Consider the following 56,913-nt stretch of genomic DNA (forward strand, 5'->3'; position numbering starts at 1 on the left):
CAGTCCGGGACGGAACGCGGTCGCCTTGTCGTGCTCAGGGACGTGACCGGGCAGCAACGCCGGCAGGACCGACTCGAAGCGCTACAGGCCGCGACCCAGCAGTTTATCGAGGCAGAGACCGCCGAGGAAGTCTCGGAGATGGCCGTCGAGTTCGCGACGGCCGTTCTCGATCGGAATGCGGCGGGCGTGTTCCTTGAAGCCGATACCGTTCTTGAGCCGACCGTCATCAGCGAGTCGCTCGAACAGAATGTCGACGAAGAGTTGCTGTACGGCTCGCCGACGGACGAGCCCGAAAGCAAACTCTGGAAGACGTACGAAACCGGTGAGATACAGGCTGTCTCGCTCGACCAAGACGGACTCGACCCGCTGGACAACGCGCTGATGCTGCCGCTTGGCTCCCACGGCGTGATGGCGATTACGTCACACGATAGCACTCTCGCCACGGAGGACAGGCGGTACGCCGCGATTCTCGCACAGACGACGCAAGTAGCACTCGACCAGGTCGAGCGCGAGCGGGAACTCCGCCAGAGCCGCAGTTCTGTCCAGCGACGCCGCGAGCAGATCGAGTTCTTCAACGGCGTCCTCAGACACTCGCTGCACAACGCGATGGTCGTCATCCGTGGCCGCGCGGAACACATCAGAGACAGCGTGCCGCGGTCGAAACAGCGGCATCTCGACAGCATCAGCGACTGGTGCGGGAAGCTCACGGACATGAGCGAGACGATACGCGACATCAACAACACGGTGACGGCGAGCGAAGCCGAGCGGCTAGACACCGTCGACCTCAACGCGACGCTCCGTCGCTCTATTGAGTCCCTCCGTGTCGAGTACGATTCGGTATCGGTCTCTTGTGAACTAAATGGCGACCACCGCGTGCAGGCGAACGAACTGCTCGAAGAAGTCCTCTTGAGCATCTTCCGGAACGCGGTCGACCACAACGACGCCGACACCCCGCGAGTGATTGTAACGGTCCAGCAGGCCAGCGACTGGCTGCAGGTCCGTATCGCCGACAACGGCCCCGGAATGAGCGACGAACTGAAGACGACGGTGTTCGAACGCGGGCTCTCGCCCGACCAGACCGCCGGCGGCTTCGGGCTCTACTTCGTCTCGGTCATGATGGATCTGTACGGCGGAACGCTCTGGTTCGAAGACAATCACCCGACGGGGACCGTCGCCATCCTCGAATTCCAGCAGGCGGTGACGGGCGACGAGGCGGAAGACGACCCCGGGCCCGACGACACCGAGACGGCGGCGACCGAAGCGCAAACTAAATCCCACAACCGCTGATAGGTCGGGGTATGATTGGCGTCGTCGGTGGCGGTATCGCCGGCCTCTCGGCAGCGTACCGGCTCCAGCAACGTGGTCACGAGGTACGTGTCTTCGAGGCGAGCGAGGACTTGGGCGGTCTGGCAGCGACCTACGAGACGGCCGGGGACCCCATCGAAAAGTTCTATCACCACCTCTCGAAATCCGAGGAGACAATCGTGGAACTCGCCGAGGAACTGGGCCTCGGTGACGCGGTCGAGTGGCACATCGGGGAGAACGCCTACTACGTCGACGGCGTCGTCCACCCCATGGACAAGCCCTGGGAAATCCTCTCGTATCCGCACCTCTCGCTGTACGACACGTTCCGGCTGGGTATGCTCGTCCTCGATATCGACGTTCGCGGCGGCATCCCTTCCTTCGACACCTACGAGCGACTTGAGGACTTCGAGGACGTGCCCATCGAGGAGTTCGTCGTCGAGCACACCACCCGGGGCGTCTACGAGAACTTCTTCGAGCCGCTGCTCGACGCGAAGTTCGGCGACCGGAAAGACGACGTGAGCGCGGCGTGGCTGCTCGGCCGTGTCAAGTTCCGCGGCGAGCGGGACATCCTGAACGGCGAGATTCTGGGCTACTTCGACGGCGGATTCGGCCGGTTACTCGACGCGCTGGTCGACGCCGTCGGCCGCGACAACATCGCCACTGGCACGCGCGTGTCTGAGATCGATACGAGCGGCGGGACCGTCTCGTCGCTGACGGCCACCGACGGAACTGAGACGACGGTTCACGAGGTCGACAGCGTCGTCGTCGCGACGATGCCGAACGTGCTGGAAGCCCTGACCGGCTACACCTGCGACATAGACTTCCAGGGGACGGTGTGTTCGGTCATTAGCATGGACGAACCCCTGCTTGATACGTACTGGCTGAACATCGCCGACGACGCCCCCTTCGGCGCGCTCATCGAACACACGAACTTCGTCTCCCCGGAGCGGTACGGCGGCGAGCATCTCCTGTACGTCGCCCGTTACATTCAGGACGAATCCGAGGCCATCTGGCAACAGACCGACGACGAGGTCGCCGAGACTTGGTTGGATGGCATCGAATCCCTCTTTCCCGAATTCGACCGTGACGCCGTCAACTGGATTCGGACGGGGCGCAATCCACGGACTGCCCCAGTCTACGAACGCGGGTATCTGGACATGGTCATCCCGTACGACCTGGGTGACGATGTCGCGGACGGCCTCTACTACGCCGGGATGGCTTCGCGCGCCCAGTACCCGGAGCGCTCGCTCAACGGCGGTATCGTCGCAGGCTTCGAGTGCGCCGATCGGATCGCACGCGATCCGTCAGCGGCGACGAAAACCGACGATTCGCCGCTTTCGGAAGCCCAACGCTGAGCGCTTTTCTGCCCTCAAACCCGTTTTCTCTCGGAAAGTCCAATTCGGTGTGTACCGCGCGAGTCAGTCGCCGGCCGCGCTTTCCACGTCGTCCTCGTCGACGACCGGCGCGTCAGTCGGGCTCACGTCGTCCGGTTCCTCGCGGCCGCCGCCGACGATCATCTCGCCGTCCTCGGTTTCGACGTAGACGTCGTCGGCGAAGCCACCGACGGCGTGAGGGTGTTCTGGCTCGTCCAGCCGCTCCGGCGTTGACGGCGCGTCGGCAATGCCGCCGGCCGAGCGGAACGTCCCGAGCGGGTCGTCGATGGTGATGTCGTACGCGTCGAAGAAATCCGCGTACCGCTCGTAGTGGGATTCGAGTTCGTCGGCCGGGAACTCCATCATCTCCGTCCAGCCGTGGTTGTAGAAGTCGAAGTTTGCCTGAATATGGGTGATCTCCCGTGCCTCGGCCTCCGAGTAGTCTGCCTGAAGCGCGGCCACGTAGGTGTCCATCGTGGCGTCGAAGAAATCATCGAGATGGTCGCGCCGTTCCTCCCGGTGAGCCTCGTCAGCCTTCCCGAGGAAGATCTTGGTGTGGAGTTTCACCAGCCCGTAGTTGGCCACCGACCGGATTCCGGGTGTGGTCAGCGCCTTCTTGCTCGCCCAGTGGCGCGGGTTCTGGTAGATTTTCATTCTACTCCCGGATATGGGCCCCAGCGCCTTCAAATCCCCGACTATCGGTGTCCTCAGCTGTGTTCACCTCGCTATCGGAAACGATACGCAGATAGCAATCCACATTAAGCCCGATTTCGTATCGGCCGTACATGAGCACGTCGCACGTAATCATCGGTGACGGCATCGCGGGTGCGTCCGCAGCCGAGACAATCCGGGAAGCGGATCCGGACGCGTCGGTCACAGTCCTGACCGACGAGGGGGAGGCACTGTACAACCGGATCCTCATCAAGGAGTTCGCCAAGGGGAAGCTGCCGGAAGCGCCGATCTCGATCCACGAGCCGGAGTGGTACGACGAGCGCGACATTGACCTCCAGCTGAACACCCACGTGACGGACATCGACCCCGACGCTCACGAGATCCAGACCCACGAGGGGGACACCTACGAGTACGACAAGCTGCTGGTGGCCACGGGTGGGACCCCGGCACAGCTCCCGGTCGAGAACAGCGACGCCGACGGCGTCCACCACTTCTGGACGTTCCAGGACGCGCGTGGCATCCGCGAGCACGCCGACGAAGCCGATCAGGGCATCATCGTCGGGGCGGGACTGCTCGGCATCGACCTCGCGGCAGTCTGTGCCGCACAGGAAATCGACGCGAAGTACCTGATGCGTGGCAACCGCTGGTGGCGCTACGCGCTCTCGGAGGATGGTGCGGAGATCATCCACGAGGCCCTCGAAGAGAACGGCGTCGAACCCGTCTTCGAGTCCGGCGTCGACCACTTCGAGGTCGACGACGACGGCAAAGTCACCGGTGCAGTCGACCCCGACGGCAACCACTACGACGGCGAGTGGGCGGGTGTCGCCATCGGCCTTGATTTCAACACGGAGTTCCTCAACGGGACCGGACTCGAACTCGACGACGGCGTCGTCGTCGACGAGTACATGCAGACCAACGTCGAGGACATCTACGCAGCGGGCGACCTCACCCAGTTCTACGACACTATCCTCGACTCCCAGGCACAGAACGGCGCATGGGGCTCGGCCAAGGAGCAGGGCTCGGTCGCCGGGGCGAATATGGTCGCGGACGCCGAGGAAAAGGAGTTCCGCTGGGTCTCCTCGTACTCCATCACGCACTTCGACTTCCCGTTCCTCTCCTTCGGTCACCCGACCCGTGGCGACGACGAGGCCGAACGGAAGTACTCCGACAGCGAGTGGCGGCGGCTCGCCTTCGAGGACGGACAGCTCATCGGCGGCGTGCTGATCGGCGACCTCTCACAGCAGTCGACGTTCAAGAAGCTCATCCGCCAAGAGCGCCAGGTCGCAGACAAGAAGGAACTGCTACTGGAGAAGGAAGTGGACCTCGAAGAAGTGAAGGCGCAGACGCCCGCACCGGCCGAATAAGGCCAGCCGACACCGATATTTTACGCGCTGCGGACGCAGCGACGCGTATGCGTGACGCCCTTTCTTGCGTTCTTGCCCGATTCTCCCGTCATAGTGGCCAGTCGGGTGAGAGTGAGGCAGACGAAACAGGCGATGACGGTGGCGGCTTCGCCGGCTCGCCGAGCAAGACCAGTATCGCCCGCGGTGACTGTCAGCGGGAGAACGACGCCCTTTTTTCGCCCTAAAGCGGAGAGGCGCGTATGGATGGCGGCAGCGGCGATATGACACTCGCGTTCGACCTCGACGCCCTCAAGCAACTGGCCTACCCGGACAGCGTGTTCAACGACGCGCGCCAGTGGTCCGAATACGTCGGCGTCATCTCCGAACAGCCCACCTACGTCGTGACCAACTTCACCCGGAAACACCGGATCAGACAGGACTTCTTCTCTGGGCCGCGCGGCCGCGAGGAGAGCCTCGAAAACGTCAAAGAGCAGTTCGACACTGACCGGCACGTCTTCGTCGGCGCTGACGACGAGGACGCCGATCTGGCCGAGACGGCGGGCTGGGAGTACCTCCCCGTCACGCAGGCTTCGGAGGCGGCCGACTGGGACCTCGGTGAACCGGAGACACCGGACGCGACAACCGACGAGGACGAGCAGCGCGACGACTGGCCCTAGGCGACGCAACTCCGTTGTCGGCGGGGGGAATCTACGCTTCGACTAGTTTTATATTTCCCCAGTTAGGGGTGTCGTGTATGGCCCTCCAAATCGGCCGTGCCTTCCAAGACGGTATCGACGAGTTTCTCAGTGAACGCGGTGCAGTGTTTGCTTGCGCATTCATTGTACTCGGATTGGCCAACGGTGTCATCTGGGCATCGCTGTCCCAGGGTCTGCTTGACCTGTTTCTGGAAACGCTGCCACCCAGTGCACAGGCCAATCAGGCGGCGATGAGCAGTAATACGGCGTTAGCCCTCGATGTACCGGTTGCTGTGGCCGCCGTCAGTGCGCTCGCGCTGTTTATCGCCAGCGAGGCGCTGAACATCGTCACGATTCGTGCCTTTGCCAGTGATGCCAACGACCCGATTCCCGACAATGTCGGTCGACGGCTGGGCAAGACCGTTGCGATCGGGATCGCCGCTGGTATTCTCACTGGCATCGCAGTAGTCGTTGGACTCGTTTTCATCATCATTCCTGGACTGGTCCTGGCGCTTCTGTTCTTCTTCGTCCGGCAGGAGATCGCACTGAACGACAGCGGGGTTATCGAGTCCATCAGCAACAGCATCAGTCTCGTCACCGACAACCTCCTCGCCACGTTTGTTATCGCTGTCGTGCTCGCGGTGCTTGGACTCGTTCTCGGAGGTGCCTTCGGCTTTCTCCCGATCTCGTTGCCGCCAATGGTTTTGACGACGGTTTCGACGATCCTCTCTGGCGTCGTCGGCGTGTTCTCGATTGCTGTGACGACTGTCGCATACCTCCAGGCGACTGAGTCTGACCACGAGACGGAGTCCATCGGCGGGCTCTAAACCGCTGTAGTTCGTATCGCGGCCTTTAACCACGCGAGCGACCAATCACGGGTAATGGCTGAACCGCGCGTGCCCGGCGGGCGCGAGTCCGAACTCGAACTGGCCTGTGGCGAACTCGTCGACACGCATGATCTCCATCTGGGTATGCGGGAGTTCGCGTGTGATTGTGGCAACACGCACGCCGTCGTGCTCGATCCGCACCCGCTGGCACGGTTCGTGCCGGAGTTTCTCACTGAGGTACTCCACGCGACTATCGAGACCAACGACGACTACGACGAATTCACGACTGTCCACCTGATGGGCGTCGTGATGGAGGAGTTCCCCGAAAAGGTCGTCGCCGCCGACACCAGCGAGGACGGCTCAGTCGGCTTCTCGCTTGCGTGGGTGAGCGACTTCGACTCCCGCCGCCTTCACGAAGTTGTCGTCGAACTGCTCGTGGAACTGATGGAACACGCTATCAGCCACGCCGAGGACGACGACGTGATGGCGGAGTTCGAGGAGCAGATGCTTCAGTTCGACGTCGACGCGTTCGTTGAGCAGTACCGCGACGAGCGGGACTTCGACGGCAGATCTGACACCGCGATCTGAGGCCCGCTGCGTCCTGAGTACTTAGTGGCGCGGGCTCGCATACTCCCGCATGGCGGGTCGCGTCGCGGTCCTGCTTGCGCTCTTACTTTTTGCGGGCTGTGGAGCCTTCGGTGGAGCGGAGCGACAGGCGGTGACGCCAGTTCCGGTCCCCGAACAGCCACAGGACGGCCGGGCCGCCCCCGCTGTGACTGGGGACACTGTCGATGCTAGGCGACTCGCAGCGGCCCACCGGCGTGCGACGCGGAACCGCTCGTACGTGCTGGGTATGCGGCTGTCGCTGGAGTGGGGAACGCAGGTCGTCTCGCTCGTCGTCGAAGACAGATATCACTACCAGTTTCGGACCGAAATTGTCGACCAGAACTACACCAAACGGGTGTATACCAACGGGAACCGACGCTATGTCTACGACGAGCGAACTGAGGGGGCCTGGACCGCAACGAGGCGGCCAACCCCGGTCAGCGGGGTACTCGATCCTGACCCCGCCCGACTCATCGAAGCCTACTTCGCGACGAACGTCAGCGTTGAGCACCCGAGGGACGACTGTGACGCCTGTCGCGTGACGCTCACGGCGACGGAGCCGCCGTCGGCGTTCAAACCGGCCAACAATTACAGCGTGCAGGCGACTGTCCGACCGGACGGCCTCGTCCAGTCGCTCACCGTCTCGTACTGGGACCGCTCCAGAAAAGCTCCGGTCAGCTACGAAATACGGTACTCCGCAATCGGTGACACAACCGTTTCCCGACCGGCGTGGGTCCAACAGCGCTGGGGGAACGCGACAGACAGCGACCCCGAACTGTCCGACAGCCAGCGACACGCCGCCGTCGGCTGATTCCCCGAAATATGCCGTCTGACTGTTGTCTGACGGTGTTATATGATGGTAGCGGTGTTGTAACTGTGTATGGCTATGCGTGAGGGAGAGTTCGAGCGCATCCTGACAGTGCTCGAAGAAGCCGACGCCGACGGCACACTGACGGCCCGCGAGATCTGTGACCTGCTCGAAGAACACGACGAGGCGTTCGGGAGCGCCCACCGTGTTGCGACAGTCCTCGGTCGTCGTGCCCAGTCCGGCGAGGTCGAAGTCATTCAGGGTCAGCCCTACCGCTACCGCGTTCCCGATAGCGACAACTGACCGCTCTCAGCACCGCTGCCGCCGGAATTCTTCCTTACGCCACCTCTATGAGATAGCCAACCGTGTGACACTCAGCCGTTACGATATTCGAAATTAGACTTCGAGCTTCGCATTGTTTCGCCGGGCTTATTACGATGTGTAGACTCCGCTCGTACAATGACAGCGGACGAGGACCGTACAATCCTGCTCATCGGCAGTGGCCCGATCAAAATCGGACAGGCGGCCGAGTTCGATTACTCCGGCGCACAGGCGTGTCGTGCCCTTCAGGAAGAGGGTGCCCGCGTCGTGCTCGTGAACTCGAACCCGGCGACGATTATGACTGACCCGGAGATGGCGGACAAAGTGTATCTCGAACCCATCAACACCGAAGCCATCTCTGAGATCATCCGGAAGGAAAACCCCGACGGCGTCATCGCCGGCCTGGGCGGCCAGACCGGACTGAACGTCACGGCCGAACTCGCCGAGGAGGGCGTCCTCGACGAGTACGACGTGGATGTGATGGGGACGCCACTGGACACCATCTACGCGACGGAGGACCGCGACCTGTTCAAACAGCGGATGGAAGACATCGGCGAACCGGTGCCGCGCTCGACGACCATCACGCTCGACGAGGGCGAGTCGGTCACCGACTTAGACGAGGACTCGCTTATCGACCGCGTCGAAGCGGCCGTCGACGAGGTCGGCGGGCTCCCCGTCATCGCACGCACGACGTACACGCTGGGTGGCTCCGGTTCCGGCGTCGTCGACGAGATGGACGAACTCATCGAACGCGTCCGCAAGGGCCTGCGCCTCTCGCGCAACAACGAGGTCCTCATCACCGAGTCCATCTCCGGCTGGGTCGAACTCGAATACGAGGTGATGCGCGACGCCGACGACTCCTGTATCATCATCTGCAACATGGAGAATATCGACCCGATGGGTATCCACACCGGGGAGTCGACTGTCGTCACCCCTTCGCAAGTCATCCCCGACGAGGGCCATCAGGAGATGCGCGACTCCGCGCTGAAGGTCATCCGTAATCTCGGTATTCAGGGCGGCTGTAACATCCAGTTCGCCTGGCACGACGACGGCACGCCCGGCGGCGAGTACCGCGTCGTCGAGGTGAACCCGCGTGTCTCCCGCTCCTCGGCGCTGGCCTCGAAGGCGACCGGCTACCCGATTGCTCGGGTCACCGCGAAGGTCGCGCTCGGCAAGCGCCTCCACGAAATCGACAACGAAATCACCGGCGAGACGACTGCTGCCTTCGAGCCGGCCATAGACTACGTCGTGACGAAAGTGCCGCGCTGGCCCATCGACAAATTCCGCGACACGGAATTCGAGCTCTCGACCGCGATGAAATCCACCGGCGAGGCGATGTCTATCGGCCGGACCTTCCCCGAGAGCCTGCTGAAGGCACTTCGCTCCTCGGAGTACAACCCGGCCGCTGACTTCAACGAGATCGACGACGCGGAACTCGAAACGGAGTACCTCGAAAAGCCGACGCCCGACCGCCCGTACGCGATGTTCGAGGCGTTCTGCCGCGGCTACACCGTCGAGGAAGTCGTCGAGATAACCGACATTAAGGAGTGGTACGTCGAGCGGTTCAAAGAGGTCGCTGACGCCGCCGACGCCGCCCGCGAGGGCGACTACGAGACTGCCGCACAGGCCGGCTTCACCGATCAGGAGATCACGGCGCTGGCCGGCGGCGAGTTCAACGACACGCACGTCTCCTGGCTCCCGGCTGACCTCGACGAAAACGGCGGCGACGAGCCGGAAGTCGAGGCGGCAACCGACGGTAGCGGTGTGCAGATCGAGAACGTCGAGACCGACACGACCGACCGCGACTTCAAGCTCGTCGACACCTGTGCCGGCGAGTTCGAGGCGACGACGCCGTACTACTACTCGACGCGGGACCCGCTGTCGGGTATCGACCGCGACGAGCTCCAGATCGACCCGGACCTCGAAAGCGTCGTCGTCGTCGGCGGCGGCCCCATCCGTATCGGGCAGGGCGTGGAGTTCGATTACTGTTCGGTCCACGCCGTCCGCGCGCTGGAGGAACTGGGTATCGACGCCCACGTCGTCAACAACAACCCCGAGACGGTGTCGACTGACTACGACACGTCCGACGGGCTGTTCTTCGAACCGGTCACCGCCGAGGAAGTCGCCGACGTGATCGAAGCAACCGACGCCGACGGTGTGATGGTCCAGTTCGGCGGCCAGACCTCCGTCGACATCGGCCACCCGCTCGAACAGGAACTCGAACGCCGCGACCTCGACTGTGAGATCATGGGGACCTCCGTCGACGCGATGGACCTCGCCGAGGACCGCGACCGGTTCAACAAGCTGATGGACGAACTCGGCATCTCACAGGCCGAAGGCGGCTCAGCGACTTCCAAGGAGGAGGCCCTCGATCTGGCCCACGACATCGGCTACCCCGTCCTCGTACGCCCGAGCTACGTACTCGGCGGCCGCGCGATGGACGTGGTGTACAACGACGAAGACCTCGAAACGTACATCGAGGAAGCCGTCCGCGTCAGCCCGGACAAGCCGATTCTGGTCGACGAGTTCCTCGCCGACGCCGTCGAACTGGACGTCGACGCTGTGGCAGACGAGGACGACGTCCTCATCGGCGGCGTGATGGAACACGTCGAGACGGCGGGCATCCACTCGGGCGACTCCGCCTGTATGATTCCGCCGCGCTCTCAGGAGATCAAGGACGTGATGCCACGTATCCGCGAGGTCGTCGAGGATATCGCCGACGCGCTTGACACCGTCGGCCTGCTGAACGTCCAGCTCGCTGTTCGTGACGGCGAGGTGTTCGTCCTCGAAGCGAACCCGCGCTCGTCCCGTACCGTCCCGTTCATTTCAAAGACGGCCGGCGTCCCGATAGCGAAGATCGCCGCCAAGGTGATGTCCGGCACGACGCTCTCGGAACTCGACGTGCAGGAGCAGATTCCCGAGCAGGTCTCTGTCAAAGAGGTCGTCCTGCCGTTCGACCGCCTGCCTGGTTCGGACCCGCGTCTCGGCCCCGAGATGAAATCCACCGGCGAGGTCATGGGGACCGCCGGCTCCTTCGGCAAGGCCTACCAGAAGGCCCAGATGGCCGTCGGCAAGGCAATCCCGCTTGAGGGGACGGCCATCGTCGACCTGCCGATCCTCGGCTTCGAGGAGCACTTCGACGTACAGGACTTCGATGACTACGACGACACCGACGCCATCATCGACGCTATCCAGAGCGGCGAGGTCGACCTCGTCCTCTCCCGCGACCGCGACGTGCTGGAGGCCTGCGTCGAGGAGACCGTGACGTACTTCTCGACCCACGAGAGCGCCGAGGCGGCGCTGGAAGCGATCAACTCCGCCGACCAGCCACTCGCCGTCCAGGCCATCGACGAACGGCCAAAGACCCAGCGCGAGTGGGGCGCTGAGTAACGCGATCGGTCGGTCTCGGGATTCGGTCAGGCACCGCGGCGGCACTGATTCCTGTCACTCGAACAGATAGGCACAAATACTTATTCGTTGGACACGTTCACATACACTTCATGGCCGATGTCGTGCGTGTCCTACACGTCGAGGACGACCCCGAGTTTGCGTCGATGACGGCAGCGTTTCTCAGTCGTACTGACGACCGGTTCGACGTGGTCTCGGCAACGTCGGCGGACGAGGGACTGACTCGGCTCAGTGAGGAACCGATCGACTGTGTCGTCTCCGATTTCGATATGCCCGAGCAAGACGGCATCGAGTTTCTGGAGTCCGTCCGGGCTGTCGATGAAGACCTCCCGTTCATTCTCTTTACTGGGAAAGGCTCTGAGGAAGTGGCCAGTGAGGCGATTTCGGCTGGTGTGACGGACTACCTCCAGAAGCAGCAAGGTACTGACCAGTACACGATTCTGGCCAACCGCATCGCCAACGCGGTCGAGCAGTACCGGTCACAGCGGGCACTGGATGCGAGCCGGAAGCGGCTCTCGCTGTTTATCGATAAGTCACCGCTCGGCGTCATCGAATGGGACGAGAGCTTCGAGGTGGTTCAGGTCAACGAGAAAGGCGAGGAGATTCTGCGGCGCGGGGACGCGGACCTCGTCGGCGAGGAGTTCGAGACGCTCGTCCCGGACTCGGCGCTGGATGCGGTCGAAGAGACGATCACGGCCCTGAAGGAAGGCAGTGGGGGCTACTACACAGTACTCGACATCGAAACCGGCGATGGCGAGCAGATCGTCTGTGAGTGGCACAACCGCATCATCCGAGAGGACGGGGAGACCGTCGCGATCTTCTCGCAGTTTCAGGAGATAACGGAGCGCCGGCAGCGACAGCAGCGTATCGAGGCGCTACACGACACGACCCGGAAGTTGATGCACGCTGAGTCACGCGAGGCTGTCGCCGAACTGGTCGTCGAAACCGCACGCGACCTGCTCGGATTGCCGCTCAGCGCTGTCTTTCTCGCCGACGAGTCGGCCGACGCTCTCAGACCGACTGCAGTGACCGATCAGGCACGGGCGATCATCGACGACCACCCCACGTTTAGCGAGGGCGACAGCCTCGTCTGGGAGGTGTTCGACTCCGGCGAACAGCGCGTCTTCGACGATGTTTCCACGAATTCTGGCCGCTACAACCCCGATACCGACATCAGCAGCGAGATTCTGATCCCACTGGGCGATCACGGCGTGCTAATCGCCGCGTCGACCGATGCCGATGCGTTCGAGGACGCATCGATCTCACTGATGCGGACCCTCGCTGCCAACACTGAGGAGGCGCTTTCCAGACTTGATCGACAGCAAGAGCTCAGAACGCTCACGGAACGCCACGAACTCGCGCTCGAGGGTGCCGAACTCGGCGTCTGGGACTGGAACGTCAAGACGGACGAAGTCACCTTCGACGAGCGCTGGGCCGATATGCTCGGCTACTCGCTCGACGAACTCGACCCGTCGGTCGACACCTGGGACGAGCTGATCCACCCCGAAGACCGCGATCGGACCTACGAAGCACTGGACGCCCACCTCGATGGTGAGACGGAAATATACGAATGTGACCACCGGCTCAAGACGGCCGCCGGCGACTACCGCTGGATCCGCGACATCGGCAAGGTGTTCGAACGCGACGGGCACGGCGACCCGGTCCGTGCGGTGGGGATCCATCAGGACGTGACCGACCACAAAGAACGGAAACAGGCCCTCGAAGACACGAGCCGCAAACTGCAGGTCATTCTCGATACAGCGCCGACGTACATCCTGATGAAAGATACTGACAGCCGCTTTCTCTTCATCAACAGCGCGGCCCGTGACCTCTACGGGATCGACGCTGACGAGTCCGTCGTCGGGACGAGTGATTACGATATTCTCCCGGACCACATCGCGGAGCAGACCCACGCCGACGATCAGCGAGCCCTCGAACAGAAAGAGACCGTCGAAGTCGAGACGGTGATTCCCGTCGATGGGACGGAGCGGACACATCTGACGCGGAAGACGCCGATACTCGACGAGGATGGCGAGCCGTATGCCCTCTGTGTCGTTGCGACCGACATCACCGAACAGAAACGGCGCGAGCGGGAGTTGGCCCGCCTCACCGACGAGTACGAGGCGGTGTTCGAGAACACGAACGACGCCATCGCGCTCGTCGACATCGAGGAGTCGGCAGACGATCCGACGTTCCGCTACGTCCGGACGAACGAGGCATACGAACGACAGAGCGGGTTCGACACCGAGTCACTGACCGGTCAGACCCCAGTCGAAGCTGCTGGCCCGGACAGCGGTCGTCGAATCGCCGACCACTACGACCGGTGTGTCTCGGCCGGTGAAACCATCACGTTCGAGGAGCGGGACCTCCACCCGACTGGTGTCTGGGAGACGCAGGTGACACCGATCTTCGCTGACGGAGAGATCGATAGACTCGTTGCTATCTCTCGGGATATCTCCGACCGCATCGAGTACCGAGAAGAACTGGAGCGGCAGAACGACCGGCTCGAAGAGTTCGCGAGCATCGTTAGCCACGACCTCCGGAACCCGCTTAGCGTCCTCGAAGGCTCACTCGCCCTCGCCAGAGACACCGGAAATGACGAGCAGTTCGACCGTTGTTACCGTGCAATCGACCGCATGAAGGAACTCATCGAGGATCTGCTGACGCTCGCACGTGAGGGGGACACGGTATCCGAAACGGAACCGCTCGACCTCGAATCGACTGTGCAGTCCTGCTGGCACGCCGTCGAGACGTCTGATGCCACCCTCGAAGTCACTGCCGAGAGCACGATCTACGCCGACGAGAGCCGCGTTCGCCAACTCCTCGAGAATCTCATCAACAACGCTGTGACACACGGCGGCCCGGCTGTCACTGTCGAGATCGGCAATATCAACGATTCGGGCTTTTATGTCGCCGATGATGGCGGCGGCATCCCGGCTGAACAACACAAAACCGTATTTGAGAGCGGCTACACCACTACCGATGGTGGCACCGGCTTTGGTCTCGCTATCGTCAAGGAGATAGCGGCGGCACATGACTGGTCGGTGTCCGTGACTGAGAGCGACGACGGCGGCGCACGATTCGAGTTCAGGGGCGTCAGACAGGAATTATAGAGCGTCTGTGCCGTAACGGCTGTTCTCCATGCACCAGTCCATCAAGTATTACATATCTGAACTGCTGAGCAGATATGGTGGCCATAGGTAGTACCTGCTCAGCTATTGGTAACCATCTGTCCTATCCTGGGACAATAATGGCACGTTCGTAACACTCATTTCTGGGGCTGTGACACTAGCTGTATGGATCGCGTTGCAATCGCTGTCGCCGCTCCGGGAAGCCGATGATAGAGGACGTCACCAAGCGGGCGGAGACAGTTGCGGAGATGGCGCCCGGTGATTCGGTAACGGTAGGTGTCCTCGCTGGATACAAGAGCCGCTTCTCCGAGTCACCACCGCTGAACAACCCACCGCTGACGTACCTCGACGGCGCGGAAGCCCCGGCGTATCTTCTGACCAACGGGAAGCGCGGCATCGGGCGCGGGACGAAACGCAAGACCGACTCACCGGTCGGGGACCGACGGACGGTCATTCTGGTCACCGGCCGCCGGACGCTCTGCCTCATCGGGAAAGACGAGGACGACGAGGTCATCGAAATCCCACACGAGGCAGTTGCCGACGTTACCACCAAGTCCGGGTTCCGTGCGCACCGCCTCGCGCTCCGCACCCCGCGGAAAATGTACCACTGCTGGGTGCATCGCAAGACCGACAAGACAACCCTCAACGAGGCCGCAGAGTTCATCGAAAACCATCAGCAGGACAGTCCGGACGCGATCGACGGCGACGACACCGCCAACCGGGTGATGTATCGCGGCCGCCCCGTCGCACCGCAGAACAACACGAACGAAACCGGAGACAGCGACCAGACCACATACTACCGCGGGCAGCCAATCGACGACGACAGCGACTGACAGACGTGGTTCATGCGTGTGCAAACCGCATTATTGCTCGCGGGTCACTTCGTTCCCGCTCCGCTCGCAATTCGAGGGCCACTCCCCGTAAGCGCGCCCCTCGCTCTCCTCACGGTTCGTTACCACTCACCGTTCGGATATCCGGAGACCCCTCGCTACGCTCGGGCTCTCCCTGCTCACGGCTTCGCCGTTCACCTTTCACAGTTCTCACCCGCTTCGCTCGCTTCGAACCGCGCCAGTACTCGCGGGTCACGTTGTTCCCCGTCGTCGGGCGGTATCGCCGCCCGACGGCCTGCGGGACCGAAGGTCCCGCTCCGCTCGCAATTCCGAGGGCCGCGCTTCGCGCGCCCCTCGCTACTCCCCTGCCATCCCTAGCACATCATCAAAGAAGCCGAGCGAATCGTGCGGACCGGGGTTGGCCTCGGGGTGGTACTGGCGCGTGATGATGTTCAGGTCGTCGTTTTCCAGCCCTTCCGGCGTGTCATCGTTGACGTTGACCTGGGTCACGTCGAGCTTGTCGCCGGGGTCGGCGACGGTGTAGCCGTGGTTCTGTGTCGTCATCACGACTTGATTGGAGCGCAGGTCACGGACCGGCTGGTTCACGCCACGGTGGCCGAACTCCATCTTCTCAGTTTCGCCGCCGAGCGCGTTGGCGACGACCTGCTGGCCGAGACAGATGCCTGCGAGCGGCACGTCGCCGACGTAGGTTTCGACGAGTTCGCCGGCCTGTTCGAAGTTCTCTGGGTCGCCGGGACCGTTCGAGATGAACAGCAGATCCGGGTCGACCGCGGCCACGTCGTCCTCGCTGGCGTCGTAGGGGAACACATGGACCTCGGCGTCGCGTTCGACGAGCGACTCGGTGATGGAGCCCTTCGCACCGCAGTCGACCAGCGCGACCGTCGCACCGTCGCCGCCTTCGTTGTGGACCTCCACGTCGTCGACGGAGACCTGCGCGCCGATGTCGGTGTGGTCGGACATGTGCTTACACTCGTGGAGTTCGTCGAGCGCGTCCTGCTCGGTCACGTCCGGCCCGGCGGCGATCCCGCATTTCATCGCGCCCTCGTCGCGGATCTCGGTGACGATGTCGCGCGTATCGAGGTGGTCGACGGCCGGGATACCCTCTGATTCGAGCCACTCGGCCACGTCGTCGGTCATCTCGCGAGCCACTGCCGCACGCGGGTGGATGCGGTCCGACTCGAAGCGCTCCTCTCGGACGCCGTAGTTCCCGATGAGCGGATAGGAGAACGTCAGGACCTGTTCCTCGTAGGATGGGTCAGTGAGACTCTCCTCGTACCCGGTGTACGCCGTTGTAAAGACCAGTTCGCCGCGGGCCGTCCCCGGAGCACGAGCGCGCGCCTCGATGACGCGGTCGCCTTCGATTGCCACGTATGCGTCAGCCATTACGAGATGCGTATACTATAGTGGGGCATAAGGGTTGCTTTCGAAGACGAGTTTCGAATTTCGTAATCCTCAAGTTACGACCGGTGATACTGTCACATCTCGATGGACGACCTCGACAGAGAGATACTCTCGATACTCCGCCGGGACGCTCGGACCCCGTACACGGAAATCGCAGACCGAGTCGGAACGTCGGAAGGGACCGTGCGAAACCGCGTCGAACGACTGGTCGAGGACGGCGTTATCGAACGCTTCACTGTCGCGACGCGGACTGGCAACGTGAAAGCGATGATCGAGGTCAGCGTCGATGTCAACGTCGATACGGCCGAGGTTTCGGACCGTATCGCCGATTGGCAGGAGGTCGATTTCGTGTGGCAAGTCTCCGGCGAGGAGGATATCGTCGTCGTCGTCGACGCCGCCGACACCGACGCGGTCAACGGACTCATCACGCAGGCGCGTGAGTTGGAGGAGGTCGTGGGGACGAAGACGAGGCTCATTCTGAACGAACGAGTTGGGTGACGCGCGGCACTGCCGCGCGAGCCAACTCGGTGAATTGGAATTCGCCGAGTGGGGGTGATTGTAAATGAGCGCGTCGGGTGATGGGTATGGCGGAGCTGTGGTCGCTACCAGCTCGGATATGACACCTTGATTTCATACCTATTGGGCTACGAGAGACGATATGCAGTTCCCGGCGGGTCTGGATATCGATATCGTCTCGACGTACGGACAACTTGCGAGCGACGGGGCGCAGTTCCTCGCCGCTGCGGCGCTCCTCTACGCTATCGGCCGGCTCATCGTCGTGCCAGCGACTCGGTGGGCCCTGTCACGGACGGCGACGAATAAGACGGTCGCCAGCGCTCTCACCAGTGCCGTCCACCTGCTGTCGGTGGTCTTTGCGGTGGTCATCGGGGCTAGCGTTGCGGGCTTCCGGGGCGCGCTCGCCGGGTCGACACTGCTGGCGGCTGGCATCACGCTGGCGGTGGGGCTGGCGGCACAGGACGTACTCGGGAACTTCGTCGCCGGCGCGTTCATCGTGACGGATCCGGACCTGAACGTCGGTGATGTCATCGCCTGGAACGGGATGCAGGGCACAGTCGTCGACATCGACCTGCGCGTGACTCGGATTCGGACGCCGGATAACGAGCGCATCGTCGTCCCGAACACGGCGCTGGCGACGAGCGCGGTGACGAACCAGACCTCGACCGGGCCTATCGGGATCTCCTACCAGTTCGGCGTCAGCTACGAGGACGACATCGAAACGGTCCAGGCCATCATCGAGAACGCAGCCCGCGATCTCGACCACGTCTCGGAGAAGCCAGCGCCGACAGCCAGAGTCTCCGATCTCGCGTCGACGGCAGTCATCCTGACGGGCCGGATCTGGATCCCCAACGAACGGCGGAACCGACTCGCGTCGGTCAGGGCCGCGTTCATCCAGCAGGTGAAGGAGGACTGCCACGCGGAGGGCATCGACCTCAGCGACACGAGCCAGCACGAACTCTCCGGCGACATCGGGATTCACGACAGCGTCGGGCCGACACACGAGCGAACCGAGTAACCGCCGGCCGACACAGGTTCAAAGCCCGTGCTGTCTGCGAGATTCGTAGCGTCCGTACGTTTATACTTGTTCATAAGGTGGTATGTATATGGACGAGAAGCGCTTCGTCGTCGCCCTCTTCGGTCTCGCTGTCGCGGTGGTGGTCGGCGTACTCGCATATCAGTTTATCGCGGCGTTGACTGTCTCCGTGTTCCTTTATTATTCGACGCGGCGGTACTACAACTCCCTTCGCAGGCTCCGTCTTCCAGCGCGAGTGCGTGCGGTCGTCGTCATGGCGTCGCTGGCGATTCCTCTCCTGTTGCTTGTCAGCTATGCCGCCGTCCTCCTCATCGTCGAAGCCCGACAGTTCGTCACCCAGTACGCGCTCGTGGACGTGGCCGCAGCACACGTCAGCTGGCTGGACGGCGCGGACTCCGTGCCAGACCTCACCGTCGAAGGGCTGTACAGCGCCTATCAGTCGGGACAGCTCTCGCCGTTCGTCGACTTCCTCAGCGAGAACGCGATGGTGCTCACGTCGGTCGCCTCCCAGTTCTTCCTCAATCTGTTCATCACAACTATCGTCACGTACTATCTCCTCGTGGACGGGCGGCGCATCCGCGAGTGGCTGCTCCGATTCGATGACGAGGCCATCATCCGCGAGTACCTCGAAGCCGTCGACGAGGAACTGGAAGCGGTGCTGTTTGGCAATCTCTTGAACGTGTTGGCGATATCGCTTATCGCCATCGCCGCGTTCACCGGCTATAACGTCGTCGCGCCGGCGGCTGTCGAGGTCCCGTACCCGACGCTTGCCGGCGCGCTGACCGGTATCGCGAGCTTGATTCCCGTCGTCGGGATGAAAATAATCTACCTCCCGCTGACCGGTGTCACCGCGCTCCCGGTGGTGCTCGACGGTCAATCCTCGTTGCTCGTGTACGTGCTCGGGTTCCTCCTCGTCGCGGTGGTCGTCGTCGACACGATCCCGGACCTGCTGCTCCGGCCACTCCTCAGCGGCGAGAGCACGCACGTCGGGCTCCTGATGCTCGCGTACACGCTCGGACCGGTCGTACTGGGGTTCTACGGACTGTTCTTCGCACCGATACTGCTCGTCGTCGGCATGACGTTTGCGAATACGGCCCTTCCTCGTCTGCTCGGCGCGAGCGAGCCGGACGGCATTGATCCCGATCAGTTACGACTGGAAGACTTCAGCTAGCCGCGGTAATCGAGTCGGAAGTCGAACACGAATGGGGGATTTACGAGTGAACCGTTCTTGATGGCCGTGTTGGGCGTGTACTTTTACCATACAAAAAGAACATTTATATTCAAGTCAGGATAAGGGAGTAAAAATGGAGTCAAACTCCGACTCCCTTCCCTATCAGGTGCCTCCAGAAGATCAGATCGGGGAGCTACATATAGCGATGCGGCGACTGATGGCCGCCGAAGACCAGTCTACAGTCGCGACAGTCGCGGTCGAGACTGCAACAGCGATTCTCGATTTTCCCTTCAGTGTCTTCTGGGAGGCCACCGACAGCGAACTCAAAGCTGTAACCATCTCTGAGCCACTCCGGGAGCACGTCGAGGTCCGTGCTGACCCAGGCCAGGTGATGCGACACGAGCGCGGGAGTTGGCTGTGGGAACAGTACGAATCCGACGAGACACAGCGAGTTCTCGTTTCGGAAGAGAAAGCCGCAGCGGATGTACCGCTGCACGGGGGTATCACTGTCCCGCTCGCAGAGTACGGGCTTTTGACAGCTGGGACGGACGAGCGAGCCGAACCGACTGAGCGTGAGGCACAGTTGGCCGATATCCTCGGGAAGAACGCACTCTCAGCCCTCGAACGGATCGAGCGCGAGCGGGAGCTGAAACGGCAGCGCGACAACCTCGACCTGTTGAACCAGATCGTCCGTCACGACCTCACGAACCACCTACAGATCATCAACGGACGGGCGGAGTTGCTCCGGGACCAGTGCAGTGGCGACGCCCTAGAACACGTCGACGGGATTCAGGAGAGCAGCCAGGCAGCCGCGGAACTGCTTGAGACAGCCGGAGACCTTGCGACGGTAATGCGACAGACGGACTGGGAGACCGAGCCGGTCGCTCTCGGGCCAGTCCTGTCCTCGGTGACCGAGGATATCACAACGACGTACACCGACGCACAGGTCACCGTCCCGGACGAGTTCCCGCCGGTACAGGTGCAAGCTGACGACCTTCTGTCCTCGGTGTTCCGAAACGTTCTCACTAACGCCATCCAGCACAACGATTCACCAACGCCGTCGATCGTCGTCAACGTCACTGACGACGGTGACGCAGTCAACGTCACTGTCGCCGACAATGGCCCGGGAATCCCGGACGAGCAGAAACGGGCGGTGTTCGAGCGCGGCGAGAAGCGACCGGACAGTGAGGGGACCGGCGTCGGCCTCTATCTCGTCCGAACGCTGGTCGATGCGTACGGCGGCGACGTGTGGGTCGAAGATAACGAGCCGCGGGGGGCCGTTGTCGGACTCACGCTGCCGAAAGCGGCGGATGACGCCTGAGTCGTCTCCAGAGCTGTCTGTCTCGTTACTGCTCCATCAGCCCGTCCAGCAGGTGTATTGCACCGTGTTTGTCCAGCGGGTCGTTGGCGTTCCCGCAGTGAGGCGACTGCACGCAGGCCGGACAGCCGTCGGCGCAGTCACACGCGCTCAACATCGACAGCGTGGTGTCCATCAGCGGCCCGATATCGTGGTAGCCCGCTCGTGTTAGCCCGATACCGCCGGGGTACCCGTCGTAAATGAAGATGGTCGGCTCGCCGGTGTGGGGATGGCGCGGCGTCGACAGGCCGCCGATGTCGCCGCGGTCACAGAGGTACTCGAAGGGGAACATCGAAATCATCGCGTGTTCGGCGGCGTGGATGGCCCCAAGGAAGTCGCCGGTGTCACCACCGTCGGTCGCTGTATCGCCGGACTGATCGCCGCTATCGCTTCCGCGCCTGCTCTTGGCGCTGCTCTCAGCCCCGTACGCGCCCTGTCGTATCTCACTTTCTAGGTCTGACGGCACAGTGTAGTACAGCGCTTTCGTCTCCAGTGTCGTCTCGGGCAGGTCGAGTGAACGCTGGCCGAGCACCTCCCCGGAGGAGCCGTCGCGGCGCTCGTAGCCAGTGATCTGCTTGCGCATCGTCACTGAGGCGAAGCGGACCGGTACGTCCTCGCGGGTCGGCAGTCGCCGCTCCGCCAGGTCCGCCTCGACGGTGATGGTCTTGTCGTGCAGGACGCGAGTGAAGTAATCAGCCCACGTCCGGTCGAGTTCTGCTACACCTGTATCGAGATCGAGGTCTGTCACCTCGTAGCGCCGGCCCTGATGGTGGTAAATCGCGCCGGGGTGCGCATCACGGAGTGCGTCCTCGACGGAGAGTTTCGCTATCACGTCACCCTTGGCCACGAGTTTCACCTCGCCGTCGTCGACGGTCCGTAGGTTCATTTCGTGGTGTGGACTCCCGTTGCCGAGCCAGCGCATTCCCTGGTCGGTCTGGCGGCGGTCGAGCTTCCCGGCCGATTCAAGGCCGGAAACCACGTCGGGGAACGTCTCGCCGAAATGACGGTCGTCGTTCGGCGAAAGCCAGTTCTCACAGGCGGCCGTGTGGACGTGGTCCGGGAGGAGTTGCTCGTTTTCGGGGTTGGTCACGGCCTGTTCAGCACCTGTTTCGAACAGCGCGTCGGGGTTGCGCAGGACGTACTGGTCCAGTTGGTCCTCGCCACCGACCAGCGCGACGAGCGCAGGGTCGGTGCCGCGACCGGCCCGCCCGGCCTGCTGGAAGGCCCGCATCCGCGTGCCGGGGTAGCCGTCCAGCAGGACGGCGTCGAGGCCGCCCACGTCGACGCCCAGTTCGAGCGCGCTGGTCGACCAGACGCCCCGCAGGTCACCGGATTGCAGGCCCTGCTCCAGCTCGCGCCGTCGGTCGTCGGTCAGCGCGGCCTGGTATGCCCCGACGCTGTCGGCGAGGTCGTGTTCCCCGCGGCTCCGAAGTTCGTCGGCGCTGTCGCTGGCGTACCGCTCGGCCGTCTGGCGCGACCCGGCGAATACGACCGTCTGGAGGCCGCGCTCGACGAGGTCTACGAACAGTTGTTTCGTCTCGACGTGGTTCGACTTCCGGCGGCCGCTCCCCCAGCCGTCGCCCTCGTACTCCGGTGGGTTCCACAGCAGCCAGTGACGCGGCCCGCTGGCACTGGCGTCCTCGTCGACCAGCGCGAACGACGGCTCGGGCTGGCCGGTGACTGCTGCCGCGTGCTCCACTGGATTGCCGATAGTCGCCGAGCAACAGACCCACTCCGGGCCGCCCGCCGTGCTGTTGTCGTTTCCTGTGCCCCTGCTCCCGGCGTCGAACCGCTCGGCGACCCGCTGGAGGCGGCGCATCACCAGCGAGACGTGGCTGCCGAACACGCCGCGGTAGCCGTGGACCTCGTCGATGACGACGGTTTCGAGCCGCTGGAAGAACCAGTCCCACAGCCGGTGAGCGTGGGGCAGGATGCCGTAGTGGAGCATGTCCGGCGTGGTCAGCAACACGGTCGGCTGGCGCTCGCGGATGGCCTCCTTTTCTGATTTCGACTGCCGGCCGGTGTACTGGGCGACGGAGACGCCGGAGGCGAAGCCGAGTCCCTGCGCCAGCTCCGACAGCGTCTCGGTCTGGTCATTGATAAGCGCGACCTGTGGTGCGATGTACAGCGTCGTTGCCCGGCGGTCGAGCGCCCGCTCGAACGCCGGAACGGTGTAGGCGAGGCTCTTGCCGCTCGCTGTCTCGGTCGCGAGAACAACGTTGTCACCGGACCGGACTGCCTCGATTGCGTCCACCTGATGTGTGTAGAGGTCCGTGATGCCCCGATCTTCGAGGACGCCGGCGAGCCGGTCCGCAACCTCGCAGTCTGCGGTCCGCGCGTCCCGGCCCGGGACCGTCCGCTGGTCGACGATCTGTCCCTCGTAGTACGGCCGGCCCCGGAGCCACGAAATCGTGTCGTCCACGGGCGACGTATGGGAGCGAAAAGTATCGGTGTTGCTGTTCTTGGTCGGCGATAGCTCAATCGCCGGTAGACTCAGTCTGTTGTCGACTGATTGAGTGGCGGTGTCGCGTCACGTTCCGCTGCAAGCGGCAGGGATGCGACCGCTTCGGGGAGCGAGGCCAGCGGCACGGTGTCGTGAGTGGTGCTTATGGGGGTGCTCTCGTTCGTCTCGACAGCGAGGCATGCATTACCTGCCTCAACGACCGGGCTGTTGCCGTCACCTGTTTCGCCCGCTATCACGACGGCGTCGGCGGCCCGGGCGAGTTCTACTGCGCGCTCGCGGGCCGCGTCGTCGATACCGGCGAAGGCCGGGACCGTGACCGCCTCACAGTCGAGGTCCTGGGCGCGCTCGGCGGCTATATCCCCGGCGGGCACAACACCGACACTGACGCGACAGCCAGCCCCGACGAGCGTCGAGACCGCGGACGCCGCCGGCTTGCCGGTCCCAACGACGTGGACACGACGGTCCACCGACTCCCGGTTGGCCAGCGGTGTCACAAGCGGTGCGTCGGTGCCGGGCTGGGTTGTCACCAGCGTCTCCGCGTCGAAAGCGTCCCGCAGCGTGTCGCTCGTGAGAACATCGGCGGGACGGCCCGCGGCACGGATGCCGCCGCCGGCGAGCAACACCAGTTCGTCGCAGTACCGGGCGGCCAGATTGAGGTCGTGGATGGCGGCGACGGCCGTTTTCCCGTCTTCGACCAGCGTCCGGACGAGTTCGAGCGTCCGGACGGCGTGGTTGATGTCGAGGTTCGCCGTCGGCTCGTCCAGCAGGAGCACTGGCGTCTCCTGTGCGAGCGCCCGAGCGAGGAGGACGCGCTGGCGCTCGCCGCCCGAGAGCGAGGTGAACGGCCGGTCGGCGAACTTGGCAACGCTCGCGCGCTCCATCGCCGTCTCGACGGCTTGGCGGTCGCCGTCGTCCATTCGGTCGAACCGGCCGAGATGCGGTGTCCGCCCCATCTCGACGGTCTGTCTGACGCTGAAGTCGAACGACAGCGCGGTGCCCTGTGGCGTGCTCGCGACGAGGCGACTCACCGCCTTCGCGGATTTACTTCGGATGGGTTCGCCGTCGACGCGAACTGTTCCGGTGTCCGGGTTGAGCGTCCCCTTCACCGCTCGCAGGACGGTCGTCTTGCCCGCGCCGTTGGGCCCGACGAGGCCGACGAGCGACCCACGGTCGACGCTGAAATCGACGCCCGAGACGACTGACTGGTCGTCGAAAGACATCGCGAGGTCGGACACGTCGAGCATCGGACCGGAGCGGCCCCGCTCTGGGTCCGAACTGTCGGGCGCGGGCTGTTCGCTCACAGTTCGTGCACCTCCCGCTTCCGGAGCAGATACAGGAAAAACGGCGCGCCGAGGACGGCGGTGACGATGCCGACCGGGACCTCGGCGCTGCCGGAGCGCGCGAGGGTGTCCGTTGCCACGAGGAACGACGCCCCGGCGAGGGCCGCCGTCGGGAGGAGTATCCGGTGGTCAGGCCCGACGAGCAGCCGCATCACGTGGGGAACGATGAGGCCGACGAAGCCGACGATGCCGGCGACCGCGACGCCCGCTGCCGTGATGACAGCCGATAACGCGAGCAGGACCCGCTTGGTCCGCTCGACCTCGATGCCGAGGCTCTGTGCGTCTTCCTCGCCGAGCAGCATCACGTTCAGGTCGCGTGCGTACGCCAGCAACACGACGAACGGGACGGCGACGAGCACGACGCTGGTGGTCACTTCGGGCCACGACGCACCCTTGAGATGACCCATCAGCCAGTACAGCGCCCGGCGGATACTCTCGCCGCTGTGGAGCAACAGGAAGGAGACCACCGCGCCAAGAAACGTCTGTATCGCGACGCCGGCCAGCAACAGCGTCGCGACCGGTGTCCGGCCGTTCCGCGTGGCGATGAGATAGACGCCGAAGGCCGCGACCAGCGCACCCACGAAGGCCGCGCCGCGGAGGCCAAGTCCGAACGGGATCACGACCGGCGCGACGATGAAGCCGACCGCGCCGACCGCTGCGCCGGAGGAGACGCCGATGATAGAGGGGTCAGCCATCGGGTTCCGGAAGATGCCCTGCATGATCGTCCCCGCGGCGGCGAGCGAGAAGCCGACGACCGCGCCCAGCAGTATCCGGGGAAGTCGGACCTGCATCACGATCTGTGTCTGGAGGTCGCTTACGGCGTAGGAGAACACGTGGGCCGTAGTCACATCGACAGCAGGGCCTGAGACCGAGATCCCAGTCGGGACGACGACGGCGTTGAGCAGCACTTTCCCCACGACATCGGGCGGGATCCACACCGGGCCGATGCCGGCGCTCGTCGTCACCACGGCACAGAGGACGGCGACGAGCCCCGCCGACCACCCGACGGTCCGACCCGCGAAACGCATGTATGAAAGCCCAGTTGCAGTAGATAAGTATTTATTGCTCCTGACACCCGCCTAGGGTATGCGACGACTTTCTCTCGTCTGTGTCTTTGTCTTGCTTGTCGGCTCGCTTGCGGGCGTCTCTCCGGCCGCAGCAACAACTGCCACGCAGGCCGACGACTGCTCGTTTCCCGTCACGATGACCGACGCGACCGGGACTGAGGTCACTCTCGAGGAACGCCCGGAGCGAGTCACGACGACCAACCCTTCGGCTGCCCAGACGATGTGGGAGATCGGTGGCCGCTCCCAAGTGGTCGGGCTCACCCAGTATGCAAGCTATCTGGACGGGGCTGAGAGTCGAACGAACGTCTCCGCGAGCTTCGGCGTCAACGTCGAGCGCGTCGTCAGCACGAACCCGGATCTGGTGATCGCGCCGAACGCCAGCGCCGGTGACGTGGCCCCGCTCCGACAGGCCGGGCTCACCGTGTATCACCTCCCCGCCGCGACGACTATCGAGGATATCCGGACAAAGACGACGACTATCGGACGCCTGACCGGTAACTGCGAGGGTGCGAGCGAAGCCAACGCCTGGATGGACGCGAACGTCGATTCCGTTCAGCAGGTCACCGCCGATGCCGAAGACAGACCGACGACGCTGTATCCGCTTGGCGGGGGGTACGTAGCGGCGGGCAACACCTTCGTCACGTCGCTCATCGAACTCGCGGGCGCAGAAAACGTCGCGGCCCGCAACCACAAGAAATACCCACAGCTCAGCAACGAGGTCATCCTCCAGCTCGACCCAGAGGTCCTCTTCGTTACCGAGAACACGGCGACCATCGCGACGACCGAGCCGTACGCCAGCACGACCGCGGGCGAGACCAACGCGACAGTCACCGTCCGGGCTCGGAACATCAACCAGCCCGCCCCGCGGAGCGTGGTCTCGTTCGCCCACAACGCCACCGCACAGCTCTATCCGGACCGCTACGACGCCGATAGCTACGTTCCCCGGTCGGCGGTGACCAAAACGAGCGAGCCCACGCCCGCGGACCACACGCCAAGCGCTGACCAGTCCACGACCGACGCCAGCGGTCCCGGATTCACAGCTGTCGCGGCGCTTGTCGCACTGCTGGCGCTGGTCTGCACACAGCAGTTCCGCCGCCGGAGGCCGTAGCGCCATGGACAAACAAGCTATCCGTGAAACAGTCTGGGACGCGCTGGAAGAGCGCGGTATCGCTCGGTTTCCGTTTCCGCCCCACGACCGGATTCCGAACTTCGCGGGCGCGAGCGAGGCCGCACAGCGCCTGGCCGAGACGGCGGTCTGGGACGCCGCCGAGACGGTCAAGGCGAATCCGGACTCGCCACAGCTCCCGGTTCGGCGGGCGGCGCTGCGGGCCGGCAAAACGGTGTATATGGCTGTACCACGGCTTCGGGACGAGCGCTGTTTCTACGAACTCGACCCCGACGACCTCGACGACATCGAAGCCGCGCCGGCGATTTCGAACGTCGCGGATCACGCCCGACAGGTCGGCCCCGAGGCGGTCGGGAGCGTCGACCTCGTAGTGTCGGGATCGGTCGCGGTTACCGAAGACGGCGCGCGAATCGGGAAGGGCGAGGGGTACAGCGACCTCGAATACGCCGTCCTACGTGAACTGGGGCTGGTCGACGGAACGACGCCGGTCGTGACGACGGTCCACGAACTTCAGATCGTGGGCGGTCCGGCGGGCGTCGTCGACACCACTGTTCCCGTCGACGACCACGACGTGCCGATGGACTGGATCGTGACGCCGGACCGCACTGTCGAGACGGCAACCACACACACGACGCCAACGGGCGTCGATTGGGACGCGCTTTCCGCGGACCGTATCGACGAGATTCCGGTGCTTTCCTCCCGCCGCCCCGACTGAGCGACCGGGCGCTATACCGGCTCAAACCCTGGTAATGAAAGCTTACCGGCGGTACAACTTTACCGCCACATGCCTTGGAAGGAGTATGGATACACCCGTGGCCACGCCGAACCGTCACGGGGCGGATGGAACTACCGGGAGGGTACGCGTTCTCTATGTCGACGCGGACTGCGACGACATCACGGCGGTTAAAGAGACGCTGACTGGTAGCGCCGACGATTTCACTGTGACGGTATGTGAGACGGCGGACGACGCGCTCAATGCACTCGAAGACGTGTCCTACGACTGCGTCGTTAGCGAGTACCGACTCCCGGACCGAGACGGAATCGAACTGCTACGGGCCGTTCGGGACCAGCCCTTTGACCTCCCCTTTCTCCTCTTCACTGACGACGGCGACGAGAGCGTAGCCAGCGACGCTATCTCTGCTGGCGTCACAGACTACGTGACGAAAACGCCGCTTTCGGAGCAGACGGACCTGCTCCGACAGCGAATTACCTCCGCTGTCGCCCGCTATCAGGAGGAGGCGGACATCCTCGACCGGATGACCGACGCGTTCTTCGCGGTTGATGAAAACTGGGAGTTCACGTACGCCAACGAACGCGGCCGGCGCGTCATCGGCCGTGCGATGGCGGGGGACGGTGAGACCACCGACTTGCTGGGGCAAAACATCTGGGAAGTGGTCCCGTCCCTCGAAGAAACGGAGTTCAGCAAGCAGTACCGACAGGCGATGACCCAGCAGGAGCCAGCGTCCTTCGAGGCGTACTTCGAACCACTGCAGACGTGGTTCGAGGTATCTGTGTACCCGTCGCCAACCGGGATTTCGGTGTACTTCCGTGACATCACTGAGCGGCAAAAGCACGAGGAGGAAATCAGGGGTAGAGAGCGGACGCTCCGTGAGATTTACCGGGTCATCTCCCGCAAGGATCTCGATTTCGAGGACAAGGTCGAGCGCCTGCTCGAAATCGGGCAGCACGCCCTCGGAACCGAAACGGCCGCGCTCTCACGCATCGATGGCGATATGTACGTCTTCGAAATCGTCCGCGACCGGACAGGAGCCATCGAGGCGGGCGATGCAGTCCCACTGGACGCGACGAACTGCGAGCGGGCCGTCGTCGAGGAGCAGACACTGGTCCTCGCCGATATCGCCGAAGACCGACCGGAACTGGCTGAACGGGCTGGCTACGCGGAGATGGGTGTCTCCTGTTACCTCGGAACGCCCGTTGTCGTCGACGGCTCGGTGTACGGCACGTTCTGCTTCTACGGCACGGAGCCCCGCGATTCCTTCTCCGAGTGGGAAGTCACGCTCGTGGAGTTGATGGGAAACTGGGTCAGCTACGAACAGGAGCGCGAACGCCGCGAACAGGAACTCACCCGCGAGCGAAACCGACTGGAGAAGTTCGCCAGCGTCGTCAGCCACGACCTCCGGAACCCGCTCAATGTCGCGTTCGGCCGGCTCACGCTTGTTGACGAGGCGTACGACGGGGACCCGGAGCACGTCGAGGCACTCCAGCGGTCGCTCGAACGGATGGACGAACTCATCGACGACGTACTCGCGCTCGCCCGCGGCGGCCACAAAGTCATTGACGCGACCGAAGCGTCGCTAGACGATATCATTACAGCCGCCTGGGACACTGTCGAGAGTTCGGACGCGACGCTCGAACGCGCCGACACGGACGCGCGGATCACGGGTGACCAGACACGTCTGCAGCAACTGTTTGAGAACCTCTTCCGAAACAGCGTGGAACACGGGAGCAGTCAGACGGCGGCCGATGAGAGCGACGATCCCGTAACCGTCCGTGTCGGGACGCTGCCGGACGGGCGGGGATTCTACGTGGCCGACGACGGTCCCGGTATTCCCGAGGACACGCGTGAAAAGGTGTTCGAGCGCGGCTACACCACAAGCGACGACGGGACCGGCTTCGGGCTGGCTATCGTCTCCGAAATCGTCGACGCACACGGTGCTCGGATTACCATCTCGGAAAGCGAGGACGGCGGTACGCGCTTCGACGTGACCGGTATTCAGATCGAGTAACTATAGCTGGTCGACGCAGTCTCGGATGAGGCCGTCGACGTTTTCGGGGAGCGTCGGGTGGTAGGCCCGGTCCGGCAGGTCACGCACGTCAAGGCCGAGTTCGACGATGGTCTGGAACGTCTTGGCGAAGCTGTCCGCGTGGTAGTGCAGGCCCTGCCAGCCGAGTACTGTTCCATCCGAAGCGTCGACGACGAGCTTCGCAAGCCCCTCGGGCACGTCTTTCGACTTGAACACGCCATCGTCGCTGGCCTGTCGCGTCGCCGTGACGACGTCGTAGCCCGCCTCTTTCGCCGTCTCCTCGTTGTGGCCGACGCGAGCGAACGGATACACGCCCAGCCCGGAGAAGATGACGTGGTGGTGGACGTTCCGGTATTCTTCGAGTGAGCCACCGGCCTCCTGCTGGAGGATATTCTCGGCCGCGGTGAAGCCCTGTTCCTTGGCGACGTGGAGAATCGGCTCTTTGCCGTTGACGTCGCCGACGGCGTAGATATGGTCTGCGTCACGAGTCTGCATCGTGTCTTTCGCCCAGTCGCCTTCGACGGAGACGGGTGTGTTCTCCAGGCCGAGCCCCTCGACGGTCGGGCGACGACCGGTAAACAGGAACAGCTGGTCGGCCTCGAACGTCTCCTCGCCCCCGTCGTCGTACTCGACGGTGAGGCGGACGCCGCCGTCCGCAGTCTCCTCCAGTTCCTTTTCGTAGCAGTTCGTCGGAATGGTCACGTCCCAGTTGTCCTCGTAGATGTCGAGTGCCTCGTCGCCGAACTCCGGGTCGCCTTCGTCGATTGGCCGGTCGTCGTGCTCGATAACGGTGAGCTCCATGCCGCCGGCCTCCGCCAGATACGGGACCAGCTCCATCCCGATGTACCCGAAGCCCATCACGATACCTGAGTCAGGGAACTCCGTCGCATCGAGTACCTGGTCGCTGGTCATGAAGTCGACCTCGTCGATGCCGGGCGTGTCCGGGACGTTCACGCTGGAGCCGGTCGCGATGACGACGTAGTCGGCCTCGTGTTCCTCGCCGCCGGCCCGAACCGTGTGCTCGTCGACGAACGTGGCAGTGTCGTGGATGAACGTCACGTCGTCGCGCTCGGCCATCTCGTGGACGGAGTCTCGGCGGTGCCCGGCCCAGCCCAGCACGTGGTCGTCCTTGCGTTCGACGACGGCCTCCAGATCAACTTCGGGCACGTCGCCGACGAGACGGTCGTCGTGGCGCGCCTGAAAGCGATGTGCCCCTGCGGAGAGCACTTCCTTCGATGGCATACAGCCACGGAGGATACAGAGGCCGCCGCCGGGCTCGCCGTTGTCGATGAGCGTGAGTTCGATGTCGTCCGCCTCGACAAGATCGCCGGCGACTGCGGCCCCGGCACTTCCATACGCGCCGATGATAACGACGTGAGTCATACCAGTGCTAGGACGATGCCAGCAAATAAAGGCTTCAGTGGCGTGTTTCGCCCGGACACGACCGGGGTGGGCCGTGCCCGCGGCCACGGTTCAGTCGTCGCCGTCGACGGGTGCGGGTGGACGCGATCGCCCCAACCCGAGTAGGCCACGAACCGACCAGTCAGCGTTGAACACCCGGTCCCAGACGACGAGCGCGGAGGGAATCACCAGCAGGGAGGTGAGGAACGCGTACCCGATCGACATCGCTGTCAGGATGCCGAACTGGCCGATTGCAGGGAACACAGCCAGCCCGAGCACACCGATGCCGAATGTCGTGGTGAGCATACTCCCGAACAGCGCCCCGCCAGTCCCGCGAACGGTCCGGTCCAGTGCGGTTTCGAGGTCGTTTTCCTCGAACTCGTCGGCGAACCGATGGGTGACGTGGACTGAGTAGTCGACCCCCAGCCCGATAGTTATCGCCAGCATTGTCGCTGTGAGCGCGTTGAACGGGATGCTGAGCAGTCGCATCGTTCCGCCGAGCCACGCTACTGTGACGACAACTGGAATCATGTTCACGAGGCCGAGCGACGGCCGCCCCTCCAGCATATTGTAGATGAGGATGAGGAACACCGATGAGCCGACAAGCGCGATCGCTAGTGACTGGATGGCTGACTCCAGAATGAGGTCCGAGACGGCCTGGAACACGACGACCGAGCCGGTTGCCGTCGCTTCATACCGGAAGTCGTCGGCAACGCTTCGCGCGTCGGCGGTCACCTCTGCGTCGCTCGCGTCCGATTCGACTGTGTAGACGACGCGTGCGCTCCGATAGTCCTCAGTGATGTACTCTAGCGCCGTACTACGGGCCGGCGAGTCGAGCAGATACTCGTATATCTCCTCAAGATTATCGTCCGGGACCCCGTTGTCGTTCCGGTCGTTGCGCTCGACCATCCGGCGGAACTCGGGGTCACGCTCTGCCTGATCTTGAATGACCGTCACGATAGATGTCGAATCAGCCCGCCCGTCTTCCCGGACGAACGAGTCCGGCGGGTTGTTACCCGCCCGATACATCTGTTCGAGCGCCGCGTCGTTCCGCATTGGCCCCTCTACGTACACCGTCGCCTCACTGGACTGGGTCGTATCGAACCGCTCATCGAGGAAGTTCGTCACCTCCGTTACGGTGTATTCGCTTGGGGCGAACGGTTCCGGCAGGGCCTCGACGAAGTCCGGATTCTCCTCAGGCGGCAGAAAGTCCTCCTGACTGAACGAGGTCGAGACGCCGGTGGCGTAGTAGCTGGCACCGACCGTCGACACGAGGATGAGTACGAGGAAGATGATCGGGGCGCGGTTCGCGATGACGACACCGCCGCGCAACACGCCGCTGAGTGCCGAATCCTCTGCGCCCAGCGGCGTCTCGCTGAACGTCGGGATGGGGTAGCGCTGGCGGAGCCGGTCCAGTTCCACCTTTGCTGCGGGCAGGAACACCCCGAAGATGAGGAAGGTGAACGTGATACCGACAGAGGCCACGTAGCCGAAGTCCTGAATCGGCGGCAGCGCGCTGGTGAGGTTCGCGGCGAACCCGATGACCGTCGTCCCGGTCACAATGAAGAACGCGACAAGCAACTGGTCGGTCGTGATCCGCATCGACTTCTGGATAGATTCTCCGGTTTCGCGCTCCTCCCGATACCGGTTGACGGCGTGAATCCCGAAGTCGATACCGACTGCCAGTAACAGCGGTGGCACGGCAATGAGCATCTGCGAGAAGGGGATGCCGGCAAGCCCCATGAAGCCGAACGTCCAGACGACGGCCATAAACAGCGCGAGCAGGCCGAGTGCCATGTCTGCGAGGTCGCGGTAGGCAATCGTCAGGAAAAACAGGATGAACAGCACTGCTGCGGGCACCGTCAGGATGAGTGAGTCGCCGACGACGTTCGAGAATTCGTCCGCGACGATACCACTGCCGAACAGGGTAATGCCACCGTGGTCAGCGCTGGTGACAGTGAACCCGGCCTGTTTCTGGATGCTCGTCAGCGGACTCGAACCACCCTGCCCCGACCCGGAGGAGATGCCGGCCGGGACCTCGTGTGTGACGACGCCGATGGTCGCCGACGCCGAGGCAGCTTTGCGGTTGAAGTCCTTGCTCAGTAGCGATTCGAACCGGGGATTCTGCTCGGCCGCGCGCCTGGCGGCGGCATCGATCTCACTTGGCGTCGCTGATTCGACAGCATAGATCTGCTGTTCGGTCGTTGTCGCCTCCGGGTTTAGCTGTTGGGCGACGATGCTGGCGGCGCTTGACGTCGACGTGACACGGAGCGCTCCGCGCTGTTCCAACCGATGCTGTGACCTGAGCATCCGAAGCAGCGCCGGTTTCGAGAGCACGTTGGTCTCCCGCTGGATGAGCTGTGTACTCCCTGTATCCGGTGAGAAGGTCGGCGAGAACTTGTCATTGACCTCCTGCAGTGCCTCCTCAGCCGGCAGGTCGGTCGTAAACTGTGATGTCCCGGAGTTAGTCGAGACGCTCCCGAGGCCGGCGCTGAAGACCACCGTCACGACTAGGAAGAGAAGCACCACCTTCCGTGAATCGTGGACGATGCGGTCGTCCGCCCAATCGATGTAGCGCTGGTAGTCCATGCGTTAGCGGAACCTGAAGTAGCCGCCGATGGCCAGGGCGGCCACGAGTGCGACGCCGATAATCGCCGTCAGCGGTGAACTGCTACCGCCGGAGTTGGTCACGGAGACCGGAAGGCGGTAGGTGTCGGACACCGGCGTATCTCCGTCCGGCTCCTCGTACTGGAAGTCGACCGAGACGGGGTAGTTCTTCGTCATCGCGGCACCGCTTGCGCTGATACCGAACTCGATGGTCGTCGACTCGCCCTGGTCGAGGCTGTCGATGTACGCCTGGTCGTCCGAGACGGAGATCGGGGACTCGGCGAACAGCTTTGCCTCGATATCGGTCAGTCGCTCACCGGCGTCGTTGGTGATAGTCACTTCGAGCGTGCTGGACCCACCAACGTTGACCGACGCGTTCGTCGACTCGACGAGGAACTCGTCGGCGCTGCCGTCGACGCTCTGCCGGATTTCGAGCGTGTCGCTCTCGCGCTTATCGCCCTCGCTGTTGCGGTAGTTGGCGACGAAGTCGAACTGCCGCGGGCCGGAGTTCGCGTTGTCCGACACGTCGGCGTCGAACGAGACGGTCGCTGACTCGCCCGGTTCGAGGTCACCGACCGCGTACTGGGTCTCTTTCGGTGAGATGTTGTCGTGTGTGCTCGCCCAGTTCAGGACGACGTTGCGGACTGTTCGGTCCCCGGTGTTGGTCAGTGACGCTTCCAGCGTGCCGTCGTCACCTGCCTGCAGGGACGATTCGACGTCACCCATGGCGAAGGACTGTTCGGGCTCGGGTGTGAGTCCCAGCGAGATGTCGTCAGCGACGCCGGCATCGCCTTCGGGATCGTCGTAGCTCACTGACGCCGACAGGGCGTAGCTCTGTATCTTGGCGTCGTCACTTGCGCTTGCGTCAACACTCACTGTTCGCGTTTCACCGGGCTCCCAGGAGCCGATGAACTGTGACGTGGATTCGGACTGCCCGAACGTAATCTCGCTGTTCTGCGTGGTAAGTGTCACTGTCGCGTCTGAGACTGTGACAGGCCCGTCGTTGCGCAGAGTCACATTGTAGGTCCCGGAGTCACTGACAGCGACATCGCTATCGGTACGTTCGACAGTGAACGTTTGCTCGCGGGCAGGTGTAATTCCGAGCGAGGAGGCGGAGGTACTCTTTCGTACTCCGTCCGTGTCGTCGAAGTCGACTTGCAGGTCGAACTGATACGGTTCGGCTCTGGCGTCACCGCTCGCACCGACGCGATACCGGAGCGTCCGCTGTTCACCAGCTTCCCAGGTATCGATGAACCGGGAGCTGCTGGTGTCGCTACCGACTGTGAGCTCAGGGTTTGTCGATTCCAGCGTTACTGAGGCTTCCCGGGCTGGTTCGTCACCAGTATTCTCGACGGTGACTGCGACCGTCCCGACCGAGTCAACGCGCGCCCCTGAATCGACGCTCACCACGTCAAAGGCCGCGTCGTCGTCGATTTCGAGTTCGAGTTCGATCCGTTCGGTGGTGGATTTTTCGTCACGTGCGCCGTCACCCTCGGAAATGTAGCTCGTGTATTCGTACTCGACGATGACTGGAACAGTGTAGTCCCCGGGACTTGCGTCGTCATCGACGCTCACTTCGAAGGGAATCGGTTCCGTTTTGCCTTCTGGGACGGAGCCGACAGCCTTCTTGCTCGTTGTCACTGTAATCGGTGCGTCGCCGCTGTTGACCTTCACTATCGTCCCGCGGGCGGTCGTTACCTCGCTACTCCGAACCGCCTGCGTCGTCGGACCGGAGTCGACCGTTCCGCTGTTGACGAGCACAACGTCGAGTGTCGTCTCCTCACCGGGCGTGACGGTATCATCGACGAACGTTGCGTCGAAGTCGGGGCTCCCGGATACGGCGGCAATCGCCGTTCCGGACGCCATGAGCAATGCGACAACAGCCAGCGTCAGTAATGTTCGTGGTTTCATGCGTAGGACACTTCGGACATTCCTTACCGTTTGTTTCTGTCCGGAGCGGAGGCCATGCTTGGGAGATCGGGATATAAACCCACATACGTCTGTGCAGACTCCCGCCCGAACCGTGTACATCGAACGAACGTTCGGTCGCCTATCAACGTTGTGGTTCAGTAACAGTGGGAAGGTATTTACTTCCCGAACGAATATTCGGTCGGGATGAGTGATGGAATTCCGTTTGCCGGGGAGCCGGCGGACTCGCACGAGGCAATAATGCGAGCTACATTTCGTGCCCTCCGGGAATACGGGTATGCCGGACTTTCGATACAGCGAATCGCGGACGAGGCCGACCTCAGCAAATCGACGTTCTATCACCACTTCGATGGCAAGGAGGACCTTCTGCTGTCGTTTCAGGAGTTTATCCTCACGGAGTTTAACCGCATCTTCCAGATCGAGTCGACCGGCGACCCCGAACAGGACATCAAGACGTTTGTCAGCCTCGTGCTCGACGATTTTCCTGACTGCGTCGAAACGCCCGAGAAGAACGCCGTACTCGGTTCATACGTCGAGATGCGCGCTCAGGCAGTCCAGAATCCGGACTTCCGCGAGAAGTTCACTGAGACGGACGAACTGTTTACTCGGCAACTCGTACAGATCATCGAGGACGGCATCGAACAGGGAGTCTTCGCCGAGGTCGACCCCAACACGGTTTCGCGATTCATGATCACGATACTCGACGGTGTAATCCTTCAGAGCGCAACACGCAACGACAACCCTGTCGCCGCAGTTCGGGACACCATCGACGAGTACATCGAAGAGACGCTGATTCTCGACACCTAGCTTCGGCTGATCGACTGGTACGTCTCCTTCAGCTCCTCGAAATCATCGTTTTCGGCGTGCAGTACCCACTCTAGTTCTCTGGCTCGTTCTTTCAGTCTGGTGTACTCGTCGTTTGACTCCAGTTGTGACGCGGATTTCTCGCGTTCCAGCACGGAGAGCTTCGAGGAGATACGGAAGTACTCGTCGAGCCTGTCGTCTTCGACGGACCTGTCGAGGTGCTGGTCGAGCGTCGACAGGAGCGTCGACTGGTCAACCGGCTTCTGGAGGTAGTCGTCGAAGGGCATCTCCAGAATGTTCAGGTCGGCGTCGACTGCGGTCAGCATGATAATGATGCCATCGTACCCCCGCTCGCGCAACCGTGAAAGCACGTCGTCACCGTGGACGTCGGGCATTCGTCGGTCGAGCAACACAGCGTCGAACTCCGGACCGGCAGCGTCGAGCGCCGCCTGGCCACTGTACGCGACAGTCGTCTCGTAGCGCTCGCCGAGTTTCAGAGCCTGCGTGTCGGCGACGTCGTGTTCGTCGTCAACGACGAGTACCCGCGGTGGGCCGCCTGTAGTTCTGGACACGGTATTGGACAGGCCTAGGGCTGGCGACTGTATATGTCTTATCGGCACCCCTCTCTCGAAAAGGGTTAACCGATGGCCCGTTGAGTGTATCCCGATGAGCAAGTCGTCGGCGGGCACAGGCGGTCGACATCGCCTTGGGAGCCTCGCGGCCGTGGTCGGTTGGATAGGGGCAGGAGCGGTCGTGTTTGCCACCGTCGCGCTGGTGGTGCAGTCGGTGTTTTCGCTCGCGCTCTCGGAACAGGTCACCATCGGCCTCGGTCTGGCGCTTGGCGGCGGGCTGGGCGGCGTTTCCTACCTTCTGGTGACTGATTCGCCCGGTGAGACGACTGACGAGACGATGACCGTGTCGGCAGACGCCGAGCAGACACCGGAGCCACAGCCGGTGGATCTCTTCGACGGTCATCCGGACCCGGTGTTGTACTTCGCCGATGAGGGCCATGGCCCGGTCGTGCGTGCGGCAAACGAGGCGTTCGGGACCACGTTCGACGTGCCGTCCGACCGCCTCGACGGAACGGCCCTCTCCGAGGCACTGCTCGTGGCTGGTATCGACGAAGTGGACGCCGAGACAGTCAGTACAACTGACCTCGATGTCGTGGCCCTTTCGACGGCACTCGACGAACCGAGACAGTTCCGGCTGCGGACGGCCGGCGCCCCGTCGGCCGGCTACCTCCTGCTCACGCCGCTGGGGACAACGGGTGATTGAACGGCCGAATGCCGCCCGCGGGTCGGCGGCGTAACGGAACTTTAAAGATTCCATCCCGGCGAGATTCTGGATAGGAATGCTCGCGTCACCGCTGCAACTCATCGATAGTTTCCTGCTGAACTACACCATCGGTGATGTCCTGCTACTCGGCTTTGTCGGTGGGCTCGTCGCAATTCTCCCGCAACGATCGCTCCGGATGCTGGGACTACACACGATTGCGCTGGGCGCACTGCTCGTGATTACGCCGGCGTCGGCGATGGAACCAAACAGTGCGAGCGTCCTCGCGTCGGCGTTCCAGTACAAACTGTTCGGTCTGGTCCTGCTCGTCCTTGCACCGGTGCTGTACGCCGTCGGTCGGCGTTAGGCCAGTTTGTCGAGTGCGGTGAAGAAATCAAGCGGCGGCCCGGCTAGCCGGACCGGCTCGCCCGCACGCGAGATCGTTATCCGCTCCGGCGGGACCACATCCTTTCGAACCCGACCGTCACTGACGACGACACCGCTGTCGGCGTTCGTGAGTTCGACGACGATTTCGCTGTCAACGTCGACGACCAGCGGCGGCGTCCCCGTTTCGTCTGCCATCCCGGTGACGATGAGACCGGCCACGTCGGGGTGGACGAGCGGGCCGCGTTCGCTGAGATTGTATGCCGTCGATCCGGTGGGCGTCGCCACCAGTACGCCGTCGGCGTGGCCGGACGTGTACAGCGAGTCGTCGACGTACACGTCGAGCGTCGCCCCGCCGCCGTGACCACGGCGCTCGCCCTGGACGACGACCTCGTTCAGCGCCGGCGACAGCTCCCAGTCGTCGCCGCTGGCCTGTAGCCGCGGCTTGGCCCGCGTCCGGGCGCTCCCGGTCTTCTGGATGTGTTCGACCTCCGCGACAACCGTCTCGACGGCTTCTTCGGGTGCGATAGCGTTCAGAAAGCCGACTTCACCGAGATTGACCCCGAGTATCGGCGTCGACCCCGCACCGCGGGCGGCGTACAGAAACGTCCCGTCGCCACCGATGCTCACGACGAGGTCACAGGCTGACATCTCCTCGACTGGGGCCGAATCGGGTACAGCGGCCTCCCACGCGTCGTGGTCACCCAACGCCCCGGCGGTCGTTTCGTCCACGACGACGGCCGCCGAAGTGGCGCGCAGTCGGTCACACAGTGTACTCGCAAGCGACATGGCCCGGTCGTTATCCCGCTGCGCGACGATCCCGACAGTCATTGCCGGACGTTCCCGCCGGCCGTATATAAACCCTCTACGACGGCAATTATATCAGTCCCGACGCGTATCCACTTCCATGGGCCGTTCGTGTGGCTGGTGGTCGTGCGTATGAGTGAGGACAACGAGTCCGACGACGACTGGTTCGAAAGTGCGCTGGACGACGAGGACGGCGACAGCGAACCAACGGAGGCTGACGACACTTCGGCGACACCATCCAAGAGCGATGCCGAGGAATCGGCGTCTAGCGACACTGTGCCGTTTGAGACCGACGGCGACGACGGCAACGCCGAGAGTAGCCCGTTCGATGACGACGGCAACGACGACGGTAGCCCGTTCGATGACGACGGCAGCGCCGATTTTAGCGAAGACGACGATAGCAGCCCGTTTAGCGACGGCGACAGCACCGCCTCTGGCGGGGACAGTGACAGCAGTCCGTTCGACGACAGCGGCGATGACCCCTTCAGTAGCGAGAGTGGGGCTGCCGACGCTGGGTCCCCCGGCAACGACGGCGGCGGGCTCTTCGACGACGACTTCGCCAGCGCGTTCGAGTCTGCCGGCAGCGGTGACGGTGACAGCGGTAGCGACTTCGAGGAGGAGTTCGAGTCCGACATCCCGCGGGTCGACATCGGTATCGAGGGCCTCGATCAGATGATTCAGGGCGGGGTTCCACAGCGCCACCTCATCGTCACCATCGGTTCGGCCGGAACCGGGAAAACGACGTTCGGACTACAGTTCCTTCACCACGGCCTGCAAAACGGCGAGAACGCGGTGTTTCTGACCCTCGAGCAGTCTCATGACGCGATACTGGACACCGCCGGTGACCGCAGTTGGGGGTTCGAGGAGTACGAGGAACAGGGCCAGCTAGCGATTGTCGATCTTGATCCGGTTGAGATGGCAAACAGCCTCGATAACATCCGGGGCGAACTCCCGGCGCTCATTGAGAAGTTCGACGCCGACCGGCTGGTACTCGACTCCGTCTCGCTGCTCGAGATGATGTACGACGACCAGTCCCGTAGACGCACTGAAGTGTTCGATTTCACCCGATCGCTGAAACAGGCCGGCGTGACGACGATGCTTGTCTCCGAGGCCAGCGAGAGCAACCCCTTCGCATCCAGACACGGTATCATCGAATACCTGACCGACGCCGTGTTCATCCTGCAGTACGTCCGGTCAGACACCGGCGAGACGCGACTCGCCGTCGAGATCCAGAAGATACGGAACGCGAACCACTCGCGGGAGACGAAACCCTACGAGATAACGAACGACGGCATCTCGGTCTATCAGCAGGCCAACATCTTCTAAACCGTTGCCGTCCCGACCGACTCCGGTTCGTCCCGCTCGTCGAGTGCGGCGTTGTAGCCGCCGGCCCAGAGGTCCGTCGCGACGACCAGCACGTAGAAGGTGGCGAACGGACTGAGAATCACGGCGATGAGCGAGCCGATGAACGGGATGACGTTGAGCAAGTTCACCACGACGTTGACGGCGATGAACAGCGCAATCGAGACCAGCCACGGTGTCGCGTACTCCGGGGACAGGACCAGTTTCCGAAGTGTTCCGAAGTCGAACCCGGCACCGAACTCGCCGGTACAGGCGAAGTGGATGATGGCGGCCGTCGCCACGTAGCCGAACACCAGCGACAGGACGAACGAGATCGCCAGTCCGCCGAAGAGGCCGGCCAGACCGGCACCCGCTCCGGCGCGAGTCCCGGTCGCCATCGCGACCAGGCTGCCGCCGACGGTCACCCCGAACACGACGAGCGGGACGAGCATGTACACGATGCCGATGACCCAGGCTTTGACGCCGTCGACGAGCAGTTCGCCCCAGTCTTCGAACGCCGGTGGCTGTGTCGCTCCGTCTGCCCGTTCGCGGACTGCCTGCACGAGATAGCCGTACACGAGGATGGCTGGGACGACGAGGAATGAGAGGAGGCTGAGGACGCCGCCGATGAGGACAGTTGTGGTCCATTCGTCGTCTTCCATGGGGTATCTGAGTGTATCCTCTAGCGAATCCATGGCTATTGATCACACCCCTCACAATTAGTTACAGACACCTTGCTGGGTTATTCGCTCGGCTTACCGCAGGACTGCAGTGTACCGACCCCAGCGGTATTTGTCTCAGATCGTGCCGGCTTGCGGAACCAATAAATCACAACCGGGCGACAGGTGGGGTATGGTACTACTCGTGCCCTTCGACGGCTCGGCCCTGTCGAAAGCCGCGCTAACGCGGGCGATGGAGTTCGCGGACTACCGCGACGAGGATATCACTGCGCTGTCCGTTATCCCGGACGATGCGGCGTATGCGCGGGAGCGGGGCTGGCTCGACGACACTGAGGAGTTCGACACCGAAGCTATCGCCGACCGAATGCGAGAGCAGGTTGAGTCGGTCGCCCCAGCGTCGTCGTTCCGCTACGAGGTCCCAGAAGACGTGAGTTCGATGGCGTCGACGACGACAGACATCACCCGGACGATCAGAGAAGTCGCTCACGAAGAGGGGGCCTCAATCGTATTCATCGGCAGCGAGAACGCCGGGCGGGTGTCGACGCCGGTCTGTAGTGTCGGCTCACCGGTCTCAGAAGACCCCGAATACGACGTCCACATCGTCCGGCACCCGTAGCGCTATCTGACGACGGTTACGGGGACAGACGCTCGTCTAACGACGATTTCGGCGACGCTCCCTAGCAGGATGCGGGACATCCCCGAGCGGCCGTGGCTCCCCATGACGATCTGGTTGATGTCGTTGTCGTCCGCGTACTCCACGATGACCTTCGTCGGTCGCCCGACCTCGACGACGCGTTCGACAGACTCGACGCCGGCCTCGGTCACTTCCACCTCGAGGTCGTTGAGGAGGTCCTCCGCCGTCGCCTTCTGTGTCTCGTACCACTCCTCGGAGAACGAGGGAATCGATGCCTCCGCGCTGTAGCCGGCCTCTGCAGGGTTGATAACGTGCAAGAGAACGATCGTCGCGTCCGGATGCTCTTCGGCTGCGAACGCACAGGCGACCGGTGCTTGATCTGAGCTGTCGACCGGAACAAGGATTCGCTTTGCCATACGCACACTTCCGCTGGGGCCGGTTTGAATCTTCGGCCCGCTGCAATCGGTGAGTTGGCCTGCGGTTTGTTAGTCCCGCCCGTGACGGGTCACACACGTCGAGAGGCCGATCAGTTCGACCGGCTCGGAGTTGTCGGGCGAGTAGACGACCCGCTGGCCCTTCTCCATGTAGGGCACCTTCGATTCGAGGTTGCTGGGGATGTTCACCGCCGAGATGGCGTCTTCGTCGCCGAGGTTGAGCACCATCGTCGTGTTGATCTGCTTGAACACCGGGTCGGCGATGTCCTGTGGGTCCTGTGTGATGAGGTACAGGCCGAGGCGCTCCTTGCGGCCCTGTTTGGCGGCCTCGGTGAACTTCCCGATGACCTTGCGGCCCTGCACGCTGTCGGCATCGGTGAGGAAGTTGTGAGCCTCGTCCATCCCGAGGACGAGCGGCGTCTCTTTGATGCGGTCGTAGTCCGGATCATTCGAGAGCTTCTGGTCGATGAGCAGGCTGGAGACGGCGAGTACGATGGTCGACGCGGTCCGGGAGTCTGTGATGTGGTACGTCGGGATGACCGTCAGACCGCCGTCGCGGACGAACTGCGATATCTGGTCGGTGATCGGCCGGGCATCCTGGTCGAAGACCGCGCCGAAACCCTGGACACGGCGCTTGACGGCATCGAACGTGGCCTCGTGGACGTCGCCCGCCTCGTCTAGTTCTTCCTTGAGCGCGGGGTCCCCGAGGAAGGTCCGAAAGTCGCTGTACGTGCCGCTTTTCCCGTACTCGCGCTCAAAGCGCGGCAGTAGCGTGTTCACCAGCGCGCCGTACTGGTTATCGTTCAGGCTGGAGCCGGCGATGAGCCAGGGGTTGTCGTGGACGAGCGAGAACGGGATCGTGAACTCCACCTGCTCAGCGCGGTGGTGGCTGGCGTTGTAGTCGGCTCCGGCCACCTTCGGGACGAAGGCGATGGTGTCGTCGTGCCCGCCGTAGGCGACGCCTTCCCGCTCACAGCGGCGCTCGAACTCGTCGGTCATCGCGGGGTTGTCGTCATGCATCTGGGCGTATTCGTCCTGTGGGTCGAACTGGACGACGGCGAGTTCGGGCGTGCGGCCGTCGCCCATCTCGTAGGTCCGGCCGAGATACTGCCGCAGGACGTTCTTCGAACTGTGGGTTTTTCCGGACCCGGTCCCACCCGCAACGAGCGTATGCCGGAACACGAGCGGGTCGCCGGCGTCGTAGTCGTCTTTCAGCCGGTAGTCGATGGTCGGTGGCTCAGCGGCGGTGCGGACCTTTTCGCCACCGACGGCGAGGTGGCCTAAAAAGACGCCGTCCTCGGGAATCTTCAGGCCGGTCTTGATCTCGGACTTGTCGGTGGCCTCCCGAACGACGGTCTCGGGCTTTGGTACCCGGTCGGTCATCCGGCGTTTGAGTTCGCCGCCGTCGTTGTACAGCACCGCGACCGGCTCCAGTTCGGCGATAAATTTGAAATCCCGCTCGTCGATGCCCCGCTCGCGCATCGCGCGCCGGGCGTGGATCTCGGTCGCATCGTCGGCGTGGAACTCCTGGGCGTACTCCAGCGCCTTGATGCGACAGAACAGGCGCTCTCCTCCTGGATAGGGGACGAGCAGATACGTGCCGATACGAAGGCGCGAGCGGTTCCGTGCAGTGACGTACGCTCGCAGAACCGTTTCCTCTGCTTCCTCACTGATTCTGAGGCCGTTCGCCGCCGAGAGGACGCCGAGACCGGTGTCCGTTCCGGCCGGTGTCACGTCCATATCTTCGAAGTCGTCGTCTGTAGATTGTGCTGTCGGGTCAGTGCCTTCTGCCGCGTCGACAGCTCGGTCGCCGTCATCGACCGTCTCGGCCGGCTGTGTGGCCTCGTCGTCGGCCGCTGCGTCGTCGCCGTCGAAATCAGTGAAATCCCCGAGGTCGGACATACCCCAGTCCAGGGTAGCCGGGGATTAACACCTTTCCCCGGCGAGGTGAATGTGAAACCTTACCCGGTTGGCTGTCAACGAACGCATATGAAGCCGACGCGGGTGATGTCTTTCAATGTGCGGTACGACACCGCTGGGGATGGGGTAGACGGGTGGCCCCACAGGCGGCGGCTGGTGGCGGGGATAATTCAGTATCACAACCCTGATATCATCGGCGTTCAGGAAGCGATGGCCCACCAGCTTCGAGAGCTAGAGGTGTTGCTTGACGGCTACGAGTGGGTCGGAGACCCGCGTGACTCCGTCGACGCCGGTGGGGAGCATACGGCCATCGGTTACCGGACCGAACGCTTCGACTGCGCGGCCACGAACACGTTCTGGCTCTCCGAACAGCCCGCCGAGCCGAGCAGCGTTGGCTGGGACGCCGCCTATCCCCGTGTAGCGACCTGGGCCCGCCTTCGTGACCGCGACACCGACGATGACCTGCTGTGTCTGAACACACATCTCGATCATCAGGGTGCTGACGCACGGATTTCGGGGATCGAGCTAGTACTCGACCACCTCGATTCTGTCGCCCGGGACGCACCCGCGGTGTTGATGGGCGACTTCAACTGCGTCGTTGGCGAACCCGCCTACGAGCGCGCTGCGGGACACGAACTCCCTGACGGCCGCCGCCTCGTCGATGCCCGCGACACGGCGACCACCACACACGGCCCGACGACGAGCCGAACCGACTTCCACGACCTGCTCCCCGAGATGGGGATCGACCACGTGTTCGTCAGCGAGGACGTGGCCGTCGACACCAGAGCGGTCATCGCCGACCGCAACGACGACCACTACGGCTCCGACCACCTGCCCGTGGTGGTCGACTGTGAGCCCTGACCTGATGGTGTCTCCGTGGCATCTGACAGCGCCTTCGTCAAAGCACCTGCTAACTGATCGTGCCTATCGGTTGACCCATTCCCCGTCTTCGGGAACCCGAACGCCCTCTGTCGCTGACCGTAGCTCGTCCCGGCTGAGCAGGCAGTGGTTGATCGCCTCCATGTGAACGACGACGACCGTAGCGGCGGTCGCATCCCGGACAGCTGTGATATCCTCGACGCCCATTGTGATGGGGTCGCCCTGTTCGAACTGCGCTTCACCGCCGTTCAGCACGACTAGGTCGGGCTCGAACCGGTCGAGTGTTTCCTCGACCGGCTCGTACCAGATCGTGTCGCCTGCGACGTACACCGTTTCGTCTCCCTCGAACACGAATCCCGAAACGGGACCCATCTCCGCCGCTAACTCTCCGTGCCCGTGCCGCCCTGGCGTTCGGTGAATCGAGACTCGCCCGATAGACGCCTCGTCGTTGACGGGTCGGACATCGGTGAAATCCTCGTCAATGAACGCGTCCGCCTCCTCGGGCTGACAGAACAGCGGCGCGTCGACATCGAGTTCCGCCTTGGCCGCCGCATCCCAGTGGTCCTGGTGGCGGTGCGTGACAACCACGGCGTCGTAGGACAGGTCACCGTCGGGCATCGGGACGAGCGGGTTTCGACGGTTGTTCGGCGAATTCGGCACAGGCGGGTTCTCCCCAGGTGACGCGAACATCGGGTCCACGAGGAACGTCACGTCTCCAACGTCTACGAGGACAGTCGCGTTACGAAGTAACCGAACACTGGCACCAGTCGAGCCTGACATACGATTATTTGCGGCACCCACTGACATACGACTTGTCTCGGCACGTGCCAAATCCCGGAGCACGAGAAAGAGCGCGTTCGGATACCGCTTGGGAGGCTGCCGCCAGTCGAAGATCCCCCGTTGGGATGCGAGCGGTCCTCAGAGCGACCGGTTCACTCCGGCGGCGTCGGGGCGACCGCTTGCCCCGGGGGAGAATCTTTTGCCGCTGGGACCCCTATATCGGAGTATGTTGCTTATTCGGGGGACAGCAGGCGGAACGGCGCTGACCGGGACGCTGTACGAACCGGGCGAGGAGCCGCCCAAGTTCAACGGCGCGCCGGACGAGGGGACGCCCTACGTCTGGGTCTGTGACGCCTTCTACGAGGTCGAAAGTGGCGGCCAGGTCCAATCAATCGGCGACCGCGAGATCCGAATCGCCTTCGAATCCCCGATGCCCCGCGGTTTCGAGACGCGTGATGCGGCCATCGACGCGGCCAAAGAACACGTCCGGACGCAGTTCGCCCGGCTCGGTGTGGCCGGCGAGACAGTCGACGTGACGGTTCAGCAGGCCGAGACGGCGTAGTCGAACCAGCATGCTTTCCCGCCGTTTTCTGAGTCAGCGAACGACCGGTGAGTTATACAACGGTCTCGGGTGAAACCGCTACACGTGGCCGAGGACCCGTCCCCGACCGAGGTGTTTGCCCTCCTCGATGACGAATACGCTCGCGCGCTCCTTGCAGCCACGAGTCACAGACCGATGACAGCAACTGAACTCAGCAACGACTGCGACATGTCACTCTCGACCGTGTATCGCCGTCTCGACGCGCTTGAGGACTGCGGCCTCGTCGCTGCTCGAACGCAAATCGCGGATGACGGGCACCACGTAGACGTGTACGAGGCACAGATGGACGAACTCACCGTTTGTCTCACCGAAGGGGCCTTCGACGTGAGCCTCTCTGTCGAGTCAAAGACACACGAGTTCGCCGATGCGTTGGTAGACCTCTGGGAGGGGCTCTGATGGATTTTGCCGGCCTCTCCGCCGAAACGTGGGTTACCGTGAACACTGCGTTCCACCTCGCACAGACGGGGATCGGACTGCTCATTGCTGCATTGGCGCTCGTTGGCTACCGTCGACGGCGGACCCGCTCCATGCTCGCACTGGCTACCGGAATCAGTCTCCTCACCTTCGTCTCGTACCTCGTTACCCTTAGTGCCGTGCAGGTCCTCCCGCGAGTGGTGTTTCCCCTTCCGGGCACTATCACGGAACTCGCCGGTCTCCTCGTCCTCCTCTACGCTATCGTGCTGGCCCGTCGTGACTAACCCCCTCAGAACGATTCTTCGACGGCTCCCCACCGGATGTCGTTGTACTCCCGCTCTCGGTCAGTCTCAAACGTTCGCTCGATGCGGCGGGTAAGTTCTTCGCTGCCCTGCCGGTCGATTTTGGCGAGTTCGTCGGCCTTCCCAATAGCCAGTGGCGGCCCCTGTTCCCGGGCCACATCGTGGAGTATTTGTCGCGTGAGTTTGGCCCGTCGGTCCGGGTCTTGGGTGAACGCGTACGGGGCCTCGACGCGGAACACCAGATCCGAGCGCGGGTCGTAGAGGACGAAAAACGTCACTTCGTACGCTTCTGGGTCGAGCGACCGCTCGATGCCCAGCGCGTCGCCGTCGGCGGCCATGATGCCGTCAGTTCCCCCCCGTGAGCGGAACCAGTTCGTCGCGGTGAGACAGTCGGTCTGCAGCTCACCTTCGTCGTCGCGGCGCTCCAGAATTCGGCGGAAGAAGGCAGTGTCGTTCACCCACGGGGCGTTGGTCTTGCGCCGTAATGCACGCGTGAGTGCCTTCGTCGAGGAGTTCTTGATAAAGCCCACCATCGGGACGTCCCGCTCGACGAACCGCTCGACGAGGTCGACGTAGTTGTTCACGACCGTTTTGGGGCGGTCGTCCTCCGCGAGCAGGTCGGCCAGTTCGGTGTCGCGGTCGGCCCAGCGGAGCACGCCGGTCGGGTAGATAGGGCCGTCGAGGATGAACAGGTCCTCGACCACGTCGGCGTTGGTCAGCGCGTGCCGGCTCTCCGCGAGGTACAGCGCCAGCGCGTGGACGACTCGCTGTTCGTAGCGGTCGACCTGTGGCACGTCGAGGACGCGCCGCTTGGCGTAGCCGCGGTCCCCGCCCTGCCACTCGCCGTCGAACCCCAGGGTCGCGTCGTTCGAGTGGACGGCCATGATGATGGTCCGGCCCCGGTGGAGTTCCACGTCCGAGGGGACACTGCCCATCGCCGCCTGTGCCACGTCCAGCACCAGCCCGTTCTTGAACGTCGTCGGATTGATGGTCCCCGAGTCCAGACCGTGCTGGGTCGGAAACGGCGGGTCCGCCAGCGCGATATCCTCGATGGGGACCTTCCGGCGGCGCTGCTCGTTCAGTGGCTCCAGAATCTTCGTTCCGTCCTGCCACAGCGGGTCCAGAAAGTTGTCCCACACTTCCTCGGCAGCCGCCTCCTGGTCACTCGTCTCGACGGTCTCACGCACCTGCCCGGCGAGCTTGGCGATCCCGTCGACGTGGACCGGGTCCAGCGTCATGCCCGTGGGTTCGCCGGGACGGGCATAACCCTTTGGTCGCCCGCCGACTCGGTGCTCATACTAGCGACTGGACGTCTGTGACGAATTTCGCCACTCCCGGTAGTGAATATCTTGTAACAGTTACAGCCGACAGTATTACTCCTTGCCGGACTCTTCACGGAGGATGCGTTCGATCGCCTCGGCGATCTCTTCGTAGGACTGCATGGTCAGGCCGTCTGTGGTGATGAGCACGCCCTGTCGTTCGGTTGTCGCCCGCACGAGGTAGCCGTTGGAGAACGCACGCACGGTGAAGCGATAATCGCCCAGTTCGGACTCCTGATAGGCGTTCTTCGTCTGCTTGTACCCCTGCCACTCGTGGCCGACGAAGTCGTTGAGGTCGGCGTCCTGTTCGAGATCCTCCCGCAGGTAGAGTTGCTCGAAGTTCGCACGTGTGAAATACGTCACCGAGCGGAGCGAGTCGCCTGTCGCTGTCCGGGCTGTCGTGACGATTGCGTCGGCCAGATCGTCCGAGAGAATGTTCCGAGTCATGCCAGACCGAAGGCGGGCCACCCTCTTAATTTCAGGGTTCCAGATACCGACAACGATAGCGGGGCGGAGGCGGGGAATAGCCCCATCAGCACTGCCGAATTTCGCATTATCGACCGTCACGTTCGGTGCTGACCGACAGTGTATTACGCCGGTCGCGTGACCCACCGGGTATGGACGCCGGACTCATCATCTTGGACGGCTGGGGCCTGAATCCGGACGACGATGTTCGGGATGCCGTCGCCGCCGCCGACACGCCGAACTTCGACCGCTACCGAGACGCGGGCGCAGCGTCGACGCTTGCCACCCACGGCCGCCGGGTCGGCCTCCCGGAGGGCCAGATGGGCAACTCCGAGGTCGGCCACCTCAACATCGGGGCCGGCCGCGTCGTCAAGCAGGACTCCGCTCGCGTCAGCGACAGTATCGCTCGCTCACGTGGCGAATCACCGCCCGACGACGACGCGCAGGACTCGCCATTCTTCGAGAACGAAACGATTCTGTCGGCCTTCGAGCACGCCGAAGACCACGGCGGCCGGGTCCACTTCATGGGCCTCGTCTCCGACGGTGGCGTCCACTCGTATCAGGACCATCTCCATGCGCTCATCGAACTCGCCGGCGAGCGTGATACCGAGGCCGTCTCACACGCCTTCACCGACGGCCGTGACACTTCGCCGACCGGCGGCGAGGACTACCTCGCCGACCTCGAAGCCCACGCCGACGAGTACGGAACTGGCCATATCGCCACCGTCTGCGGGCGCTACTACGCGATGGACCGCGACCAGAACTGGGAGCGGACCCGCCGGGCCTACGACGCCATCGTTCACCGCGAGGGCGACCACCACGCCGACGACGCCGTCACGGCCGCCACCGAGTCGTACGCTCGCGACACCACTGACGAGTTCATCGAGCCGACGACCGTCGGCGACCACGCCGGCCTTGAAGACGGCGACGCGGTCATCTTCTTCAATTTCCGGTCGGACCGCGCCCGGCAACTCACCCGGATGCTTGGCGACATCCGCCCGGACGACTGGGGAGCCGACACCGAGCCGCCGGACACCCGGCTGGTGACGATGACACAGTACGACGAGACGTTCGACCTGCCGGTCGCGTTCCCGCCGAACCAGCCCGAGGACGTACTCGGCGAGGTGCTTTCCGAAGCCGGGAAGACACAGATCCGGCTGGCCGAGACGGAGAAGTACCCCCACGTCACCTACTTCCTCAACGGCGGCCGTGAGGTCGCGTTCGATGGCGAGAGCCGCGAAATCGTCGACAGCCCTGACGTGGCGACCTACGACATGCAACCGGAAATGAGCGCGCCGGAACTGGCCGACACTGCGATCGACTTCATCGAGACTGAGGACCCCGACGCGATGGTCCTGAACTTCGCCAACCCCGATATGGTCGGCCACACCGGCGACTTCGACGCGGCGGTGACCGCCGTCGAGGCCGTCGACGAGCAGCTCGGCCGGCTTATCGCGGCGATTCAGGCTGCCGGCGGGCACGCACTCATCTGTGCCGACCACGGGAACGCCGACGACATGGGGACCGTCGAGGACCCGCACACGGCCCACACGACCAACCCCGTCCCGTTCATCTACCTCTCTCCTGACGGGACCGCCGGTGGACGGACCGCCCGCGACGGCGGGACGCTGGCCGACCTCGCGCCGACGATGCTCATGCTCATGGGTATCGACCGGCCGGACGCGATGACCGGGACGCCGCTGGTCGAGTAGCGGGCGGCGCGACCACGCTAGTTTTCGAGCACGGAGAGATACTGCGGCGGCACGCGGGCAGTCGTGTACGTCTCGGTTCCGCGCTTGACGATCCGGCGGTCGTCGGCCTGCATCGCTGCGGCGTCGACGACGAACACGACCGGGTCGGCCGCGTGACGACGCCCCACCTCCCGGGCTGTCGCGACGGATTCGGAGAGGTGGACCTGCTGGCGGCCCATCGGCTTCAGCCCCGCTTCGCGTATCGAATCGGCGTTCCGCGGTGCAGTCCCGTGATATAGCGTCGCCGGCACAGGGTCGTCGGCCCCGTCGAGAGTTACGTCGATAGAGTGGCCGTAGGCTGCCCGGACACGGTCGCCAGCGGCTGCTGCGCTCGACTCGCTACTGGCTTCTGTCCGCTCGAATCGTCCTTTCGGGTCCGTGGCGATAACGCCGGCCAGTGCCTCACCATCGGCCCAGTCGTACTGTCGCTTGACTGCACTGCGGAGGGAATCGAAGTCCGTCCGCCCCGCTTCGTCTACCTCGATGCCTGCGTCCTCGGGGAAATGTCTGAGTGCACCCGAGACGAACTTCGAGAGCTGTCGTCGCCGTGTGCCGTCCAGAATCTGGGCTCCTGCTCCGTCACAGACCGGACACATCTCGCCCTCGAAGAAGCCGTCCTCGGGACAATGACGGACCGCGTCTGGCATGGTCGGGAATGAGCCACGACCGTACAAAAGCCTCATGCGGAGAGGTTTGCTGCCCGCGGCAGCAACGCCTGTTCCAGCCGCTCTCACCGGCAACCACGGCAGAGACGCTACCAAGATGGCTTGCCATTGCAGGTGACGGTGCCGGGTAGCTTCAAGTGGATACAGTCGTCAGTGAGCCATATCGAAATGCCGTCCCCAACAGACCTCGAATTCGGTGGTGAGCGGTCTGATGTGTATCGGTTCGTGGAACGGAACGGTCCGGTCGCGCCCGCCGAGGTGGCCGAAGCCATCAGCGTCGACCCCGAGCGGTTCCAGCACCACGTCTCCATTCTCAAACGGGACGACCTCCTCGAGGCCACCGAAGACGGGAAGCTCACCGTGGCGCTTCATGACGGTGAGACGGCTGAACACTACGAAGCCGGCGTCAGCTACGAGATACGCCCGTCCCGGCCGTCGGATCTCTCCGGCGTCGTCGGTACGATACGCGACGTGACCAGCGAAGCGCCGTATATCATCGCGGCCGGCGTCGCGGAGCAACTGGCCTACGAGGATACGCTCGTCCGCTGGGGACCGAACCGCTGTCGCGTCGTGTTCGTCGCCACCGTCGACGACGATGTCGTCGGTTGGGTCCACGTGGCCATGTCAGAGGTGGACGAACTCGCGTCGACAGCCGAACTCACGCTCGGCGTGATGGAGACGTACCGCCGCCACGGAATCGGCAGTCACCTGCTGCATCGCGGAGTCGAATGGGCCGCCAGCCGTGGCTGTCGGAAGGTGTACAACAGCCTGCCGGCCACGAACGAGCGGGCCGTCGACTTCCTGCAGGAGGCCGGCTGGACGGTCGAGGCTGTCCGCGATGGCCACTACGAGATCGGCGGTGAGCTGGTCGACGAGGTGATGCTCGCTCGCCGACTGGACTGAGACAACTCCTAGCAAGCATCACGATCTACCACACGGAGTCCGTTGACAGCGCCCTGTGGGTTTATGATTATTTGCCGACAATTGAGGGCATGACAGTTGCCGAACTGGAAGACTTCGGGATGCTCCAGATGGACAGCGAGGACATCGAAAAGACCCTCGAACGGAAAAGCGTCGGCGTACTCGGCGTCCCGACCGACTCCGCGCCGCTACTGCGCCCGCTCAGTTTCTGGTACGACGGCGACTCCGCGCTCTACTTCGTCTACGTTCTCGGTAGCGACAGCCGAAAGGTAACAGCAAGCGATAGCGCAGACGTTGCCCGGTTTCTCGTTTACGACATCGAAACGACATTCAACTGGCGCAGCGTCCTGCTGACGGGGACAATGGAGCGAGTCCCCGACAACGAACGTAGGGCAATCGAAGAGGAAATCGACACTTCCTGGAAGCCAGACGTGTTCGAACGCGCGGCCGAGACGGAGGCCACAGCGCTGTACCGGTTCCGAATCGACGACCGCGCCGGTATCAAGCAACTCGAACTCCCACCCGAACTCAGAACCGAATCCTCGTCGAGTCGGCCGGACTGACTGTGCTCAGCCCGTTCGGAAGGAGAAATCGAGCGTCGGCGCGGAGTGGGTCAGCGACCCCATCGAAATGATGTCCACGCCCGTTTCGGCGTACGCCGGCACGTCCTCGACCGTGATGCCGCCGCTGGCTTCAGTGAGGGTGTCGGCGTCGGCCGCCGCCACGAGGTCGACAGCCCGCTCGGTCTCGCCGGGGGACATGTTGTCCAGCAGGACGATGTCCGCACCGGCCTCGGCGGCCCGTGGAGCGTCTTCCGGGGCCTCGACCTCTACGTCGAGTTTCGTGGCGAAGGAAACTCGCTCGCGGAAGTGTTCGACGGCGTCGACCAGTCCCATTTCGGCGATGTGGTTGTCCTTGACCATCACCATGTGTGAGAGGTCGAGCCGGTGGGTGTCGCCGCCGCCAGCCGCCACCGCTCGCTTTTCGATGCCGCGCAGGCCAGGGGTCGTCTTTCGCGTGCCGGCGATACGGGGTGTGGAATCTGCCGTGGAGGATTCCGCCGCGTCGACGGCGGCACGGGTCTTCGTCGCCACGCCTGCAGCGTGACCTGTGATGTTTACGGCGACGCGCTCGCCGCGGAGCACCGACTGCGCGGGGCCGTCGACGCGAAGCACTACGTCGCCAGCGTCGATGGCGGACCCGGAGTCGACCGGTGTCTCAACCGCACAGTCCAGATACTCGAACACCGCGGTGGCGGCGTCGAGGCCCGCCACCACGCCGGACTCTTTCGCCACCAGTCGGCCCTCAGTCGTCCCGGGAACATCGTTGGTCACGTCGTGGTGGCCCACGTCCTCGCGGAGCCACCGCTCAATGTCGCTGTCGGTGAGCATCAGTCGGCCGTGGACTCCGGCGGGTCTTCGCTCGCGTCCACGAGATTGTGCGTGCCGACGCTCTCCTCGTTTTCGGCGGCGTGGCGAGCGATCAACAGGGCGGTGACGCTCGCGTGCCGGAGTTCGTACAGCGACCGGCTGGTTCGGGTGCGGACGTAGGCGTCCACTTCGCCCTTGAGTCGGCGGAGGACAGCCATCGCTCGCTGGAGGTCTGCGGGGTCGCGCTCGACGCCGACGTTCTCGTCCATCACGCGGGTCAGCCGCTGGAACTTGTCGCGGGCGAACCGCTCGGGCAGGTCCGGGTCGCGTTCGAGTAGCTCCGGCGCTTCGATTGGCTCCGGTTCGGCCCCGGCGGCGTCTTCGCCGGCCCGCAGGCCCCAGACGAGTCCCTCAAGCAGGGACGTGCTGGCGAGGCGGTTCGCGCCGTGGACGCCGGTCCGGGAGCATTCGCCGACGGCGTAGAGTCGATCCAGCGTCGTCCGACCGCGGTCGTCGACGCTGATGCCGCCACAGAGGAAGTGCTCGGCGGGCGCGACCGGGATGCCGTCTGCCCACTCGACACCGTGTTCCGCACAGCGCTCGGCGAGGTTCGGGAACTCGTCGGCGAAATCGAGCGGGGAGACATCCAGTGTTACTTCGCCTGTTGCCTCGCGCTCGGCCTTGACGGCGCGGGCGACCACGTCGCGGGGCGCGAGTTCGGCGTCGGCGTGGTAGCCGGGCATGAACCGCTCGCCGTCCCCATTTCGCAGGAGGCCGCCCTCGCCGCGGACGGCCTCGCTGACGAGGAATGCAACGTCAGCGTCGCCATTCTCCTCCAGTACGCACGCGGTCGGGTGGAACTGGACGTACTCCATGTCCGCGACCTTGGCTCCGGCGAGTGCGGCCATGCCGATGCCGTCCCCGGTCGTGTTGTCGGGGTTCGTCGTCCGCGGGTAGAGGTCGCCGATACCGCCCGTCGCCAGCACGACGCTGCCGGCGAAGTACGGGTCGACCTCGCCGTCGGATTCGAGCATTGCGCCGTGGACCCGGCCCTCGTGACGGATGAGTTCGAGCGCGGCGGTGTCGTCCAGAATCTCCACGCCGTCGTGGTCGTCGACGTAGTTCAGGAACGGGACGTGGATGTGTTTGCCCGTCGAGGCGTCGACGTGGAGGATGCGGTCCTCGCTGTGGGCGGCCTCGCGGGTAAAGTCGTGACCCAAGCCGTTCTGGTCGAAGCCAACGTCAAGGGTCTCTAGCAGCACGTCCTCGACGGCTTCGTTGGCGCTCTCGACCAGCACGTCGACGGCGTCGGGGTCGGCGGTGCCGTCCGATGCGGCCATGATGTCTTCTTTGAACTCTTCGGGCGTATCTCGGGAGATGGCGATGCCGCCCTGCGCCCACCACGAAGAGGAGCCTTCGGGGCGGGTCGCCTTCGTGGCGAGCGTCACATCGTCGCCTTCGCGGGCCGCGGACAGCGCCGCCGCCAGCCCGGCGATGCCGGAACCGATGACTAGCACGTCCGTCGTAATCGGGTCATCTGTCATGGTTAGATCTCCAGCATTCGGTCCATCGCGACCTGTGCCAGTTCCTTCTCCTCGGGCGCGACTTCGATGACGTTGCGCTCGCGGCCCTCGACCAGTTCCTCCAGCACCCACGCGAGGTAGTTCGGGTCGATCTGGCGCATGGCGTTGCAGTCCATGCAGGCGTCGCCACACAGCGGGACGACGTTCACGTCGGGATGCCACCGCTGGAGGTGGTGGGTGAGGTGTATCTCGGTGCCGATTGCCCACGTTTCGCCGGGGTCGGCCTCGGCGACGGACTCACAGATCGTCGACGTCGAGCCGGCTACGTCAGCGGCCTCGACGACCTCTCGTCGGCACTCGGGGTGGACGATGACGTTTGCGTCGGGGTAGTCCTCGCGGATGGACTCGATGTGGTGCTCGCGGAAGCGCTCGTGAACCTGGCAGTACCCCTCCCAGAGGATGACGTCGTTTTCGACGGCGTCAGCGGCATCGGTACCCTCGGCGTCCCACGGGTCCCACTCGACGGTCTCGTCGGCCATGTCGAGCCGGTGGGCCGTGTTCTCCCCGAGGTGCTTGTCGGGCAGGAACAGCACCTTGTCACCCTTCTTGAAAGCGTACTCAAAGGCCTTGTGCGCATTCGAGGACGTACAGACCAGACCGCCCTGCTCGGCACAGAATGCCTTCAGGTCGGCGTAGCTGTTCATGTACGTGATGGGAATGATTTCCTCGTCGTCGTCGAGCGCTGCGGTCAGTTCCGCCCACGCGGCGTCGACCTGTAGCGCCTCGGCCATCCCGGCCATCGGGCAGGACGCCTCCATCGACGGGAGAATCACGGACTGGTCGTCGTCTGTGATAATGTCCGCGGATTCGGCCATGAACGTCACGCCGCCGAAGATTACGTAATCGGCGTCGGACTGTGCGGCTTCCTTCGAGAGCTGATAGGAGTCGCCGATGAAGTCGGCGTGTTCGACGATTTCCTGCCGCTGGTAATTGTGGCCGAGGATGACCACGTCGTCGCCAAGCTCAGCGAGCGCGCTCTCGATGCGCTCGGTTCGCTCGTCTGCCTCAAGGTCCCGGTACGCCGGCGGGAGTTGCTCGAGGTTGTCATACTTGAAGAGGCTCAGATCCGTCTCGAACGCGGCGGTTTCCATTTCGGGCACGTTGTATCCACCTGTGGGTACTCACACTTCGGAACTACTTCGTGAAAAGATTTTATCTTCAAAGAAGTGAGTTGGTGGTGAGGAAACTTGTATACGTGATATTGGTGGCTACCCGAGTTCCGTTGGTAAAATTGGTAGCAACTATACTTCTGTTTACGAGGTTGATGGTGCATCAGATTTTATGTCCGGCCTTGGCGATTAATCTGATTCCATATTCCGTATTGTTGAATCACGTTATTTGTTATCGAATGACAGAAATGTGGGCCGATTCGATACCGCTGTCTGTTCGATTCAGTCGCTGGCGTCGAACACTACGTCGCCGTCGCTAACGGTCAACGCGACTGCGATGTCCGAAATTTCATCATCAGGCACCGCCCACGGGGAGGTGGATAGCACGGTGAAATCCGCAACCCTCCCCGGCGCGACCGTGCCCATCCGGTCCTCGTCGAAGCCCGCATACGCAGCACCGCTGGTGTACGCCCGGAGCGCCTCGTCGACTGTCAGGCGCTGGCTCGGTTCCGGTGCGGTGACAGCCTGCTGGATGCCATACAGCGGTGAGAGCGGCATACAGTCGCTCCCGAAGGCCAGTTGTGCGCCGGCATCTACGAGGTCCCGGAAGCGGTTCGTCAGCTCGCGACGCTCGCCGAGGCGCTCGTCGTACAGGCCCCCCGGCGCTGCCCAGCGGTGGAAGTTCGGCTGGGCCGAAACGACCAGTGGCGACGCTGCCAGTCGCTCCACCAGGTCACCGGTGAGGACCTCGGCGTGTTCGACACGGTGGCGCTCGTCCGCGGCGTCGACGGACTCGATAGCCGAGAGCAGCGCGTCGATAGCCGCATCGCCGATGGCGTGGGCGGCGAACTGGAGGCCCGCGTCGTCGACCGCCGACACGAGTTCCCGAAGTGCGTCGGGGTCCGTCCGCCACTCGCCGACGCTGTCGCTGTCGGCGTATGGGTCCCGGAGCCGCGCG

52 protein-coding genes (2 of these 52 cut by a window edge) are annotated in these 56,913 nt (G+C 63.5%); 31 read left to right on the plus strand and 21 right to left on the minus strand.

The window, feature by feature from the left end:
- Nucleotides 1-1,287, plus strand: partial view of a sensor histidine kinase gene (locus ACYJ11_RS09650; protein WP_461647616.1) — the 3' portion only. The gene continues 942 nt to the left of window position 1, outside the view; 1,287 of the gene's 2,229 nt are visible here — the last part of the coding sequence; its start codon lies beyond the left edge, outside the window; it ends in the stop codon at nucleotides 1,285-1,287.
- A gap of 11 nt (nucleotides 1,288-1,298) precedes the next feature.
- On the plus strand, nucleotides 1,299-2,660 hold the full coding sequence (locus ACYJ11_RS09655; RefSeq protein WP_461647617.1) for an NAD(P)/FAD-dependent oxidoreductase: 1,362 nt from the start codon (nucleotides 1,299-1,301) through the stop codon (nucleotides 2,658-2,660).
- A gap of 63 nt (nucleotides 2,661-2,723) precedes the next feature.
- Here the strand turns inward: ACYJ11_RS09655 and ACYJ11_RS09660 are convergent, their stop codons facing one another.
- Entirely contained in the window at nucleotides 2,724-3,332 is a 609-nt protein-coding gene (locus tag ACYJ11_RS09660) for a DUF6149 family protein (RefSeq protein WP_461647618.1), read from the minus strand.
- A gap of 131 nt (nucleotides 3,333-3,463) precedes the next feature.
- On the opposite strand from ACYJ11_RS09660, the gene ACYJ11_RS09665 reads away from it, so the two are divergent.
- From ACYJ11_RS09665 to ACYJ11_RS09710, 10 genes are all read left to right on the plus strand, one after another.
- Nucleotides 3,464-4,714, plus strand: a complete 1,251-nt coding sequence (locus ACYJ11_RS09665) for an NAD(P)/FAD-dependent oxidoreductase (protein ID WP_170098441.1) — start codon at nucleotides 3,464-3,466, stop codon at nucleotides 4,712-4,714.
- A gap of 47 nt (nucleotides 4,715-4,761) precedes the next feature.
- Nucleotides 4,762-4,938: a hypothetical protein gene (locus tag ACYJ11_RS09670; protein WP_461647619.1), complete on the plus strand. Its 177-nt coding sequence runs from the start codon at nucleotides 4,762-4,764 to the stop codon at nucleotides 4,936-4,938.
- Nucleotides 4,939-4,953: 15 nt separating this feature from the next.
- On the plus strand, nucleotides 4,954-5,370 hold the full coding sequence (locus tag ACYJ11_RS09675) for a DUF7124 domain-containing protein (protein WP_188977881.1): 417 nt from the start codon (nucleotides 4,954-4,956) through the stop codon (nucleotides 5,368-5,370).
- A 77-nt stretch (nucleotides 5,371-5,447) separates the two neighbouring features.
- On the plus strand, nucleotides 5,448-6,215 hold the full coding sequence (locus tag ACYJ11_RS09680) for a DUF7847 domain-containing protein (protein ID WP_461647620.1): 768 nt from the start codon (nucleotides 5,448-5,450) through the stop codon (nucleotides 6,213-6,215).
- A gap of 54 nt (nucleotides 6,216-6,269) precedes the next feature.
- Nucleotides 6,270-6,803 carry a DUF5815 family protein gene (locus ACYJ11_RS09685; protein WP_229775278.1) on the plus strand — a complete coding sequence of 178 codons (534 nt, stop codon included), beginning with the start codon at nucleotides 6,270-6,272 and terminating at the stop codon, nucleotides 6,801-6,803.
- Nucleotides 6,804-6,852: 49 nt separating this feature from the next.
- Nucleotides 6,853-7,632: a hypothetical protein gene (locus ACYJ11_RS09690; protein ID WP_461647621.1), complete on the plus strand. Its 780-nt coding sequence runs from the start codon at nucleotides 6,853-6,855 to the stop codon at nucleotides 7,630-7,632.
- 69 nt (nucleotides 7,633-7,701) lie between these two features.
- Entirely contained in the window at nucleotides 7,702-7,932 is a 231-nt protein-coding gene (locus tag ACYJ11_RS09695; RefSeq protein WP_188977889.1) for a hypothetical protein, read from the plus strand.
- Nucleotides 7,933-8,088: 156 nt separating this feature from the next.
- On the plus strand, nucleotides 8,089-11,340 hold the full coding sequence (gene carB, locus ACYJ11_RS09700; RefSeq protein ID WP_461647622.1) for a carbamoyl-phosphate synthase large subunit: 3,252 nt from the start codon (nucleotides 8,089-8,091) through the stop codon (nucleotides 11,338-11,340).
- A gap of 110 nt (nucleotides 11,341-11,450) precedes the next feature.
- Complete coding sequence (locus tag ACYJ11_RS09705; RefSeq protein ID WP_461647623.1) at nucleotides 11,451-14,471, plus strand: PAS domain S-box protein; 3,021 nt, start codon at nucleotides 11,451-11,453, stop codon at nucleotides 14,469-14,471.
- Between the two features lie 224 nt (nucleotides 14,472-14,695).
- A complete protein-coding gene (locus tag ACYJ11_RS09710; RefSeq protein WP_461647624.1) occupies nucleotides 14,696-15,322 on the plus strand; it encodes a hypothetical protein in 627 nt (208 codons plus the stop codon).
- 354 nt (nucleotides 15,323-15,676) lie between these two features.
- On the opposite strand, the gene carA is transcribed toward ACYJ11_RS09710, so the two are convergent.
- Nucleotides 15,677-16,723, minus strand: a complete 1,047-nt coding sequence (gene carA, locus ACYJ11_RS09715; RefSeq protein WP_461647625.1) for a glutamine-hydrolyzing carbamoyl-phosphate synthase small subunit — start codon at nucleotides 16,721-16,723, stop codon at nucleotides 15,677-15,679.
- Nucleotides 16,724-16,825: 102 nt separating this feature from the next.
- On the opposite strand from carA, the gene ACYJ11_RS09720 reads away from it, so the two are divergent.
- The 4 genes from ACYJ11_RS09720 to ACYJ11_RS09735 all read left to right on the plus strand — a co-directional run bounded on the left by ACYJ11_RS09720 (nucleotide 16,826) and on the right by ACYJ11_RS09735 (nucleotide 20,785).
- A complete protein-coding gene (locus ACYJ11_RS09720) occupies nucleotides 16,826-17,239 on the plus strand; it encodes an Lrp/AsnC family transcriptional regulator (RefSeq protein WP_004593789.1) in 414 nt (137 codons plus the stop codon).
- Between the two features lie 160 nt (nucleotides 17,240-17,399).
- Nucleotides 17,400-18,275: a mechanosensitive ion channel family protein gene (locus ACYJ11_RS09725; protein WP_461647626.1), complete on the plus strand. Its 876-nt coding sequence runs from the start codon at nucleotides 17,400-17,402 to the stop codon at nucleotides 18,273-18,275.
- An 88-nt stretch (nucleotides 18,276-18,363) separates the two neighbouring features.
- Nucleotides 18,364-19,464, plus strand: coding sequence for an AI-2E family transporter (locus ACYJ11_RS09730; RefSeq protein WP_461647627.1), 1,101 nt, complete (start codon nucleotides 18,364-18,366; stop codon nucleotides 19,462-19,464).
- Between the two features lie 133 nt (nucleotides 19,465-19,597).
- Nucleotides 19,598-20,785 (plus strand): sensor histidine kinase, encoded by a 1,188-nt coding sequence (locus ACYJ11_RS09735; RefSeq protein ID WP_461647628.1) that lies wholly within the window; start codon nucleotides 19,598-19,600, stop codon nucleotides 20,783-20,785.
- 25 nt (nucleotides 20,786-20,810) lie between these two features.
- On the opposite strand, the gene ACYJ11_RS09740 is transcribed toward ACYJ11_RS09735, so the two are convergent.
- The 3 genes from ACYJ11_RS09740 to btuC all read right to left on the minus strand — a co-directional run bounded on the left by ACYJ11_RS09740 (nucleotide 20,811) and on the right by btuC (nucleotide 25,653).
- The gene (locus ACYJ11_RS09740; RefSeq protein ID WP_461647629.1) at nucleotides 20,811-23,243 is read right to left on the minus strand and encodes a DEAD/DEAH box helicase; all 2,433 of its coding nucleotides are present in this window, start codon (nucleotides 23,241-23,243) and stop codon (nucleotides 20,811-20,813) included.
- Nucleotides 23,244-23,314: 71 nt separating this feature from the next.
- Nucleotides 23,315-24,586: an ATP-binding cassette domain-containing protein gene (locus ACYJ11_RS09745; RefSeq protein ID WP_461647630.1), complete on the minus strand. Its 1,272-nt coding sequence runs from the start codon at nucleotides 24,584-24,586 to the stop codon at nucleotides 23,315-23,317.
- On the minus strand, nucleotides 24,583-25,653 hold the full coding sequence (gene btuC / locus ACYJ11_RS09750) for a vitamin B12 ABC transporter permease BtuC (RefSeq protein ID WP_421643387.1): 1,071 nt from the start codon (nucleotides 25,651-25,653) through the stop codon (nucleotides 24,583-24,585). The genes ACYJ11_RS09745 and btuC overlap by 4 nt, the downstream gene beginning before the upstream one ends.
- A 58-nt stretch (nucleotides 25,654-25,711) precedes the next feature.
- On the opposite strand from btuC, the gene ACYJ11_RS09755 reads away from it, so the two are divergent.
- From ACYJ11_RS09755 to ACYJ11_RS09765, 3 genes are all read left to right on the plus strand, one after another.
- Nucleotides 25,712-26,800, plus strand: coding sequence for a PGF-CTERM-anchored ABC transporter substrate-binding protein (locus ACYJ11_RS09755; protein ID WP_461647631.1), 1,089 nt, complete (start codon nucleotides 25,712-25,714; stop codon nucleotides 26,798-26,800).
- A gap of 4 nt (nucleotides 26,801-26,804) precedes the next feature.
- A complete protein-coding gene (locus ACYJ11_RS09760; RefSeq protein ID WP_461647632.1) occupies nucleotides 26,805-27,533 on the plus strand; it encodes a 5-formyltetrahydrofolate cyclo-ligase in 729 nt (242 codons plus the stop codon).
- 85 nt (nucleotides 27,534-27,618) lie between these two features.
- Nucleotides 27,619-29,565: a sensor histidine kinase gene (locus ACYJ11_RS09765; protein WP_461647633.1), complete on the plus strand. Its 1,947-nt coding sequence runs from the start codon at nucleotides 27,619-27,621 to the stop codon at nucleotides 29,563-29,565.
- Here the strand turns inward: ACYJ11_RS09765 and ACYJ11_RS09770 are convergent, their stop codons facing one another.
- The 3 genes from ACYJ11_RS09770 to ACYJ11_RS09780 all read right to left on the minus strand — a co-directional run bounded on the left by ACYJ11_RS09770 (nucleotide 29,566) and on the right by ACYJ11_RS09780 (nucleotide 35,502).
- Entirely contained in the window at nucleotides 29,566-30,966 is a 1,401-nt protein-coding gene (locus tag ACYJ11_RS09770; protein ID WP_005535936.1) for a dihydrolipoyl dehydrogenase family protein, read from the minus strand.
- A gap of 90 nt (nucleotides 30,967-31,056) precedes the next feature.
- Nucleotides 31,057-33,573, minus strand: coding sequence for an efflux RND transporter permease subunit (locus ACYJ11_RS09775; protein ID WP_461647634.1), 2,517 nt, complete (start codon nucleotides 33,571-33,573; stop codon nucleotides 31,057-31,059).
- Nucleotides 33,574-33,576: 3 nt separating this feature from the next.
- Nucleotides 33,577-35,502, minus strand: a complete 1,926-nt coding sequence (locus tag ACYJ11_RS09780; protein ID WP_461647635.1) for a COG1361 S-layer family protein — start codon at nucleotides 35,500-35,502, stop codon at nucleotides 33,577-33,579.
- A gap of 204 nt (nucleotides 35,503-35,706) precedes the next feature.
- Between ACYJ11_RS09780 and ACYJ11_RS09785 the strand changes: the two genes are divergently transcribed.
- On the plus strand, nucleotides 35,707-36,327 hold the full coding sequence (locus ACYJ11_RS09785; protein WP_005535931.1) for a TetR/AcrR family transcriptional regulator: 621 nt from the start codon (nucleotides 35,707-35,709) through the stop codon (nucleotides 36,325-36,327).
- Here the strand turns inward: ACYJ11_RS09785 and ACYJ11_RS09790 are convergent.
- The gene (locus ACYJ11_RS09790; RefSeq protein ID WP_188977918.1) at nucleotides 36,324-36,896 is read right to left on the minus strand and encodes a response regulator; all 573 of its coding nucleotides are present in this window, start codon (nucleotides 36,894-36,896) and stop codon (nucleotides 36,324-36,326) included. The genes ACYJ11_RS09785 and ACYJ11_RS09790 overlap by 4 nt on opposite strands.
- A 94-nt stretch (nucleotides 36,897-36,990) precedes the next feature.
- On the opposite strand from ACYJ11_RS09790, the gene ACYJ11_RS09795 reads away from it, so the two are divergent.
- Entirely contained in the window at nucleotides 36,991-37,599 is a 609-nt protein-coding gene (locus ACYJ11_RS09795; RefSeq protein WP_461647636.1) for a hypothetical protein, read from the plus strand.
- A 76-nt stretch (nucleotides 37,600-37,675) separates the two neighbouring features.
- Nucleotides 37,676-37,963: a hypothetical protein gene (locus tag ACYJ11_RS09800; protein ID WP_170098416.1), complete on the plus strand. Its 288-nt coding sequence runs from the start codon at nucleotides 37,676-37,678 to the stop codon at nucleotides 37,961-37,963.
- Here the strand turns inward: ACYJ11_RS09800 and ACYJ11_RS09805 are convergent.
- A complete protein-coding gene (locus ACYJ11_RS09805; RefSeq protein ID WP_461647637.1) occupies nucleotides 37,960-38,811 on the minus strand; it encodes an NAD(+)/NADH kinase in 852 nt (283 codons plus the stop codon). The genes ACYJ11_RS09800 and ACYJ11_RS09805 overlap by 4 nt on opposite strands.
- Before the next feature lie 108 nt (nucleotides 38,812-38,919).
- Here ACYJ11_RS09805 and ACYJ11_RS09810 point away from each other — a divergent pair, with 108 nt between their 5' ends.
- Nucleotides 38,920-40,113, plus strand: a complete 1,194-nt coding sequence (locus tag ACYJ11_RS09810) for a KaiC domain-containing protein (protein WP_461647638.1) — start codon at nucleotides 38,920-38,922, stop codon at nucleotides 40,111-40,113.
- On the opposite strand, the gene ACYJ11_RS09815 is transcribed toward ACYJ11_RS09810, so the two are convergent.
- The gene (locus ACYJ11_RS09815; protein ID WP_461647639.1) at nucleotides 40,110-40,823 is read right to left on the minus strand and encodes a DUF4013 domain-containing protein; all 714 of its coding nucleotides are present in this window, start codon (nucleotides 40,821-40,823) and stop codon (nucleotides 40,110-40,112) included. The two genes, ACYJ11_RS09810 and ACYJ11_RS09815, sit on opposite strands and share 4 nt — an antisense overlap.
- A gap of 157 nt (nucleotides 40,824-40,980) precedes the next feature.
- On the opposite strand from ACYJ11_RS09815, the gene ACYJ11_RS09820 reads away from it, so the two are divergent.
- Nucleotides 40,981-41,424 carry a universal stress protein gene (locus ACYJ11_RS09820; protein ID WP_188977926.1) on the plus strand — a complete coding sequence of 148 codons (444 nt, stop codon included), beginning with the start codon at nucleotides 40,981-40,983 and terminating at the stop codon, nucleotides 41,422-41,424.
- Nucleotides 41,425-41,426: 2 nt separating this feature from the next.
- On the opposite strand, the gene ACYJ11_RS09825 is transcribed toward ACYJ11_RS09820, so the two are convergent.
- Both ACYJ11_RS09825 and ACYJ11_RS09830 read right to left on the minus strand, forming a co-directional pair.
- Entirely contained in the window at nucleotides 41,427-41,858 is a 432-nt protein-coding gene (locus tag ACYJ11_RS09825) for a universal stress protein (RefSeq protein WP_461647640.1), read from the minus strand.
- Between the two features lie 69 nt (nucleotides 41,859-41,927).
- Nucleotides 41,928-43,778: an ATP-binding protein gene (locus ACYJ11_RS09830; RefSeq protein WP_461647641.1), complete on the minus strand. Its 1,851-nt coding sequence runs from the start codon at nucleotides 43,776-43,778 to the stop codon at nucleotides 41,928-41,930.
- A gap of 87 nt (nucleotides 43,779-43,865) precedes the next feature.
- Between ACYJ11_RS09830 and ACYJ11_RS09835 the strand changes: the two genes are divergently transcribed.
- Nucleotides 43,866-44,657: an endonuclease/exonuclease/phosphatase family protein gene (locus tag ACYJ11_RS09835; RefSeq protein WP_461647642.1), complete on the plus strand. Its 792-nt coding sequence runs from the start codon at nucleotides 43,866-43,868 to the stop codon at nucleotides 44,655-44,657.
- A gap of 63 nt (nucleotides 44,658-44,720) precedes the next feature.
- Here ACYJ11_RS09835 and ACYJ11_RS09840 read toward each other — a convergent pair whose 3' ends face one another.
- On the minus strand, nucleotides 44,721-45,455 hold the full coding sequence (locus ACYJ11_RS09840; RefSeq protein WP_461647643.1) for an MBL fold metallo-hydrolase: 735 nt from the start codon (nucleotides 45,453-45,455) through the stop codon (nucleotides 44,721-44,723).
- A gap of 226 nt (nucleotides 45,456-45,681) precedes the next feature.
- Here ACYJ11_RS09840 and ACYJ11_RS09845 point away from each other — a divergent pair, with 226 nt between their 5' ends.
- The 3 genes from ACYJ11_RS09845 to ACYJ11_RS09855 all read left to right on the plus strand — a co-directional run bounded on the left by ACYJ11_RS09845 (nucleotide 45,682) and on the right by ACYJ11_RS09855 (nucleotide 46,754).
- Entirely contained in the window at nucleotides 45,682-46,017 is a 336-nt protein-coding gene (locus tag ACYJ11_RS09845; RefSeq protein ID WP_005535914.1) for a DUF7113 family protein, read from the plus strand.
- An 84-nt stretch (nucleotides 46,018-46,101) separates the two neighbouring features.
- Nucleotides 46,102-46,452, plus strand: a complete 351-nt coding sequence (locus ACYJ11_RS09850; RefSeq protein WP_188977934.1) for a winged helix-turn-helix domain-containing protein — start codon at nucleotides 46,102-46,104, stop codon at nucleotides 46,450-46,452.
- A complete protein-coding gene (locus tag ACYJ11_RS09855) occupies nucleotides 46,452-46,754 on the plus strand; it encodes a hypothetical protein (RefSeq protein ID WP_188977936.1) in 303 nt (100 codons plus the stop codon). The genes ACYJ11_RS09850 and ACYJ11_RS09855 overlap by 1 nt, the downstream gene beginning before the upstream one ends.
- Before the next feature lie 5 nt (nucleotides 46,755-46,759).
- Here the strand turns inward: ACYJ11_RS09855 and ACYJ11_RS09860 are convergent, their stop codons facing one another.
- Both ACYJ11_RS09860 and ACYJ11_RS09865 read right to left on the minus strand, forming a co-directional pair.
- The gene (locus ACYJ11_RS09860; protein ID WP_461647644.1) at nucleotides 46,760-48,010 is read right to left on the minus strand and encodes a DNA double-strand break repair nuclease NurA; all 1,251 of its coding nucleotides are present in this window, start codon (nucleotides 48,008-48,010) and stop codon (nucleotides 46,760-46,762) included.
- Nucleotides 48,011-48,145: 135 nt separating this feature from the next.
- Entirely contained in the window at nucleotides 48,146-48,538 is a 393-nt protein-coding gene (locus ACYJ11_RS09865; protein WP_170098404.1) for a DUF7522 family protein, read from the minus strand.
- A gap of 170 nt (nucleotides 48,539-48,708) precedes the next feature.
- Here ACYJ11_RS09865 and gpmI point away from each other — a divergent pair, with 170 nt between their 5' ends.
- Complete coding sequence (gpmI, locus tag ACYJ11_RS09870; protein WP_461647645.1) at nucleotides 48,709-50,268, plus strand: 2,3-bisphosphoglycerate-independent phosphoglycerate mutase; 1,560 nt, start codon at nucleotides 48,709-48,711, stop codon at nucleotides 50,266-50,268.
- Between the two features lie 17 nt (nucleotides 50,269-50,285).
- Here gpmI and ACYJ11_RS09875 read toward each other — a convergent pair whose 3' ends face one another.
- Nucleotides 50,286-50,954 (minus strand): RNA 2'-phosphotransferase, encoded by a 669-nt coding sequence (locus tag ACYJ11_RS09875; protein ID WP_461647646.1) that lies wholly within the window; start codon nucleotides 50,952-50,954, stop codon nucleotides 50,286-50,288.
- A gap of 186 nt (nucleotides 50,955-51,140) precedes the next feature.
- On the opposite strand from ACYJ11_RS09875, the gene ACYJ11_RS09880 reads away from it, so the two are divergent.
- Nucleotides 51,141-51,875 carry a GNAT family N-acetyltransferase gene (locus ACYJ11_RS09880; protein ID WP_461647647.1) on the plus strand — a complete coding sequence of 245 codons (735 nt, stop codon included), beginning with the start codon at nucleotides 51,141-51,143 and terminating at the stop codon, nucleotides 51,873-51,875.
- Nucleotides 51,876-51,964: 89 nt separating this feature from the next.
- Nucleotides 51,965-52,456, plus strand: a complete 492-nt coding sequence (locus ACYJ11_RS09885) for a pyridoxamine 5'-phosphate oxidase family protein (protein WP_461647648.1) — start codon at nucleotides 51,965-51,967, stop codon at nucleotides 52,454-52,456.
- A 6-nt stretch (nucleotides 52,457-52,462) separates the two neighbouring features.
- On the opposite strand, the gene nadC is transcribed toward ACYJ11_RS09885, so the two are convergent.
- The 4 genes from nadC to ACYJ11_RS09905 form a co-directional block, all read right to left on the minus strand.
- A complete protein-coding gene (gene nadC, locus ACYJ11_RS09890; protein ID WP_461647649.1) occupies nucleotides 52,463-53,284 on the minus strand; it encodes a carboxylating nicotinate-nucleotide diphosphorylase in 822 nt (273 codons plus the stop codon).
- Nucleotides 53,284-54,807 (minus strand): L-aspartate oxidase, encoded by a 1,524-nt coding sequence (locus tag ACYJ11_RS09895; RefSeq protein ID WP_461647650.1) that lies wholly within the window; start codon nucleotides 54,805-54,807, stop codon nucleotides 53,284-53,286. Before ACYJ11_RS09895 ends, nadC begins: the two co-directional genes overlap by 1 nt.
- Nucleotides 54,808-54,809: 2 nt before the next feature.
- Nucleotides 54,810-55,937 (minus strand): quinolinate synthase NadA, encoded by a 1,128-nt coding sequence (nadA, locus tag ACYJ11_RS09900; RefSeq protein ID WP_461648431.1) that lies wholly within the window; start codon nucleotides 55,935-55,937, stop codon nucleotides 54,810-54,812.
- Between the two features lie 300 nt (nucleotides 55,938-56,237).
- Nucleotides 56,238-56,913: the final stretch of an amidohydrolase gene (locus ACYJ11_RS09905; RefSeq protein WP_461647651.1), read on the minus strand. It continues 821 nt past the right edge of the window; only the last 676 of its 1,497 coding nucleotides appear in the window; the start codon falls outside the window, past its right edge — the gene reads right to left on this strand; it ends in the stop codon at nucleotides 56,238-56,240.

It is taken from the genome of Haloarcula sp. H-GB5, from assembly GCF_054850705.1.

Coding starts and splice junctions, on each gene's coding strand:
- ACYJ11_RS09655 (WP_461647617.1), top strand. CDS start 1,299: ATGATTGGCGTCGTCGGTGGCGGTATCGCCGGCCTCTCGGCAGCGTAC.
- ACYJ11_RS09660 (WP_461647618.1), bottom strand. CDS start 3,332: ATGAAAATCTACCAGAACCCGCGCCACTGGGCGAGCAAGAAGGCGCTG.
- ACYJ11_RS09665 (WP_170098441.1), top strand. CDS start 3,464: ATGAGCACGTCGCACGTAATCATCGGTGACGGCATCGCGGGTGCGTCC.
- ACYJ11_RS09670 (WP_461647619.1), top strand. CDS start 4,762: ATGCGTGACGCCCTTTCTTGCGTTCTTGCCCGATTCTCCCGTCATAGT.
- ACYJ11_RS09675 (WP_188977881.1), top strand. CDS start 4,954: ATGGATGGCGGCAGCGGCGATATGACACTCGCGTTCGACCTCGACGCC.
- ACYJ11_RS09680 (WP_461647620.1), top strand. CDS start 5,448: ATGGCCCTCCAAATCGGCCGTGCCTTCCAAGACGGTATCGACGAGTTT.
- ACYJ11_RS09685 (WP_229775278.1), top strand. CDS start 6,270: ATGGCTGAACCGCGCGTGCCCGGCGGGCGCGAGTCCGAACTCGAACTG.
- ACYJ11_RS09690 (WP_461647621.1), top strand. CDS start 6,853: ATGGCGGGTCGCGTCGCGGTCCTGCTTGCGCTCTTACTTTTTGCGGGC.
- ACYJ11_RS09695 (WP_188977889.1), top strand. CDS start 7,702: ATGGCTATGCGTGAGGGAGAGTTCGAGCGCATCCTGACAGTGCTCGAA.
- carB (WP_461647622.1), top strand. CDS start 8,089: ATGACAGCGGACGAGGACCGTACAATCCTGCTCATCGGCAGTGGCCCG.
- ACYJ11_RS09705 (WP_461647623.1), top strand. CDS start 11,451: ATGGCCGATGTCGTGCGTGTCCTACACGTCGAGGACGACCCCGAGTTT.
- ACYJ11_RS09710 (WP_461647624.1), top strand. CDS start 14,696: ATGATAGAGGACGTCACCAAGCGGGCGGAGACAGTTGCGGAGATGGCG.
- carA (WP_461647625.1), bottom strand. CDS start 16,723: ATGGCTGACGCATACGTGGCAATCGAAGGCGACCGCGTCATCGAGGCG.
- ACYJ11_RS09720 (WP_004593789.1), top strand. CDS start 16,826: ATGGACGACCTCGACAGAGAGATACTCTCGATACTCCGCCGGGACGCT.
- ACYJ11_RS09725 (WP_461647626.1), top strand. CDS start 17,400: ATGCAGTTCCCGGCGGGTCTGGATATCGATATCGTCTCGACGTACGGA.
- ACYJ11_RS09730 (WP_461647627.1), top strand. CDS start 18,364: ATGGACGAGAAGCGCTTCGTCGTCGCCCTCTTCGGTCTCGCTGTCGCG.
- ACYJ11_RS09735 (WP_461647628.1), top strand. CDS start 19,598: ATGGAGTCAAACTCCGACTCCCTTCCCTATCAGGTGCCTCCAGAAGAT.
- btuC (WP_421643387.1), bottom strand. CDS start 25,653: ATGCGTTTCGCGGGTCGGACCGTCGGGTGGTCGGCGGGGCTCGTCGCC.
- ACYJ11_RS09755 (WP_461647631.1), top strand. CDS start 25,712: ATGCGACGACTTTCTCTCGTCTGTGTCTTTGTCTTGCTTGTCGGCTCG.
- ACYJ11_RS09760 (WP_461647632.1), top strand. CDS start 26,805: ATGGACAAACAAGCTATCCGTGAAACAGTCTGGGACGCGCTGGAAGAG.
- ACYJ11_RS09765 (WP_461647633.1), top strand. CDS start 27,619: ATGGATACACCCGTGGCCACGCCGAACCGTCACGGGGCGGATGGAACT.
- ACYJ11_RS09770 (WP_005535936.1), bottom strand. CDS start 30,966: ATGACTCACGTCGTTATCATCGGCGCGTATGGAAGTGCCGGGGCCGCA.
- ACYJ11_RS09775 (WP_461647634.1), bottom strand. CDS start 33,573: ATGGACTACCAGCGCTACATCGATTGGGCGGACGACCGCATCGTCCAC.
- ACYJ11_RS09780 (WP_461647635.1), bottom strand. CDS start 35,502: ATGAAACCACGAACATTACTGACGCTGGCTGTTGTCGCATTGCTCATG.
- ACYJ11_RS09785 (WP_005535931.1), top strand. CDS start 35,707: ATGAGTGATGGAATTCCGTTTGCCGGGGAGCCGGCGGACTCGCACGAG.
- ACYJ11_RS09795 (WP_461647636.1), top strand. CDS start 36,991: ATGAGCAAGTCGTCGGCGGGCACAGGCGGTCGACATCGCCTTGGGAGC.
- ACYJ11_RS09800 (WP_170098416.1), top strand. CDS start 37,676: ATGCTCGCGTCACCGCTGCAACTCATCGATAGTTTCCTGCTGAACTAC.
- ACYJ11_RS09805 (WP_461647637.1), bottom strand. CDS start 38,811: ATGACTGTCGGGATCGTCGCGCAGCGGGATAACGACCGGGCCATGTCG.
- ACYJ11_RS09810 (WP_461647638.1), top strand. CDS start 38,920: ATGAGTGAGGACAACGAGTCCGACGACGACTGGTTCGAAAGTGCGCTG.
- ACYJ11_RS09815 (WP_461647639.1), bottom strand. CDS start 40,823: ATGGATTCGCTAGAGGATACACTCAGATACCCCATGGAAGACGACGAA.
- ACYJ11_RS09820 (WP_188977926.1), top strand. CDS start 40,981: ATGGTACTACTCGTGCCCTTCGACGGCTCGGCCCTGTCGAAAGCCGCG.
- ACYJ11_RS09825 (WP_461647640.1), bottom strand. CDS start 41,858: ATGGCAAAGCGAATCCTTGTTCCGGTCGACAGCTCAGATCAAGCACCG.
- ACYJ11_RS09830 (WP_461647641.1), bottom strand. CDS start 43,778: ATGTCCGACCTCGGGGATTTCACTGATTTCGACGGCGACGACGCAGCG.
- ACYJ11_RS09835 (WP_461647642.1), top strand. CDS start 43,866: ATGAAGCCGACGCGGGTGATGTCTTTCAATGTGCGGTACGACACCGCT.
- ACYJ11_RS09840 (WP_461647643.1), bottom strand. CDS start 45,455: ATGTCAGGCTCGACTGGTGCCAGTGTTCGGTTACTTCGTAACGCGACT.
- ACYJ11_RS09845 (WP_005535914.1), top strand. CDS start 45,682: ATGTTGCTTATTCGGGGGACAGCAGGCGGAACGGCGCTGACCGGGACG.
- ACYJ11_RS09855 (WP_188977936.1), top strand. CDS start 46,452: ATGGATTTTGCCGGCCTCTCCGCCGAAACGTGGGTTACCGTGAACACT.
- ACYJ11_RS09860 (WP_461647644.1), bottom strand. CDS start 48,010: ATGACGCTGGACCCGGTCCACGTCGACGGGATCGCCAAGCTCGCCGGG.
- ACYJ11_RS09865 (WP_170098404.1), bottom strand. CDS start 48,538: ATGACTCGGAACATTCTCTCGGACGATCTGGCCGACGCAATCGTCACG.
- gpmI (WP_461647645.1), top strand. CDS start 48,709: ATGGACGCCGGACTCATCATCTTGGACGGCTGGGGCCTGAATCCGGAC.
- ACYJ11_RS09875 (WP_461647646.1), bottom strand. CDS start 50,954: ATGCCAGACGCGGTCCGTCATTGTCCCGAGGACGGCTTCTTCGAGGGC.
- ACYJ11_RS09880 (WP_461647647.1), top strand. CDS start 51,141: ATGCCGTCCCCAACAGACCTCGAATTCGGTGGTGAGCGGTCTGATGTG.
- ACYJ11_RS09885 (WP_461647648.1), top strand. CDS start 51,965: ATGACAGTTGCCGAACTGGAAGACTTCGGGATGCTCCAGATGGACAGC.
- nadC (WP_461647649.1), bottom strand. CDS start 53,284: ATGCTCACCGACAGCGACATTGAGCGGTGGCTCCGCGAGGACGTGGGC.
- ACYJ11_RS09895 (WP_461647650.1), bottom strand. CDS start 54,807: ATGACAGATGACCCGATTACGACGGACGTGCTAGTCATCGGTTCCGGC.
- nadA (WP_461648431.1), bottom strand. CDS start 55,937: ATGGAAACCGCCGCGTTCGAGACGGATCTGAGCCTCTTCAAGTATGAC.